General features: G+C 48.9%; 66 protein-coding genes (2 of these 66 only partly in view). 18 read left to right on the plus strand and 48 right to left on the minus strand.

What is annotated here, in order from left to right; genetic code table 11:
* The 18 genes from BQ5379_RS01675 to BQ5379_RS01755 all read right to left on the minus strand — a co-directional run.
* A protein-coding gene (locus tag BQ5379_RS01675; protein ID WP_071133829.1) for a BAR domain-containing protein crosses the window boundary here: on the minus strand, positions 1-95 show its start. The gene continues 364 nt to the left of window position 1, outside the view; the window shows 95 of its 459 coding nt (coding positions 1-95); the start codon lies at positions 93-95; the stop codon falls past the left edge of the window.
* Positions 96-100: 5 nt separating this feature from the next.
* Entirely contained in the window at positions 101-298 is a 198-nt protein-coding gene (locus BQ5379_RS01680) for a hypothetical protein (protein ID WP_071133830.1), read from the minus strand.
* Positions 299-319: 21 nt separating this feature from the next.
* Positions 320-454 (minus strand): hypothetical protein, encoded by a 135-nt coding sequence (locus BQ5379_RS11365; protein ID WP_262493650.1) that lies wholly within the window; start codon positions 452-454, stop codon positions 320-322.
* 19 nt (positions 455-473) lie between these two features.
* Positions 474-794: a hypothetical protein gene (locus BQ5379_RS01685; RefSeq protein WP_071133831.1), complete on the minus strand. Its 321-nt coding sequence runs from the start codon at positions 792-794 to the stop codon at positions 474-476.
* 3 nt (positions 795-797) lie between these two features.
* Positions 798-2,321, minus strand: a complete 1,524-nt coding sequence (locus tag BQ5379_RS01690) for a hypothetical protein (RefSeq protein WP_071133832.1) — start codon at positions 2,319-2,321, stop codon at positions 798-800.
* Positions 2,322-2,324: 3 nt separating this feature from the next.
* On the minus strand, positions 2,325-5,066 hold the full coding sequence (locus tag BQ5379_RS01695) for a hypothetical protein (protein WP_071133833.1): 2,742 nt from the start codon (positions 5,064-5,066) through the stop codon (positions 2,325-2,327).
* A complete protein-coding gene (locus tag BQ5379_RS01700) occupies positions 5,066-5,470 on the minus strand; it encodes a hypothetical protein (protein WP_071133834.1) in 405 nt (134 codons plus the stop codon). The genes BQ5379_RS01695 and BQ5379_RS01700 overlap by 1 nt, the downstream gene beginning before the upstream one ends.
* A 5-nt stretch (positions 5,471-5,475) precedes the next feature.
* Positions 5,476-9,768, minus strand: coding sequence for a tape measure protein (locus tag BQ5379_RS01705; protein ID WP_071133835.1), 4,293 nt, complete (start codon positions 9,766-9,768; stop codon positions 5,476-5,478).
* Between the two features lie 44 nt (positions 9,769-9,812).
* Positions 9,813-10,001 carry a hypothetical protein gene (locus BQ5379_RS01710; protein WP_071133836.1) on the minus strand — a complete coding sequence of 63 codons (189 nt, stop codon included), beginning with the start codon at positions 9,999-10,001 and terminating at the stop codon, positions 9,813-9,815.
* Positions 9,998-10,516, minus strand: coding sequence for a hypothetical protein (locus BQ5379_RS01715; protein WP_071133837.1), 519 nt, complete (start codon positions 10,514-10,516; stop codon positions 9,998-10,000). The genes BQ5379_RS01710 and BQ5379_RS01715 overlap by 4 nt, the downstream gene beginning before the upstream one ends.
* An 85-nt stretch (positions 10,517-10,601) precedes the next feature.
* The gene (locus tag BQ5379_RS01720) at positions 10,602-11,120 is read right to left on the minus strand and encodes a hypothetical protein (protein WP_071133838.1); all 519 of its coding nucleotides are present in this window, start codon (positions 11,118-11,120) and stop codon (positions 10,602-10,604) included.
* A gap of 4 nt (positions 11,121-11,124) precedes the next feature.
* Positions 11,125-11,529: a hypothetical protein gene (locus BQ5379_RS01725; protein WP_143039362.1), complete on the minus strand. Its 405-nt coding sequence runs from the start codon at positions 11,527-11,529 to the stop codon at positions 11,125-11,127.
* Positions 11,526-11,972, minus strand: coding sequence for an HK97 gp10 family phage protein (locus BQ5379_RS01730; RefSeq protein WP_071133840.1), 447 nt, complete (start codon positions 11,970-11,972; stop codon positions 11,526-11,528). Before BQ5379_RS01730 ends, BQ5379_RS01725 begins: the two co-directional genes overlap by 4 nt.
* Entirely contained in the window at positions 11,963-12,340 is a 378-nt protein-coding gene (locus BQ5379_RS01735; protein ID WP_071133841.1) for a hypothetical protein, read from the minus strand. The genes BQ5379_RS01730 and BQ5379_RS01735 overlap by 10 nt, the downstream gene beginning before the upstream one ends.
* Positions 12,337-12,651 carry a DUF6706 family protein gene (locus BQ5379_RS01740; RefSeq protein WP_071133842.1) on the minus strand — a complete coding sequence of 105 codons (315 nt, stop codon included), beginning with the start codon at positions 12,649-12,651 and terminating at the stop codon, positions 12,337-12,339. Before BQ5379_RS01740 ends, BQ5379_RS01735 begins: the two co-directional genes overlap by 4 nt.
* Positions 12,652-12,654: 3 nt before the next feature.
* On the minus strand, positions 12,655-13,755 hold the full coding sequence (locus BQ5379_RS01745) for a hypothetical protein (protein ID WP_071133843.1): 1,101 nt from the start codon (positions 13,753-13,755) through the stop codon (positions 12,655-12,657).
* Between the two features lie 15 nt (positions 13,756-13,770).
* Entirely contained in the window at positions 13,771-14,370 is a 600-nt protein-coding gene (locus BQ5379_RS01750) for a hypothetical protein (RefSeq protein ID WP_071133844.1), read from the minus strand.
* Positions 14,370-15,044 (minus strand): hypothetical protein, encoded by a 675-nt coding sequence (locus tag BQ5379_RS01755; protein WP_071133845.1) that lies wholly within the window; start codon positions 15,042-15,044, stop codon positions 14,370-14,372. Before BQ5379_RS01755 ends, BQ5379_RS01750 begins: the two co-directional genes overlap by 1 nt.
* Positions 15,045-15,352: 308 nt before the next feature.
* Here BQ5379_RS01755 and BQ5379_RS01760 point away from each other — a divergent pair, with 308 nt between their 5' ends.
* The 4 genes from BQ5379_RS01760 to BQ5379_RS01775 all read left to right on the plus strand — a co-directional run bounded on the left by BQ5379_RS01760 (position 15,353) and on the right by BQ5379_RS01775 (position 16,705).
* The gene (locus BQ5379_RS01760; protein ID WP_071133846.1) at positions 15,353-15,646 is read left to right on the plus strand and encodes a type II toxin-antitoxin system HigB family toxin; all 294 of its coding nucleotides are present in this window, start codon (positions 15,353-15,355) and stop codon (positions 15,644-15,646) included.
* A gap of 11 nt (positions 15,647-15,657) precedes the next feature.
* Complete coding sequence (locus BQ5379_RS01765) at positions 15,658-16,026, plus strand: helix-turn-helix domain-containing protein (RefSeq protein WP_071133847.1); 369 nt, start codon at positions 15,658-15,660, stop codon at positions 16,024-16,026.
* 47 nt (positions 16,027-16,073) lie between these two features.
* Positions 16,074-16,283, plus strand: a complete 210-nt coding sequence (locus tag BQ5379_RS01770) for a hypothetical protein (RefSeq protein ID WP_071133848.1) — start codon at positions 16,074-16,076, stop codon at positions 16,281-16,283.
* Between the two features lie 65 nt (positions 16,284-16,348).
* Positions 16,349-16,705 carry a helix-turn-helix domain-containing protein gene (locus BQ5379_RS01775; protein ID WP_071133849.1) on the plus strand — a complete coding sequence of 119 codons (357 nt, stop codon included), beginning with the start codon at positions 16,349-16,351 and terminating at the stop codon, positions 16,703-16,705.
* Positions 16,706-16,714: 9 nt separating this feature from the next.
* Here the strand turns inward: BQ5379_RS01775 and BQ5379_RS01780 are convergent, their stop codons facing one another.
* The 10 genes from BQ5379_RS01780 to BQ5379_RS01825 all read right to left on the minus strand — a co-directional run bounded on the left by BQ5379_RS01780 (position 16,715) and on the right by BQ5379_RS01825 (position 23,599).
* Positions 16,715-18,193 carry a phage portal protein gene (locus BQ5379_RS01780; RefSeq protein WP_071133850.1) on the minus strand — a complete coding sequence of 493 codons (1,479 nt, stop codon included), beginning with the start codon at positions 18,191-18,193 and terminating at the stop codon, positions 16,715-16,717.
* Positions 18,194-18,196: 3 nt separating this feature from the next.
* The gene (locus BQ5379_RS01785) at positions 18,197-19,453 is read right to left on the minus strand and encodes a PBSX family phage terminase large subunit (protein WP_071133851.1); all 1,257 of its coding nucleotides are present in this window, start codon (positions 19,451-19,453) and stop codon (positions 18,197-18,199) included.
* A complete protein-coding gene (locus tag BQ5379_RS01790) occupies positions 19,450-19,848 on the minus strand; it encodes a helix-turn-helix domain-containing protein (protein WP_071133852.1) in 399 nt (132 codons plus the stop codon). The genes BQ5379_RS01785 and BQ5379_RS01790 overlap by 4 nt, the downstream gene beginning before the upstream one ends.
* 37 nt (positions 19,849-19,885) lie before the next feature.
* Positions 19,886-20,611 carry a ParB N-terminal domain-containing protein gene (locus tag BQ5379_RS01795; RefSeq protein ID WP_071133853.1) on the minus strand — a complete coding sequence of 242 codons (726 nt, stop codon included), beginning with the start codon at positions 20,609-20,611 and terminating at the stop codon, positions 19,886-19,888.
* Positions 20,568-21,212 carry a phosphoadenosine phosphosulfate reductase domain-containing protein gene (locus tag BQ5379_RS01800; protein ID WP_235846066.1) on the minus strand — a complete coding sequence of 215 codons (645 nt, stop codon included), beginning with the start codon at positions 21,210-21,212 and terminating at the stop codon, positions 20,568-20,570. Before BQ5379_RS01800 ends, BQ5379_RS01795 begins: the two co-directional genes overlap by 44 nt.
* Before the next feature lie 317 nt (positions 21,213-21,529).
* Entirely contained in the window at positions 21,530-21,988 is a 459-nt protein-coding gene (locus BQ5379_RS01805) for a hypothetical protein (protein WP_071133854.1), read from the minus strand.
* 166 nt (positions 21,989-22,154) lie between these two features.
* Complete coding sequence (locus tag BQ5379_RS01810; protein WP_071133855.1) at positions 22,155-22,478, minus strand: SH3 beta-barrel fold-containing protein; 324 nt, start codon at positions 22,476-22,478, stop codon at positions 22,155-22,157.
* A 172-nt stretch (positions 22,479-22,650) separates the two neighbouring features.
* The gene (locus tag BQ5379_RS01815; RefSeq protein WP_235846017.1) at positions 22,651-22,902 is read right to left on the minus strand and encodes a hypothetical protein; all 252 of its coding nucleotides are present in this window, start codon (positions 22,900-22,902) and stop codon (positions 22,651-22,653) included.
* An 85-nt stretch (positions 22,903-22,987) separates the two neighbouring features.
* On the minus strand, positions 22,988-23,257 hold the full coding sequence (locus tag BQ5379_RS01820; protein WP_071133856.1) for a hypothetical protein: 270 nt from the start codon (positions 23,255-23,257) through the stop codon (positions 22,988-22,990).
* Positions 23,258-23,287: 30 nt separating this feature from the next.
* The gene (locus BQ5379_RS01825; RefSeq protein ID WP_071133857.1) at positions 23,288-23,599 is read right to left on the minus strand and encodes a DUF2958 domain-containing protein; all 312 of its coding nucleotides are present in this window, start codon (positions 23,597-23,599) and stop codon (positions 23,288-23,290) included.
* Between the two features lie 181 nt (positions 23,600-23,780).
* Between BQ5379_RS01825 and BQ5379_RS01830 the strand changes: the two genes are divergently transcribed.
* From BQ5379_RS01830 to BQ5379_RS10960, 5 genes are all read left to right on the plus strand, one after another.
* The gene (locus tag BQ5379_RS01830; RefSeq protein WP_071133858.1) at positions 23,781-24,032 is read left to right on the plus strand and encodes a helix-turn-helix domain-containing protein; all 252 of its coding nucleotides are present in this window, start codon (positions 23,781-23,783) and stop codon (positions 24,030-24,032) included.
* 2 nt (positions 24,033-24,034) lie between these two features.
* Positions 24,035-25,033: a virulence RhuM family protein gene (locus tag BQ5379_RS01835; RefSeq protein ID WP_071133859.1), complete on the plus strand. Its 999-nt coding sequence runs from the start codon at positions 24,035-24,037 to the stop codon at positions 25,031-25,033.
* The gene (locus BQ5379_RS01840) at positions 25,034-25,810 is read left to right on the plus strand and encodes a Fic family protein (protein WP_071133860.1); all 777 of its coding nucleotides are present in this window, start codon (positions 25,034-25,036) and stop codon (positions 25,808-25,810) included.
* A gap of 7 nt (positions 25,811-25,817) precedes the next feature.
* Positions 25,818-26,369, plus strand: a complete 552-nt coding sequence (gene fic, locus BQ5379_RS01845; protein ID WP_071133861.1) for a protein adenylyltransferase Fic — start codon at positions 25,818-25,820, stop codon at positions 26,367-26,369.
* A 751-nt stretch (positions 26,370-27,120) separates the two neighbouring features.
* Entirely contained in the window at positions 27,121-29,682 is a 2,562-nt protein-coding gene (locus BQ5379_RS10960) for a BACON domain-containing protein (RefSeq protein WP_159431194.1), read from the plus strand.
* A gap of 310 nt (positions 29,683-29,992) precedes the next feature.
* Here the strand turns inward: BQ5379_RS10960 and BQ5379_RS01855 are convergent, their stop codons facing one another.
* The 15 genes from BQ5379_RS01855 to BQ5379_RS01930 all read right to left on the minus strand — a co-directional run bounded on the left by BQ5379_RS01855 (position 29,993) and on the right by BQ5379_RS01930 (position 42,702).
* Positions 29,993-30,262, minus strand: a complete 270-nt coding sequence (locus tag BQ5379_RS01855; protein WP_071133863.1) for a hypothetical protein — start codon at positions 30,260-30,262, stop codon at positions 29,993-29,995.
* 326 nt (positions 30,263-30,588) lie between these two features.
* Positions 30,589-31,014: a YopX family protein gene (locus BQ5379_RS01865; protein ID WP_071133864.1), complete on the minus strand. Its 426-nt coding sequence runs from the start codon at positions 31,012-31,014 to the stop codon at positions 30,589-30,591.
* Complete coding sequence (locus BQ5379_RS01870; RefSeq protein ID WP_071133865.1) at positions 31,014-31,322, minus strand: hypothetical protein; 309 nt, start codon at positions 31,320-31,322, stop codon at positions 31,014-31,016. Before BQ5379_RS01870 ends, BQ5379_RS01865 begins: the two co-directional genes overlap by 1 nt.
* A 1-nt stretch (position 31,323) precedes the next feature.
* The gene (locus BQ5379_RS01875) at positions 31,324-31,926 is read right to left on the minus strand and encodes a hypothetical protein (protein ID WP_143039363.1); all 603 of its coding nucleotides are present in this window, start codon (positions 31,924-31,926) and stop codon (positions 31,324-31,326) included.
* Between the two features lie 11 nt (positions 31,927-31,937).
* Positions 31,938-33,425, minus strand: coding sequence for a DNA cytosine methyltransferase (locus tag BQ5379_RS01880; RefSeq protein WP_071133867.1), 1,488 nt, complete (start codon positions 33,423-33,425; stop codon positions 31,938-31,940).
* An 89-nt stretch (positions 33,426-33,514) separates the two neighbouring features.
* Positions 33,515-34,078 carry a P-loop NTPase family protein gene (locus tag BQ5379_RS01885; RefSeq protein WP_143039364.1) on the minus strand — a complete coding sequence of 188 codons (564 nt, stop codon included), beginning with the start codon at positions 34,076-34,078 and terminating at the stop codon, positions 33,515-33,517.
* The gene (locus BQ5379_RS01890; RefSeq protein ID WP_071133869.1) at positions 34,008-34,904 is read right to left on the minus strand and encodes a DUF4373 domain-containing protein; all 897 of its coding nucleotides are present in this window, start codon (positions 34,902-34,904) and stop codon (positions 34,008-34,010) included. The genes BQ5379_RS01885 and BQ5379_RS01890 overlap by 71 nt, the downstream gene beginning before the upstream one ends.
* Positions 34,904-38,644 carry an SNF2-related protein gene (locus BQ5379_RS01895; protein WP_071133870.1) on the minus strand — a complete coding sequence of 1,247 codons (3,741 nt, stop codon included), beginning with the start codon at positions 38,642-38,644 and terminating at the stop codon, positions 34,904-34,906. The genes BQ5379_RS01890 and BQ5379_RS01895 overlap by 1 nt, the downstream gene beginning before the upstream one ends.
* Positions 38,641-38,982, minus strand: coding sequence for a VRR-NUC domain-containing protein (locus BQ5379_RS01900; protein ID WP_071133871.1), 342 nt, complete (start codon positions 38,980-38,982; stop codon positions 38,641-38,643). The genes BQ5379_RS01895 and BQ5379_RS01900 overlap by 4 nt, the downstream gene beginning before the upstream one ends.
* Before the next feature lie 2 nt (positions 38,983-38,984).
* Positions 38,985-39,476, minus strand: coding sequence for a hypothetical protein (locus tag BQ5379_RS01905; protein WP_071133872.1), 492 nt, complete (start codon positions 39,474-39,476; stop codon positions 38,985-38,987).
* A 12-nt stretch (positions 39,477-39,488) separates the two neighbouring features.
* Positions 39,489-39,905, minus strand: coding sequence for a NinB/YbcN family protein (locus BQ5379_RS01910; RefSeq protein ID WP_071133873.1), 417 nt, complete (start codon positions 39,903-39,905; stop codon positions 39,489-39,491).
* Positions 39,906-39,919: 14 nt separating this feature from the next.
* Complete coding sequence (locus BQ5379_RS01915) at positions 39,920-40,372, minus strand: hypothetical protein (protein WP_071133874.1); 453 nt, start codon at positions 40,370-40,372, stop codon at positions 39,920-39,922.
* Positions 40,373-40,375: 3 nt separating this feature from the next.
* On the minus strand, positions 40,376-41,260 hold the full coding sequence (locus tag BQ5379_RS01920) for an HNH endonuclease (protein WP_205408186.1): 885 nt from the start codon (positions 41,258-41,260) through the stop codon (positions 40,376-40,378).
* Complete coding sequence (locus BQ5379_RS01925; RefSeq protein ID WP_071133876.1) at positions 41,250-41,783, minus strand: NUMOD4 domain-containing protein; 534 nt, start codon at positions 41,781-41,783, stop codon at positions 41,250-41,252. The genes BQ5379_RS01920 and BQ5379_RS01925 overlap by 11 nt, the downstream gene beginning before the upstream one ends.
* Entirely contained in the window at positions 41,764-42,702 is a 939-nt protein-coding gene (locus tag BQ5379_RS01930) for an ATP-binding protein (RefSeq protein ID WP_071133877.1), read from the minus strand. Before BQ5379_RS01930 ends, BQ5379_RS01925 begins: the two co-directional genes overlap by 20 nt.
* Positions 42,703-42,853: 151 nt before the next feature.
* Here BQ5379_RS01930 and BQ5379_RS01935 point away from each other — a divergent pair, with 151 nt between their 5' ends.
* Complete coding sequence (locus tag BQ5379_RS01935) at positions 42,854-43,189, plus strand: hypothetical protein (RefSeq protein ID WP_071133878.1); 336 nt, start codon at positions 42,854-42,856, stop codon at positions 43,187-43,189.
* Between the two features lie 217 nt (positions 43,190-43,406).
* Here the strand turns inward: BQ5379_RS01935 and BQ5379_RS01940 are convergent, their stop codons facing one another.
* The 5 genes from BQ5379_RS01940 to BQ5379_RS01955 form a co-directional block, all read right to left on the minus strand.
* A complete protein-coding gene (locus BQ5379_RS01940; protein ID WP_071133879.1) occupies positions 43,407-43,589 on the minus strand; it encodes a hypothetical protein in 183 nt (60 codons plus the stop codon).
* 56 nt (positions 43,590-43,645) lie between these two features.
* Positions 43,646-43,945, minus strand: coding sequence for a DUF3853 family protein (locus BQ5379_RS01945; RefSeq protein ID WP_071133880.1), 300 nt, complete (start codon positions 43,943-43,945; stop codon positions 43,646-43,648).
* A gap of 445 nt (positions 43,946-44,390) precedes the next feature.
* Positions 44,391-44,561 (minus strand): hypothetical protein, encoded by a 171-nt coding sequence (locus BQ5379_RS11185; RefSeq protein WP_159431196.1) that lies wholly within the window; start codon positions 44,559-44,561, stop codon positions 44,391-44,393.
* A gap of 13 nt (positions 44,562-44,574) precedes the next feature.
* A complete protein-coding gene (locus BQ5379_RS01950) occupies positions 44,575-44,889 on the minus strand; it encodes an SH3 beta-barrel fold-containing protein (RefSeq protein WP_071133881.1) in 315 nt (104 codons plus the stop codon).
* A 19-nt stretch (positions 44,890-44,908) separates the two neighbouring features.
* Positions 44,909-45,226, minus strand: coding sequence for a hypothetical protein (locus BQ5379_RS01955; RefSeq protein WP_143039365.1), 318 nt, complete (start codon positions 45,224-45,226; stop codon positions 44,909-44,911).
* 142 nt (positions 45,227-45,368) lie between these two features.
* Here BQ5379_RS01955 and BQ5379_RS01960 point away from each other — a divergent pair, with 142 nt between their 5' ends.
* From BQ5379_RS01960 to BQ5379_RS01995, 8 genes are all read left to right on the plus strand, one after another.
* Positions 45,369-46,013 carry a LexA family transcriptional regulator gene (locus BQ5379_RS01960; RefSeq protein ID WP_071133883.1) on the plus strand — a complete coding sequence of 215 codons (645 nt, stop codon included), beginning with the start codon at positions 45,369-45,371 and terminating at the stop codon, positions 46,011-46,013.
* A 44-nt stretch (positions 46,014-46,057) separates the two neighbouring features.
* On the plus strand, positions 46,058-47,509 hold the full coding sequence (locus tag BQ5379_RS01965; RefSeq protein WP_071133884.1) for a hypothetical protein: 1,452 nt from the start codon (positions 46,058-46,060) through the stop codon (positions 47,507-47,509).
* A 93-nt stretch (positions 47,510-47,602) separates the two neighbouring features.
* Entirely contained in the window at positions 47,603-48,454 is an 852-nt protein-coding gene (locus tag BQ5379_RS01970) for a hypothetical protein (RefSeq protein ID WP_071133885.1), read from the plus strand.
* Positions 48,455-48,592: 138 nt separating this feature from the next.
* Positions 48,593-48,886: a hypothetical protein gene (locus BQ5379_RS01975; RefSeq protein ID WP_071135501.1), complete on the plus strand. Its 294-nt coding sequence runs from the start codon at positions 48,593-48,595 to the stop codon at positions 48,884-48,886.
* Between the two features lie 188 nt (positions 48,887-49,074).
* Positions 49,075-50,631 (plus strand): type I restriction-modification system subunit M, encoded by a 1,557-nt coding sequence (locus BQ5379_RS01980; RefSeq protein WP_071133886.1) that lies wholly within the window; start codon positions 49,075-49,077, stop codon positions 50,629-50,631.
* On the plus strand, positions 50,628-51,818 hold the full coding sequence (locus BQ5379_RS01985) for a restriction endonuclease subunit S (RefSeq protein WP_071133887.1): 1,191 nt from the start codon (positions 50,628-50,630) through the stop codon (positions 51,816-51,818). Before BQ5379_RS01980 ends, BQ5379_RS01985 begins: the two co-directional genes overlap by 4 nt.
* A 1-nt stretch (position 51,819) precedes the next feature.
* On the plus strand, positions 51,820-52,770 hold the full coding sequence (locus BQ5379_RS01990; RefSeq protein ID WP_205408187.1) for an AAA family ATPase: 951 nt from the start codon (positions 51,820-51,822) through the stop codon (positions 52,768-52,770).
* A gap of 231 nt (positions 52,771-53,001) precedes the next feature.
* Positions 53,002-55,845 carry the 5' portion of a type I restriction endonuclease subunit R gene (locus tag BQ5379_RS01995; RefSeq protein ID WP_071133888.1) on the plus strand. 264 nt of this gene lie beyond the right edge of the window, so the window shows 2,844 of its 3,108 coding nt (coding positions 1-2,844); its start codon is at positions 53,002-53,004; the stop codon falls past the right edge of the window.

Here is a 55,845-nt window from a genome sequence, read left to right on the forward strand (position 1 = left end):
TCGGCGGTACCGGGGCCAATAGACCCCGGTACGCAGATTTTCAGTTGGCTCAGAATGGGCAACAATGCGGCCGCCTCTTGGTTGGTCATCTTCATGGCGTTTAGATTGAAAGTCCGTTCTTCTTGTAGTTGTAGACCTTCATTCCCCAGCGGACGGCGAGAAAGGTCACCGAAGCAAGCGCCACGATCAGGATTCCGATGGCAAAGTCACGGGATGCGATGGTGTCCTGGTAGTGGCCGATTACCTCCACTACGTCCTTCGTGGCCAGTGCCACGGTGTCAATGATCTGTTCTTTCATGGTTGTTTGGTTTTGAGGTGGTTAATTTTTCTTTTGCAACGAAACGATCGTTCCTTCGACAATCAGGTTGCCTTCGACGATCAGATCGCCTTTGATGCGGGTGACTTTCTGCTTTCTCCGGAAAAGGCGATTGAGCAGGTTACGTACTGTGTTCATCTCGACTCGCTTTGTCGGGTTACTCCTGGCTGAACTTGGCTTTGATGGCCTCCACGAATGCGCGGATGGCTGCAATCGACGCATCGGCGACTTCGAGATCGATCGAACTGGTCAGAATCGACCGGCCGTCACGGGTCATGTAGAACCCTACCTGCTGCCCCGGTATGCCGTCGGTCTGCTCCGTCTCGTTGATTACTCGGGCGTTGTTGATCCCGGCCAAAGCTCCAGCCTCGACCGTTACGTCCCCGCTGACCAGATAGGTCACGTCGTCAATGGAGACTTGCATCTCGTAGGCCTCCACGCTGGACTTCTGTCCCTTGTTGATGAGTTGTGTTTCCATGTGTTATTGTGATAATTGGGTTATTTTTAGTGTATTATATCCGCCGGAATGGGCTATGTGTATGTATGCTACTCTGTCGGTGCCGGTGCGGTTCACCTCCATACAGTTTACGGACACATACGCAGGTCCGGTCATATAACCGCTGGTGGGGTTGATCGGCAGCTCTTCGCTCATGTTGATCTGACCGTCGGTGTTGCCGACCTTGAACAACTTGGCAATCCAGCTGACCGAATTGCCTCCCGTGACCGGGGGCTGTTCTGTCGTGGTAATTGCCCGGACATACCACTGTCCATCCGAAGGACAGTCGAAGAAGACATATCCGATAGCGGTGCTAATGGTCATTTCTTTCGGGTTGAAGGTGATCTCCATCGGACGAGCTGCCTGTACAATCTTGAAAGTCGTCTTGTCGTCAGCAGGAGCGAGGCTGGCCGAAGGATAGGTAGCGCGGTAGGCCGTCAGGGTCACACTGCGCGACCGCATGTTCGGGTTCTCGACCGTCTGAATCGTTGCCAAAAATGCTTTGTCTACGCCGGTTGGAGAATAGACCGCATCCCAGTTCATCGCGGCACTGTTGACCAGCGACCCATCCCCTCCAGTGATGGCCAGTTTCACGGGAAAAGCCGCGTAACCGCCGACGCCAAGACTCCCCGTCGTCCACGCTGCGTTGAAACTCTCTTCGGTCATCATCACATTACCGGTTCTTCGCGTGAGTGTCATCGGTACCGGATTTAGCCATATATCGCCCGTGCCGGGGTCTCGCCCCGCATACACGCCGATCATCTTGCCGCTGCCCTTCAGGCTTTGGATAGCGTCGAACGACAGACCGCCGATGTCCTTTGTGGGCAACCACAGGAAGAAGACGGCATCGCCGCCCTTCAGCTTGTCGACCATCTCGGCTGTCAGCGAGGCCATGATCTTATAACCTCCACCGCCGAGTTTGGAATAGGCGGTTATCCCGTCGAGCTGGATTTCCCCGGCCACGAACATGTAGCTGGTCATCTTGTCGGCTGAACGCAGCAGAACGCACCAGTACCACTCGGACAGATACGCCCCATGCTGCTTTATTTGATTGGGCTGCAAGTTGCCGGCATTCGCGGGTCGGGTGAACTCGAGGGTCAGAATGGGCCCGTAGGTTCCATTACCTGAGTTCCGGATAGACCACTCGAAAACTATGGTCCCCACCTTGCCGGAGGTCACGAACGCCCGAGCCAGCCTGTAGTGTCCGGCACTGTCCCGACCTCTGTACGGTGAACTTTCGCCGCCCGTCGGTCGCCGGTAGCTCCACGAAGGCGGGGTGCTGCTCATCGTACCCGTCCACAGAGGAATTTCCAACGACATATCGCCATCGACACCGGTCGGATCCGAGACGTCAATACCAGGCTGATCGATGGGCTTGCGGCGGGAAAACATGTTCGCGGCGCCGCTCTTGTACATGGTACCGAGGTCTGCCGTCCGTGCTACTCCGTATGTGTCGGCCATGTCTGAGAAGCCGAGATTGGTGCTGGGTAAGGTGTCTTGTACTGCCATGATTTACGATTTCAGTTGAGTGATGGAACCGGTCGTGTAGACTGAGCCGTCAATCTTGAGTGCGTTGTTGGTGGAGTCCCACGTGATGATGTGGCCGCCTATTACGATCGAGTTGCAATAGAGGGTTGAAAGACCAACAAGGCCATCCCCTGCTTTGTGAGGCTCCGGATTTATCGATGAGGCGAGGATTGGCGAAACAGTTTGTCCTCCACCAGTATAGGCTGACGTACGTAAAGTGACAGTGAGAGCCTGAGACGTGTAGAAATAATATTTACCCCCGCCCCGAACATAGATAACCTCATTGTTTGTGTTAGTCATCTGATCCACCTTACCGATGGGATTTTTATTAGCCCATTTGTATGTCGAATCCAGTACAACTCTATTTTTGGCAATAGCGCCCCAGCCGTCTCCACTGACCTCTTCGATAAACCGGCATGAAAATCCGTTGGCATGGGTACTCCACGAGGGTTTAGTTTTCGAGTCTAAATCAACCATGACGCTAATGCGGACTCGATTCCGGTATGCCACGTAAATGGTCACCGGATAGTAATAATCTTCGCTGAGAGCCGACGCGTCGATTATGGTCAGGAAATGCCCCCAAAACTCGCTTGCTTGTCGTCCATCCAACAGGTCGGCATCCAAACCGGAATTGGCTCCGTCGTTACCGGAGTGCCAAATAGTTTTCCAGTCAGTCCATGATGCACTTTCGCCGTTTCTAACCCGGTATTTGAGCATGTCGCTATAGCCGGCGTAATCGGTGTAGCCCACTGTTAGCTGTGCGATATACCCTGAGTGACCGAATGAAATGTAAGGACCGACAGTCGAAGAACCTTCGGAAAGTCGTTGAAACCCCGTGCCTACTTCGGTCGTATTTAAGCTGGAATCCCAACCTTTCCCAAGAATGGCTCCAGCCAACAGGCTTGAGTTCGCCTTAGCGTCCAAGGCGCTTTGCAGCCCCGCAATCGCGGCAATCGGGTGCTGGTCGGGATAGTCGAGATGTTCCAGTTGGTCATGGTACATCGTTCCGCTGCCGCTTCCGCCTCCTTCGCCTCCGGTGTAGATCCCGAACTGGGCGATCCACTGGTCGGTCGATACCGGATAGGAGGTACGGATAATCCATTTCGAAGAATCACTCTTGTCGGCCGTGGTATCCTGCGATTTGTCGATATACCACATGTTGCCGAGCTTGGCCAGCCCTTCGGCCATGATCTGCGTTGCCCGGTTCAGTTGGTTCTGAATGGTCTTGGCAGCATTGTTATACGCCTGGATGATCTCGATCTGACTGGATGCATTGACGGTCTCGGTCTCGATGGTCTCGAGCTTGCCTTTCGGGGTGTTCTCGCCAACGCTGATCTCCATTTTCGAAGGAGCGTACAGCGGAAATTCGACTGAGAGGACACGTGTGTCGAGCGTGCCAAATACGTAATTCAGCGTTACTTTCTGTCCGACAGTCAAAGCGATCGATTCCTTGGCAAACGCTACGGGATTTGAGGCGAAACTGTATGTGTAGGTATCCGCAAGGATCGTCTCGTTTACATAGGTTTCGAGAGCCTCTGCCAACCGGTTCTCGGCCGAGGTTACGTACTCGTCCGGCATCTGGATGTTGAACAGAATGACCGTATCGCCATCCTGCGGCATCAGTGTTTCGTTGGGCAGCTTGACTGCGCCGTTCTCTCGGTCCGTGACAATCTCGTACTCCTTCGAGGTGGAGTGGTAGGCTAGTTCGAATTCCCGCCCCTGCAGGTGACCGGAAAGGAAGTGAACCTTCAAAGTCTGCCCTTCGATAATCAGCTCGTCCGAGAAGTCGATCCCCTCGATCTTGAAGTAGTAGACCGGGCAGGTGTCATAGATTGGTGTTCCGTCCTCGTTCGTGCCGACTATGGTGTCCGTATCCAGCCGCAGATCCATCCGCACCGAAGAAATGGGGAAGTCGGACGACGGGTAGATGTCGTCGAAGATGACCGTTTTTTCGATAATCTCTTCGGCGGAGAGCCCCGCTTTGATGTCCCGGTACCCATTGGGATACCGGTCGACGGGTAGTGTAAGCCGTTTTTCGACCAGCGCGTTGGTGGTACCGCCGCTCTGATAATCCTGCGTGATGTTGCGGGTCGAGCCGTAGGCATAGATACGGGTGGCATATTCGCTCTCTCCGGAGGAGGTCGGGGCGCCGATATTGACACCTTGCGTCAACACCACGGCTTCTCCGTGCTCGCACCGGGAGAGGTGAATGACGCTCCCCTCGACCCACCATTCCGTCTCGAACGCCTCGGCAATCATCGATAGGGCTTCGAGCACCGTTTTGTTGTCAAAGGTCAGGTCTTTTGTAGCGGTGAGCGACGAATCGTAGGCGAAGGTATAGGTCTGCCCGATGGCCCGGCTGATGTTGCGGGTGATCTGCTGCAGGAACAGGTCGGGCGTAGCGGTCATTGACCAGTTGGCCTCCGGTTTTCCGGTGAACTCGTTGACGAAGAAACAGGAGATATTTCGCCAGCGCATCCACTCGGCTTCGAAACGGATGGAGTACTTGTAACCGCCGTCGATCAGTTCCGGGTAGACAAGAGTCGTGACCACGTACTTTCGCCCCTCGTGTTCGAGATAGCAGCCGATCGGGAAATCGACCTGCGAGACCTCGTTGAATACCAGCTGCACGTACTCTTCCGTCATCAGCTCATGACGAAACAGTGCTTCGGTTGTCACCGGAGCGGAGTAGAGTGGTTCGCCATTTCTGTTTTTGACTTCGATCATTATTCGTTCGTTCTGTCGGCGGGATTCGGCTCCCGAAACTTCACGGCCAGTTTACAGGCGTGAAGCTGATAGTTGTTGAATTGGGTTGTGTTGGAGTATATCAGCCGGAAAGTCAGGTCCAGAGCCTCCACGTACAGGGTAATTTGCCCTTTGTACAGCTCTTGCAGGAAAGCGGTATAGCGCGCCGTGAATTCGGCTGTGCTGTTTCCCTGTAGGAGGAAGGAGAGCGTGACATCCCGCTCTGCCAAACGGGCATCAGTAACCAGAACCTGCGTCCCGTTTTGCGTCTTATCGTCATTCTCGATAAATGCTTTTAGGGAGGTCGGGGCCATCAGCGCCTCCAGATACCCGGCCAGCAGGGTTGCCCCAAACTGGTCAAGAGCTATTCCGTTAATCTTGTCCATGGGGTTTACAATTTGTCTTTCAGGATTCTTTTCATGCTGGCCATGCTGTCCGCCATGTCCGGCAAGACCTTACAATAACCGCGGATGTCGGCAACATTGCCATTGAGCTGTATCATGATGTCGCGAATATCCACCAGATGGTGACTCTGATCGCGGTGCATTGCGAGCATCTCTTCCATTGCACGAAGTATACTTGCAGTGTACTCTTGCATGGCGGCAAACCGTCCGCTGAGCTCGGTGCCGGTATCTTGCGACAGGGTTTCATAGCTACGGGATGAAGCTGTTTGCTGCTGGATCAGGGCATCTTTGTCGACCCCGGCAATGGAATATGCCTGATCACGTTTCTGCAGAGCTTCGTTGTAGATGCTCTCGTACTCCTGTTTCAAAGCCTCGCGTTCGGCTTCGGACAGAATACCGTTGGTCATGGCCTCGCTGAAGTTTTCGTACCACGCTTGCAGACGTCCATCCAGCTGAGACGTGATGACTCGGTTGATGGCACTCATCATCACCTCTTCAAAGTTTCCGGCCACGTCGTCGAACGTCGCGTCCATGTCGTTCAGGAAATCTTCGAGTTCACTGCGGGCATCGTCCAGCGTGAATCCCGTCAGGGCCTCACTGGTCGCCTCGCCGAGCTCCTCCATCTTGTCTTTGCAGTCGACGATGGTCTCCAGATATTTGCGCGTGTCCTCATCGAGCTGCGCCCACACTTCGGGCAGCTCTTTCTGGAAACGTTCGATTTCCGCCCCAGAGAGGTCGAACAACCCCTCCATCCGACCGGAACCGTACAACTCTGTCCAGTCGAAACCGGCCGCTTCGATCACATCCCGATAACCTCCCAGGCGTTCGGCTGTTTTGACGCCGTACGAATGGTTGTTTTTAGCTCGCGAAGCGAGGTAGGCTTTGCCCAGCCGTCGCGTGGCCTCCTCCTGCTTCTCAATCGCCCGGACGGCATCATCGCTGGCCAGTACTGCCTGCATACCGGTGTGCGATTCGATGACCTCTTTTTCGCGATCGATGATTTGGTCGAGTACATCGATATAGGCTTCGTAGGACTTGATGGTTTCTTCAGATAGCTCATGGTCTTTTGTAAAGAGAGAGGCTATCTTGGTCACCACTTGCAAGGCGGCGCTGATAATGGCCAAAATAACGGAAGCTGATTCGACGGTTTTTATGGCAGCACTTGCTGCTTGTGAAGTGCCTTTTACCGCAGTAATCGAGCCCGTAGCAACCATAACTATCCCATCAATGAGTTGAGTCATTGACGTGGCGATTTCTCCCCCGGTCTTAATTGCCTCTCCAGCCGTTCCCCCGATTGCTTCCCCAACCTCTCCAAACGTATCATAAACATCGTTTAGGACAGATTGTAAATCTTTCCACTCTTCCGTGCTTTTCTTGGCCGTCTTGCCGGAGTCACTGCCGGTTTTGAGGTTCTGTGCCTGGATCTTCAGGGCGGCCAGTTGGGCCTGGAGCCGGGCTTTGATGGCCGGATCGGCATTATCGCCCAAGGCATCCAGCGCTTCCTGTACCTGGGGAATCATCGCGAGGATTTTGTCCAGTCCCATGTTGACGATGTTGTCGACGATGGCTGTGAACTCTTCCTCCTTCAGCCCCATGTTCTCGGTCAGAGCTGTGATGTCATTATCCCGGATGGTTCGGAGCTGTTCGATTTCATCCTCTCCCGCTTTACTGCGCCCCTGGTTGCGAATCCGGGCAACGTCCTGCTGGAACTCCTCTTCGATGCGGAGCCGCTCGGTGGCGTATTTCTGCCATTTCTCCAACTGTTTTTGTGCGGTTTCCTCGGTCTCGGCACGATCGATCATCGCACTCTGTTTGTAGAAGTCCAATTCGCTGATATTACCGGCGTCGAGATCGTCGTTCAGCTTCTTGCGCATGGATTCGTAGGTTCGTTCCGTGGCTCGTTGTTTACGCTCCTCTTCGGACAGGAACACATCGCCGAGCTGCCGATAGGTCTCGGCCGCCTGTTCGGCGTACTCTTTTTCGACCCGTTCCCGGTCCTGAAGACGCTTTTGTTCGGCGGTAGCGATCAGGGTATCGTATTGTGCCAGCTCGTTTTCCGATGCTCCATTATGGGCACTCTCTTTTCGGTCTTTGTTGATCTGGGCGACCGATTGCTGGTATTCGAGATCAATTTCTGCCAGCCGTTTGTTCTTCCCTTCACGCATGATGGCGATACGACGGGATTGAAGGTCTAAGTCGACCCGCGCAAACTCGTCAGCTAATTTTTGCTGTTTTTTTATCACCTCTTGTCCTACTTTGTCGGAAACGTCACCACCTAAATCCGAATAGACCTTTCGGGCTTCTTTCTCCCTCTTCTTGGCTGCATCGTATTGTGCTTTCGTAAAAGCATCTTTATCCTGCTCGATCTTGCACAATTCCTGTTTTGCGTCCTTCCACTCCTTGGCAGCTTTGGCATAGACGTCGGAGAATTTTTCAGATCCACCGAAAGTCGCCTCGGTCTGCAGTTGGTTAACTTGTCGTTCTGCCTGATCTTTCTGGCCTGATAAATATTGATACCGATATTTAATATCTATCGGGATAAAAAGCGGATTCTCTGCTTTCGCCTTATCCAGTGCTTGCTTTGCTTCCTCGTAGGCTTTATTTATCTGGTCGAGATTGGATTTCGCTTCCAATAGTTTAATCTCCACAGGCTTTGCCTGCTCTTCTGCCTCTTTCTTTATTCGCTCATATTCGGCTAAATCCGCCTCTGCAAGTGCAAGGCTCTCTTTGGCCTTTTCCTGTGCCTGTATGTTGTAAAACAAATCACTACTCATCCCGGTATCGTCGGATGATTGCTGCTTAATCGCCTGATACCGTTCTTTGAGACGTACCAACTCTTCTTCCCATTTCCGGACATTGTCAACCAGCATTTGGTATCGTTCTGCTTCCGCCTGTGCGTTAATGGATTTGTCCGTCTCGCTGGGATCAACCTTCTTTAGCTCTTCCAAGCTGAAATTATCGGTCAGTGTCGGTGCAAGTTTCTTCAGCTCATCATAGGCACGCGCCTGGGCAATAGTCGACTGGGTGTCGTCCCGAATAATCGCCAACCGCTCGTTAATCTTGTTTTTGGTGTCGTCCAGCCGTTGGTTGAACTCGTCCATTGCCTCATTGTGTTTTCTTTGGGCGCGCTCAGCGGCTGTTTCTGCCGTCACCAACTTATACACTCCGTACACAAGTCCGGCAATAGCTGCCGTTACCATCGTTACGGGATTGGCCAGCAAGGCGGCTGTGTTTGCCTTAATGGCGAACGTCAGGGTTTTCCAACCCTTGGCAACCAGTGTAACGCGGGCAGCTTCCACGGCTTGCGCAGCAGTCAATTGACGCCCATACATCAGGGCGAGTTTCTTTTGCAACACCGCTTCTCTCAGAACAACCATATTGGCACGTTGGGCTGCCGACACCAGCATCAAGGCTGCTTTGTAAGAGCCGTAAACGGCTACCAACTTGATTAATAGACCGAGAACGATATCGTAGTTCTCCACCAGCGAGATCGTCCCCTGCAGTACAGATGCAATCATCCCCTGGCTGGATTTTCCGATGTTGTTGAACATCGTATCGATCGCATCACCGAGGTTCGAAATCAAGCCGGTAATGGTCTTCGACTGATTCTCCATCAGGTTGTAGAACTGGCCGCCTTCGTTGGTCATGCTCTCAATGACCTTTTTCACGTCCTCAAACCCAATCTTTCCGGCAGTGACCATCGCATTGATCTCTTCGGTGGTCACGCCGTACATTTTGGCCATCTCCTGCAACATCGGAATCCCCGAACTGGTAAATTGGAGCATGTCCCGTGCATACAGTCGTCCCTGTACGGCGGTGGTACCGTACAAGTAGGTAAGACGTTCGAGAGGTAATCCTAACCCGGCAGCCACGTTGCCCAACCGGGTGAGGGTGTCGGTTACATCCTCAGCTGCAAATCCGTAGGCAAGCAACTGACGGGCACCATCGGCCACCCCCTGCAGGTCGAAAGGCGTTTTGGCGGCCAGATCGACCATCTGCGCCATCAGCGCGTCGGCCTTCTCCTTGCTCTGCAAAAGCGTCGTAAACGCTACTTCGAGCTGCTGGAACTCACCGCGAGTACGGGCAATTTGCTGAACCAGGCTCCCCAACGAAAACCCTACGCCAACTTTAGCCAGTGTCGCGGAGAATCGCCGCATGGCCATGTCCATTCGGTCCGAGTCCGTGACGACGTTGGAGGTAACTTCTTTTGCTGTCTGCTGAATCTGTTTGAGTCGACGGAGTATCTCCTGATTATCGATTTCAGCGGTAAGGTCGATCATGGTTATTCCTTCCTGAGTGTTGGTTGTGTCGATACAACCGGGTACTATTTCCCGCTCGCCATCTGTATCAACATGTTCATGGCGTTCGGAGCATTCAAGTCAAGCTGTTGCGGCGCCCCTTCATGGTGTTTGTAATCCACCCGAATGGAGTCACGGATCATCAGCTGCAAGTTTGCCCAGGCGATACCCCACAGGACGTAATCCAACGTCCAGTGGTACCTGCTGACGATCATGTCAATTCGTCCCCAGAGGGTTTGCCCGCCATAGCAGCTATCCGATCTGCCGGGGTCATCGGGGAAATCTCGACCTGAAGCATTTTTACCAATCGGATAGCACGCGTAAAATCCTCGCAATAGGACTGCGAAACGATCCACGATAGCAGCTGTACCACCGTCGCAGGTTGCATGGTAGGGGAGTGCATCAGCAGTTCTGTTCTTGCTCGAAGGTTTTTGTCGATCTCCTGTTTGGTTCTGAGTGTGGCGATGGCGATGATTTCGGCCACTTCCTGCGGCTTCTCGGCGCAAATCCGCCACATTTCCTTGACGTCATTGTCCGAGCCCGATAGAGCCATATCCAGGGCAAGCAGACGCTTGCTGATCATCATCAGCCGGCCCAACTGCAACGGGTAGAGATACAAGGTCACCTCCTTCGAACCGTCGATACTTCTGATTTGGAACGATTCGTCCTTTTCCATCAGCGTATCGATGGCTCGTGCATGTACGGATGCTTGAGATCTGTTTGGTTTCATGATTCAGAATGGATGAAAGTGCATCCCGCCCCGGTCTCGCTCCGGGATACCAGCCTTTAGCTGACAGCGGGATTCTGGAAGGTGGTTATACTCCGACACCATCGGTGTATGCCGGAGTCGCAATCGGCCACCAGGCCACGCCCCCTTCAGCAGGAGACAAAACATCTGCCGACACCGCAATCTGGAGCGGATCCGACGTGTTCATGCCGCCCGACAGCGTTGCTGCGTACTTGAGACGGGCAAAAGCGATGGAAGCTCCCGACAGCGCATCGAAGACGAACGCCTTTTCGCCTTCGTACAATTTGCCCTGTTCGGGCTCGGTGGTACCGAAGTAGAACGCGAGTGTCTCGTCGTCGAAGTCGGCCACATTCCACGTCACCTCTTTCGATCCGGTCGTGGGATCACGCAGGGCGAAGAAAGGGTTTTCCTCACCCTCACGGTGGAACTTGTTACTGGTGGCGTTGGAAAAGTTGAAGGTCACGCCGCCCTGATAGGGCTGGGTGATCGGTTTGAGCGCCTTAATCAGCGCATCGGCGCCCTCGTCTTTTACTCCTTTGGGAAGCGGATCCCCGGCATGACAGGATTTCAGTCCTACAAGTTGCATGGTTTCAGTATTTTTTAAGTTTCAGTTTGATGTTCGAAAATGTGAAGGAGATCGCCTCCTCACTGATGAAAGTCTCGCCGCTCACGTCGAAAAACCACCGTTCGGCAACCGGATAATGCCCCAAAGATTCGAAGGCAATCTTCGTCAGTTCGGCCAGACGGGAGCGGTTGGGGAAACGTTGTTGTTCGCCGCCGATGGTGGGCGTCGTGTCCGGAACGTAAATGTTCACATTCATCGTGGCTACCTGTATCCCTTCGGTCACGTTCGTCAACGAGGTCACGACAAGAAATTCACCGGAGGGGCGATTCGGATAGTGATCCGCATACATCACCGGAACCGCTTCGCCCAATGGAGAGCGGCGCACATGGTCCCAAACCAAAGTGAATATTTCCGCAGAGGTCAGTTTCATCCTTGCTGTGATCTGAGGTATTGTCCGAACTCGGCTTTCAGCCTTTCGGCGGTGGCCTCCACCCAGTCCGCAGAGCCCTGCAGCACGTCGAATCCCTTTGCCTCGACATAGCGGGCGTAGCGCATACCCGCCACCCACACCAGGCAGGTTTTGTGAGGCGGAAGCCGAAGTGCGACTTCGATGGCGTATGCGCGGCTTTTGTTCTGCACCGGCCCCGGAGCGAATTCGCTTTTTACTACTCGTCCGCCCTGTACCACGACATAACCGATCGAATGGCGGAGATTGCCCGTCCGGTCGGTATAGTTGCCATGTTCGCGGGCGTATTTTACCACACGTTCCCCAAGCATGGAGAGCCACTCAACAGCCTTCCGGTCGTATTCTTCCTGGGCCTGCCGAAACGAGCGGTCTACCTGCTGCCAGTTGGTACGATCCTTTATAGCCATAGCTTTGTGTCTTCGTAACGTTGTCCGCTTTTGTAGAAGCCCTGCACGGGATAGGAGACCGTATCCATCTCAGTGGGGCCGGCTTCGGTACGCCGCGTGTGGTCGAAAATGTTAATCCCGTGGCGGTCGAAAATGCGTACTCGTGTCCCGATGGGAATCGGCCGCGTTGCTGCCGGCATCGTCACCTCGTATGCGTACAGAAAGACCTGGCCGTTTTGCCCTTTGATCTGCTTCGCCTGACCGTTTTGTCGGGCGTTGCATCGACCCACGTAGCGCCATTCGTGCACCCCCTCGGTCCAGGAACCGTCGGGATTGAGTGTGGCATCCTCTTCGTACCATATTTCGAGCGTATGGGGGTAGCGAATCATAGGAACTTTACTTTGGGGCGCGGGTTGAACTCTTCAGCGATATCGGCAAAGCCGTTCTCCTTTGCGAGAGCGTGAATGCGGCTTCGCAACTCAGCAACATTATAGCCGAGCGAGAATCCGCCGTTACTTTCGGAGGCCAGCACCACGAGCTGCTTCAGCACGTCGATGGTGGCTTTGGCGACGGATTTCTTTGCGGCGGCAGAATACTCATCATCCGGGCTTAACCCTGCATCCATGCAGGACACATGGATCAGCCCGTCATCCACGTTGTAGGGATAGAGCCTTGCCGATATGGCTTCGTAGTTCGTCATGGACTATCCCAGTTTAGTGAGGTCGGCGATGGCCATTCGGTTCGGGATTTCGATGTCTGGAATGGCCTCCATGCCATACTCCATGAAGCGACCCTCGGAGGTGCGATACGATGAGATGAACATTTTGCCATCCTCGGCCATCGTATAGGTTCGGCCCGGAACCGGGTCGCGCATTTCATAGGGTACTTTCCACTTCATGTATCCGAGTTTGTTGGCTCCGAGGGCCGGCAGGAACGACACATAGTCGTCGGGAACGGCATTTTTCGCCTCGGTGTCGGAGACCTGCACCCATTCGTCCTTGATACGGAATCGGAACGGGATGTCCACAGCCTCCAGCAGACGGTTGGCCATCGGTTCAGTGACGATGTTGCCGGTGGAGAACTCCATGTCGCCGAATTTCATGGTGTACTTCCCGATGAACTCCGACGATGATGCAATCCGTTTGTAGAAGGTCGCGCGGTTCACTTCGGCAATGGCGAACGAGCAGCCCATCGGACGCATTTTGTCCACGAACTCGGTCATCATCCACGAGAGAATATTCTCTTTATCGCCCGATGTCGCCTGTTTCTTGGTGATGGGCAGTTTGATGTCGGCCACCGAGACGCCGCGCTTGTTCTCCTTGCCGTTCACGCTGGCCTGTCCCTTGAAACGCAGGTCGCCCATAATCAGGTCCAGACGCTTCATCGGAGCCAGCAGGCACTGGCGAACATCGTCAGCCAGAAAGTTGATGATTTCGTCCAGTACGCCCGGCTGTGCGGCGCGCAAGCCGTTGTTATAGGTGTCGATGAGAATCTGCAACCGTTCCAGACGGGTGTTGTCCATCTGGTAGGCATCGCCGAAGCAAGCCACTTCACCGACGCCGCTTCCAAGCGCATGACGCTTGCGGATCGGTTTGTTGGCATACCGGTCAATGACGGTACCGGCAACGACGCCGGTCTGGTTGCCGATGTAGGTTTTGAACGTGCCGTCCGGATTCGCCCGATCGTAGTTCAGGTAATCTTTCCAGAACACCCGGTCCATATCGAGCATGTTCACGGTAGCCCGATCGATGATTGCGGACAGTACGCCTTTATTGTCCAGCAGTGATTCGATAGTCAGTACCATTTTCTTTCCTGTGTTTTAGATGAACATGAACCGATCTCCCAGCGCCTCTTTATCGGCTTCAGTAACGGGGATGTAGAGCTCGTCCTCGACAATGCCGAACACCCGGCCGATGCATGCCACGGTGCTGATGTCAGAGAGTTTGCGCACTCCGTAGGAGAGACAGTTGGGCGTGTACTTAGCGGCGGGATCCGAATCGCTCTTCGCCTCCACGAGAATCGCGCCGACCGTGAGTGCCGCCGTAAAATTCTCTGCGGCGGTAATTTCGTCGTAACCCTCCTTCGAAGTATCGACAGCGGCTACGGAGATGACGTTGGTACCGTCCGACAGATACATTCCCGCCTTGAGGAACGTACCGTTTACGAGGGGATTTTTGGCGACCTTCACGACTTTGACCGACGTGGCGGCCTCTTCGAGCACTTTCACGCGAAGACACACATGGGCCCTGCGCTCGGCTTTGTCGCGGTAAAGGGGAGCCAGCTCGGGAAGCCATCCGTCGACCGGAAGGTTGGTTTTGTCCAGATCCATGCCGCCGTCGTTGATGCGGTAGATGGTGGTTTCGTCGCAGACCTCCCGCATCACGGCGGGTGCAGTCTCGTACTTAATACCTGCAGGCATTACTTACTTTGGTTTTTTTGTTCGACAATTTGTTGGGTGCCCTTTTCGATCTCGGCAATCAGATTGTCCATGTCGGTTTTCTGTTTGCCCTCGGCAGACTGGGGCGGTTGTACCAGCTGAAATCCCTCATTGGCCAACTCCTGTTTGAACTCGCCGTAGTCCTTCACAGTTTTCTCCACGTAGGCGGCGATCTCTTCTTCGTCCTTGAAATCGCGGCCTTCGATGCGACCTCCGTAGTAGGATGCGGGGATTTTTGCTTCATCGAGCCTGGCGCGCAACGTCGCGGACAGGGCCTCTTTGCGTTTCTGCCCGCTGATCATGTCGCTGAACTCTTTGAGCAACTCGGATTTGAACTTTTCGGGATCGAAATCGGATTTTTGAACCGGCTCGGTTTTTTCCTGCGGTTCCGGCTCGGCGGCAGGTTGGGCGACAGGCTTCCCGTCTTTGAGGTTATGCCGTTTCTCGTAGTTGCGTACTGCGGTCTGTGAGGCATCCCCTGCACGGTAATCGCCGTAGCTTTGTAATACGTCCTGAAAGCCTATCCCCTCCACGATGGCAGGTAATTGAGCTTCGTCCGTAACGTTCTCGACACGCTTTGCTGCGATTCGTTCGAGAATTGCATTGTCAACCCCCGGAAATTTGGTTTTGAGCAATGCCAAGAGTTTTTCTTTCATGTCGTTCCGTTCGTATATAGTTTGAATGTATCTTCACATCCATCAAAAAAGGTCTGCCAGCCGGTAAGCCAACAGACCTTGCCCCTTGTGGGGTATGATGTCGTTCCGTCTGGGTCTGTCGCCTGCATCCATACAAGCACATACAAAGATTTTTCGACGCAACACAATATCCAAATTTAGGGTGCGGTGAAGGGGGAAAATTTTTCACTCCTCCTGCAAAATACGCCCAATGTTTCGTACAACAGAATTATATTTTATAAAACGAAATATTTACCTATCTTTGTAATGACATTTAGCCAGGGTATGAAATGAGGATATTTACCGAACAGGCCATTAAAGAGTACGCGGAACAGCATCCGGAATCGAAAGTTGCCCTGCAAGAGTGGGCGCAGAAAGTCAAACGAAGCGACTGGAGTTGTTTTGCCGACATAAAAAGGACATTCAACAGTGTCGATAACGTAGGAAATCAGCACTATGTATTCAACATCAAGGGCAATGACTTTCGACTGGTGGCCGTTGTGAAATTTACCATCCGGTTCGTTTATATCCGGTTTATCGGGACGCACAAAGAGTACGATAAAATTGATTGTCGAAACATTTAACCGCAGAGCAAATGACGAAAATTGAGACCCAGGCCCAATACGATTGGGCTGTCAGTCGGGTAGAGGAGTTGCTCCCACTCGTGAATGACAATACCCCCAAAGATGATCCCAACCTCATTGAACTGGAATTGTTGTCGAACCTCGTGGCCGATTACTCGGATGAGCATTTTGCCATCGGATCGCCGTCACTGGCGGACGTGATCAAACTGCGGATGTACGAAATGCACCTGACGCAACGCAGTCTTGCCACGCTATTGGGTATCAGCCCTTCCCGGGTCAGCGCGATCGTATCGGGCAAGGCGGATCCGACCTACAAAGTAGCCCAGGAGATCAGCCGGAAGTTGCATATCGACGCAAGCATCGTACTGGGTGTTTGCTGATCGCCGTTGCGCTGCGGTGGACACCTTAAATACAGGAGGGGGAATACATGACCGACCGGAATAGACTTACACCAGAGGAGTTGCAGCAACTTCGTCAGACAGATTTTAATTCCCAGCCCGGATTTGTACCGGCAGAGACCGTATTGGCCAAAGAAGTGGGCGCAAAAGGGACACCGGAGCGTGCTGAGTTTGATGCGAGAGCTTTTGCTTGGTATTCCGGGGAATTCTCCGGGGACAAAGAGAAGGCGTCGGAGTAAGCTCCAAGAGTGAGCAACGCCAAATCTGACAAAAGGAATTGTTCCACCATATAAAACACCACTCCATGATAACCCAAGCACAATATGAACTCGCCCGGCAGCGGATTGAGGAGCTGTTGCCCCTGGTGGATGACAATACGCCCGTAAACGATAAAAATACGATTGAACTGACCCTGATGTCGGATACGGTCATTGCATACGAAAAGGAGCATTTCCCGATTAAAAAGCCAACCGTTTCGGAACTGATCGAACTCTCGCTGGAAGAGAAGGGCATGACTCAACGGCAACTCGCTCAGGAAATAGGAGTCAGCCCCTCACGGGTGAACGACTATGTGTCCGGCCGTGCGGAACCGACTCTGAAGATCGCACGCTTGCTGTGCCGGGTGCTGGATATTCCCGCAGCGTCCATGCTCGGATTATAACTCACCCCGCTAAACTGTGGTGGCCTGCTGTTTCGTGACGGCCTGTTCCTTCTGTATCTCGCTCACCTCGTCGTCCACATTATCGACAATCCCGGCCAGCATGACTCCGGTTCGACGCGATGCCACAGGCTGTCCGCACGCCGAAAGTGCAATGCGCACCTTCTCTTCGAGATCATCAATGCTGAAGGGTTGAATCTCCACATCCATGTCGATAGTATTGGCGGCATCTTCATAGGCCGGATTCAGCGAGCCGACGGCCGAAGCAAGAAAGTTGTATCGGCGTTGCAGATACTCGCCGACGATCTCGGCATGGTTATCGACGGCAAGCTGCGTTCCCATAAACAGAAAATCGAAAGCGCGGCCCGACGGAACGCTTCCCAGTCCCTTGAGGTTTTCGAGAGAGAGGCGGGGAGTATTGGTGAGATGGTAGGCCATGTCGAGCAGGTTGTCCAGTTCGACCTTGGCGGCGCTCCCTACCTGGTCGAGGTTCAGGTAGTACACCTTCCCGCTGTTTTGCAGTTGAATCATGCGGTTTTTCCCGACCTTCTGAGGAAGCCCCTCGATATCGCCCTCCAGTACCAGATCGGGGAAAAAGACCATATCCACACAGTCGGCATAGTTGGACAGCAGTTCTTCGATACGGCGGCGAATCGTTTGGATGTTGTGGCACAGAGAGGTCGGACGATAGGCATACATCGTCGGATTTTTCCTGAATCCATGTTCGAAACTCTGATCCGGCAGGAACGTCCATGTGCCCGCGTCCAGTCTCCAGGTGTACACATTGGTGGCAGTCACGGTCATAAAATACTGCACCTCCATCTTCGTTTCATTGTCACGGACCGAATACCCCCGGGAGAGAGCCACATAGTCGCCACTGGCATCGAAGAACGGATACAGCGCATCGCCCCGAAACGGCGACCATATCGTACAACGAAGTCGGTACCTGTTGCTGTTTGCGTACCCGAGCATCCCTTTGATTTTAGCCTTCAGGCGGGCCCAGAAACCGTTATCCGGAACCGCATACCAATACTCGGCCACCTCCTGCTCGGAGAATAACGATCGGACGATACGCTTGTTGTTGTAGCGCATTTTGTTCTTGCGGATCACACTCTGGATGATCTGCAACAGCGATCTTTCGGCATCGTCATTGGGAGCGCAATCCACCTGCGGATCTTTGCCCACGGTGAAGGCCGTATGAATGTTCACGATGTCCTGCTCCAACGGGATGGATATGCGATTGACCGGGTCAGGCTCATAGACGGCAGCATGGTGCGTCACCGTACCGTCCGGATTGGTTACGTCCTTCTCTTCGGAAACCAACAGCTCCCCATCTTTGCGCAGATGCTTGTCATTCACTTCGTGTCGGTCGGGGTTCCACTCTCTTTGGAGCTCATCCACGCAAGGTTTGGGCGTCTTACGTTGCGCCTTCAACAGTTCAATCTTTGCCGATTCGTCGCTCATGGCGAGAATTTCATCCAATGTCTTCATGTCCTAACTGAAATAACCCCTGTAACTTTTGTTTGTCTTCCGGATTTTGCCGAGAATCATGCCCAACACGTAGTAGCGCACGGCGTCGATCAGGTGATCCTCCTGCCCGTCTTTGGGTCGGTTGATCGGCAGGCCGTTTTTGTCCTCGTCCCACACATAGTTGCGGAACTCCTTGAACATGTGGAATGATCGTTCGGTAACGTATATCTCCATTTCGAGCATCTTCTCAATGCCGGCAATGACGGACGGGCCGCTTTTGTCAACCGGGTAGATATTGATCCCGGCATTATGTATTTCATCGATCAGCCGCGGATCGGCAGACTCCGATATGACCTTTAGATCGCGATAGGGTCTCAGCATATCGATGATCTCCCGGGTCAGCATCTGCGTGCGGTAGCATATCTCGTCAATGTAGAGCGCATTGCCGATAATTCCGCATTTGGCAATCGCCGTCGGGTCATTCGAGTACCCGAAGTCCTGGCAAATGGCAACCTTCTCGCACCAGCGGGGAAACTCTTTGACCGTATGGACATTTTTGAAGATAGCCCCCTCGGCCACGTCTACCCATTTGCCCATGACTACATGGGCATACTTGTCCGGATCTTCGACCTTCATGCGCTCCACTTCACGCAGGAACTCATCCGAGAGGTTCTCAATATTGTCGAAATAGGTCGTGTGGATGTGCAGGACATTGGGGTGGGTGCTTATCTGAACGTCCACGCCGTCGATATTTACCAGTTTGTGGGTCTTCTCGATATACTTGCGGTAAATGAAGTGGTTGGAATCGGTCGGGTTCATGATGATGATCACCCGATTCTGTATCCCCTTCTGGCGTATCGAGAGCATCAGCTTGTCGAAGTCATTTTCGCTGGTCCACTCTTCGGCTTCGTCGCACACAAACGTCGTGATGCCCTGGATGGACTTGAGTTTTGCCGTCTGATTGCCGGACGAGGTTTTGATGCCCCGGAAGAGCACGCGACTGCCCGAAACGAGATTCTCGATATCCTTCTGGGTTACGTGGAAGAACTCGCCGGTACCGTCTGCCTCTATCTTCTCCGTAAACTCAGGAATAACGGACATGGCGGCCGACACCATGGTGTAGCGGCAGTACAGGATAACATGCCCGGCTTCGAACGTGAGCCGTTCGATGAACGTCCCCGCATTATACGATTTTCCCGACCCGCGTCCTCCGGTAATGAGAATGATGAAATGCTCGGTGTCGTCATACAGGGGCAGATATATGTCTTGAGGCTGGATCATTTCTTTTGCAGGCGGTCTTCCACCCATTTTCGAATGTTGATCGATCCTTTCATGCTAACGTCGGCTTTTACATCCAAACTATCGCCAAAACCTTCATTCCGCCCCAGAGTACCGAGCAAATAACGCAACATGCTCGAATCCGGAGGGGACACCCAGCCGATAATCCGACCAGAGGGATCTTTTTCCGGAATACCGAGCGCCACAATGCGAGACATAGTAATACACTCATCGAGCATCTTTCCGCGTGCATCTTTCAGAGCCGCTGCAAAATCAGGGTCGGATTTGATCCAATCATACACAGTAGTACGATTGACGCCGAATATCTCTGCGGTCTGAGTTAAATTTCCACCTGTCTGTTTTAAAACATCTGTAAATTTGTCGATACCCGGTTTCATACGCGCGTAGTGACTGTTGGATTTGTTGTGTTTTGTATTATTCAATCATCGCGAGCACTTCTTCTCCTTTGGCAAAAGAGGATTCTGGAGCAATGCCGGCCAACTCGCAAAATTCAGCCTTTGACTGAAAAGAGGAAAAGGACAAGGTTATATACGCCATTTCATTCAGCACACGGATTTCACTCGCTTCTTTTACCGCTGCCTTAGATGCTTTAACGGCCGCTTTCCTACCTGCATCTATCGTTGCGATGTTTTGTTGTTCCCGTCCTTGCTGGGAATTCGGTAAAAAATCATCCAACGCAAAGGAATCTATTGCTGGTATTTCATTCCCAACACTCGCAAAGATGGACAGCTCTTTCAGATACTCGTCATCAATACCAGCCATCGAGACATCAATGTCAGGAAGGTATTTAGCTACCAACTCAAGATCTGTTCGCGTATTACCGAGAGCCATGTACGTCATCTGTTCTTTTTCCTGTTTTTCGTCCAGATTTACCACCTCCACTTTGACAGGATAATCTTGGTCCGGTGTACCATCATACTTGTAGTATAAGTCCATTGCCTGAATACGCCGGTGCCCGTCGATCAGATTTCCAGTGCGTTCATTCCATGTAATGCCTCCGAGATAGCCGATTTTTTGCAAATTTTTCTTTTGCTGTTTAATCCGCTCTTCAGTATGGCGTTTGGGATTGTATGGGTTGAGCGATATTTGGCTACGTCTAATTATGCGCGTCTCGCTCTGTTTTAATGGTTTTGTAGTCATACTCAAACAGGATGCGTTCAACCATAGGAAACTCCGCTATCACCTGATTCAGGTCTTGCGGATGATTTTTACGTAAAAAAAGAAGATAATTGAGATCGGATATATTAGTACCTGACGACTGGGTTTTTCCATACCGTTCGGGCATAATCAGGCCCTGTTGCTGGATGTACGATAGGACATCCGTGTTCTTGTACTCTGACAATGGAAAAAATTTCTTCGTTTTTTCACAAATGGCATTTTGCTCATACGTTCTCAACATCAGACGTCTATTCATCCCGTCGGATTGTTTGAATCCATAACAAGTCCACTCGATGCAATATTTTTGTCGGAGAATATCAGTGAGTTGAGCAAGACTATATTGCCGGATTTTGCGTTTCTCACATCCCAAATAACCCGTTTTGTAATACGAGAACAAGGCGTAATGCGGGATTTGTATAAACTCAATTTGGGGGTATTTACGACAAGCGTAGTTGATATAACGATTAATGTGCTTCAGATTAGGCACAATGTACATATATACGCATACAATATGGTCAAAATAAGGGTGACAAAGGTCAAGTAAGGCAATGCTATCTTTTCCGGATCCGGAATGAAATAACATTACCTCACGCGACCTTGTGGCGATTGATTTGATAATTTCTATCGCCTTTTTCACGACTAACGACCATTACCGAGTACCCGATTACGGCGGCGGTTGGCTGACGATTGACGGCGAGATCTTGCCGCTAAATAATCAGCCTTACGCATGTACTTTTCGCCATTCGGACCTGTTGCATATGGTTCTGACATAACATTGTTGTTTTGAGGTTACTCGGCAATATTGCCACAACAAAGGTTTATTGCGGCTGCACGACAGGCAAGAGACAACGCAAAAAATAGCCTGCTAAAAGCAGGCTATCATCGAAATTTATCTTACTGTTATCTGAGATTTGTGGCGACGACTTTCTCGATGGCCAAGAAAAACATCATTGGACGTTCTTCGGGCGGCAATTTGTCGTGTTCTTTTGCGTCGGCCCTGAACTCTTCGAAGTCAGGATATGCAGGCTCGTTTTGTGTATATTCGTCAATATCTTCAGTATCGACACAAAACATGCCTATATCATTGATTTTAACATCAAGAAACCACGAGTTATTACGATTGTGAAAATGAATATATTCGATTGCCTTGAATTCTTCTTCTGCGTTCTCATCACCGGCTATAAAACCGCTCTTTTTATTGCGTCTGATCGCCTCGGTGTCCATGAACTGACTAACGTAGTAATCACTGAATGAACGAAATTCGACTTTCTTCTTACCCGTAATAATCTCTAGGGCAAATTCTTTTCTCATCAAAAGGCTGTACGCCTCAACCTGTTGGCCATTTACTGTAATCTTCATTGCTTATTTGTTTGTGAGTAAAAATAGAACTGGACCGCACAATGTACAAGCCTTCGTAATTTTATTAAAATATCAGGGCTGTACCAGATCGAACCTTCAAACGGTAATTGACTTGTACTTTCCAAGAGACTCGCAATATGGCTGGAATTCATATTGCTGGCCTGACCTATTGAACTGCCATCAAGTTCAGTCGCTTGAAGCATCGCCACTCTTGGCGTTCGGTGTCGAAGTACACTTGGACGGTTTCGTTTTTCTTGCGGGTGTAGTTGCCTTCAATAGGCGGCACCAGGTCTGCCCGTAAAGTGCCCCATGCCTCACGCAGAGTGCCATCTACCTTGCGAAAGTAGAACCGTACGACCTCAGTGTGCATATGGCGCACGAGGTGAAAGTTACGCCATGCCAGCTTCAGGCATTCACTGAATACCCGATGCGTCGTTCTATAAAATCGCCACGCCATACGCATGATGTTCGAAAGGTCAGTCGTTTTCATAGTGTTAAGAGTTAAAAGTTTGCCTTTAGTTTTAATAACCGCAGTACTTCTTTGAGCTCGCTGTCCGTGTATCGCTCTGCTAGTTCACGAGACACGCCATTCGTATTCATCGCTATCTTTATAGCTGCCTCACGACTGATTTTGGGGGTTGATCTTCTTTTCTTCATATCGTTTACCATTGAATAGCGAGAGCTGCATCATATAACCCCTCTGTGAGTAGCCCGACTTCTTGATGAAAGTTGATGTCAGTCAGGCGATATTCAATCAATGCCATTGCATAGTAATTACCTTCTGCACGGGCTGTTCTATGTTTTTTCACAAGCGAGCGAAACATTGCCAGGCTCAAACCGTAGCCATTCTTAGCATTCAGTCTGCGCATACGTGTTTTATCACTTTCTTTGAGTTGGTCTTGATAGGTCTTCATGGTTTTTCGTTTTTGAGTTGCCACCGGCGGTCACTGGTGCCGCCACGCTTCGAGCCTAAGGCCTGTTTACAGTCGCTCGAACGACTTAATCGAGCTTGTAAAGTGCCAGCATTGTCTTTCTACCGCCAGCATCTTCTGAAAGACGCATTTTCATTGTTGGCTTGATTTTGTAGGTATAAGCATATATGCCATCTTTCTCTTCGTATATGTATGCCCACATACCTTCGAGGTTTCGTCTGCCGAGCGTGCCAAAATAAGCCTTCGTATCGTCAATGTCTTCGACAAGGCCCCATGCCTCATTACTAATACCTTCTCGGTTAATAGCGTCGATTACGCTGAATGCATATTTGTTCATGGTTGTATGTTTTTAGTTCAATGACAATGGTTAGTTGATCTCAGCAACTGTACAGGGGGTGAAATACTGATCTCTTTCGATGCCGAGACCAAATGGGCGAGTTCTAATACTTTGCAGCTCATTAAGCGAGATATAACCATATTCGCGTTCGCCCAAACATTCGCACAGCGCGAAGAGAATGTAATCGTCGCCTTGCTTTTCGCCTTCGAGAATATACCAGGTCTGACCACCGCAAGGGTTGAAGAACTTACAGATAACCTTTGCATCGTCACCTTTGCCATCTTGAGAGTAGAGCGGGTATTTTGCCAACTGCTTTTCGATCTGTTTCGTTAAGAGTTTCATAGCTTTGGTGCTTTATGTTTATCTTCATTTTTGTACTACAAATGTAGGTATAAATAAACTAAACACCAAACAAATGAAGAGAAAAATTTATCTAAAGATTATTTTTTAATTCGCTATTGTTGTTTTATCTAAATACACCTATCTTTGAAGTATTGCTTTCTCATGTAGATTTATATAAAGCATGGCACTTGATAACCGAGTTAAAGAATTGTGCAAGGATAAGAACATGACCCTTGCGGAAGTGGCTGAAAAGATGGATGTGTCAGCCTCTTCATTGTCTCAGATTTTGAAAGGGAATCCTACTCTCTCCAAATTACAAGCTATTGCCTCTGCATTGGATGTGACAGTCCCTGAACTGTTCGTCCCGGCTGCAACAAATACCATCACCTGTCCGCATTGCGGAGCGGTATTGGAAATCAGAGAAAAGGAATAATCATGGAGCAAGAATTGATCCTATACAATTCAGTGGATGGAGAAAGTCGCGTTGCATTGTTGGCGCGTGATGGCTCGGTTTGGCTTAATCAAGCGCAGATCGCCGAACTTTTTGCCACCTCCGTTCCCAACATCAGTCAGCACATAAATAACATACTAAAAGAAAAAGAGTTAGATGCGGATTCAACTATTAAGTATTTCTTAACAGTTGCGACAAATGGCAAGCCCTATCAGGTCAAATTCTACTCGTTGGAGATGATTTTGGCGATAGGTTTCCGCGTCCGTTCCATCCGTGGTGTGCAATTCCGCCAATGGGCAAACCGCAATCTCACCGAATACCTCCGCAAAGGGTTCGTTATCGACGACGAGCGTCTGAAAAACCCAGATGGTCGCCCCGACTATTTCGACGAGTTATTGGCTCGTATTCGAGATATACGAGCCTCGGAAAAGCGTTTTTATCAGAAGGTGCGCGACTTGTTTGCATTGAGCAGCGATTACGACAAGACGGACAAGGCTACGCAGATGTTTTATGCCGAGACACAAAACAAACTACTCTATGCTGTAACGGGGCACACGTCCGCAGAGATTGTGATGCAACGTGCCAATGCAGAAGCTCAGAATATGGGACTAACATCCTGGAAGGGAACTGTAGTGCGCAAACAGGACGTTATTATCGCAAAAAACTATCTGACCCACGATGAACTCGATTCTTTGAATCGGCTGGTTGTGATCTTCCTCGAAACAGCGGAATTCAGGGCAAAGAATCGAAACGACCTTACGATGGGTTTCTGGAAGGAAAATATAGACAAGATACTGGTATCTAACGATCAGCCCCTTTTACCCAATGCCGGCACTGTAGGAAAGGAGCAAAAGGACGCATTTGCATACCGAGTTTATGAAGAGTTCAATGCCCGCAGAAAACGCAGGGATGCTATTGAAGCCGACCGGGAAGACATGGAACAGCTAAAAGAGCTGGAGTCTGAAATCAAACATCGCAAATAAATGAATACGATACATGAATTATTGGCGGAGTGCGACGCGCTGAAAGCCCGCCTACAGTCATTGCGCCCGTTGCCCGCCCCGGCTCTGAAAAAGATTGAGGAAGCCCTCGCAATCGAATACACCTACGAAAGCAACAGGATAGAGGGTAACACACTGACCCTCCAAGAAACAGAGCTGGTAGTGAATGAAGGTGTAACAATCGCCGGAAAGTCCATGCGGGAGCACCTCGAAGCCATCAACCACGCCGAGGCCATCGACTACATACGGGATTTTGCCAAAACCCAAATGGAAATCAGCCAGCGCACAATAAAGGAAATACACGCCCTTATATTGCACGGCATCGACCGGGAGAACGCCGGGCGTTACCGTACCGTCCCTGTGATGATTTCAGGAAGCCAGCACACCCCGTCTCAACCGTACCTCATCGAAAAGCAGATGGAGGATTTTATGATACGATTTGCCGAAATGGAGGCAACCGGGGAACATCCGGTAATTACTGCCGCATACCTGCACGACGAACTCGTGCGCATTCATCCGTTTATCGACGGCAACGGGCGTACTTCCCGGCTGCTGATGAACTTGTATTTGCTGCGGAACGGATATACCATCGTTAACCTCAAAGGCACGAACGAAGCGAAAATAGCCTATTACGAAGCATTGGAAGCCTCGCACGTAGAGAAACACCCGGAGGGATTTCAGACGCTCGTAGCGGAGGCGGAAATAGAGTCCTTGCGGCGTTATCTGTCCATTGTAGGCGAGAATACAACCAACCAATAGCGATGTTATGGGAAAAACGGATAACATAGATGCACAAAGCCTTGGTAAGGCGCACGCCCTGTTTGAGAGCGGCGATATAGACCGTATTGAGGTGGGAACGGTCAAGGGATTACAGGACATACACCGGTATTTGTTCGGCGGGCTGTACGACTTTGCCGGAGAGGTGCGCCGCCTTAACATATCAAAGGGCGGGTTCCGCTTTGCTAATGCCCTATACCTCGATGTAATATTGCCGGTTATCGAGCGTATGCCGGAAGCGACGTTTGAGGAGATAATAGCGAAATACGTTGAAATGAACGTCGCCCACCCATTTATGGAGGGAAACGGACGAGCCACCCGAATATGGCTCGATATGATGCTCAAAAAGAATATCGGGCGGGTAGTGGATTGGCAAAGGGTGGATAAGGTACAATACCTCCAAGCAATGGAACGTAGCCCAATAAACGACCTCGAATTACGAGCCCTGCTGCAACCGGCATTAACTGACCGTGTAAACGACCGGGAAATTATTTTCAAAGGTATCACGCAATCGTACTACTACGAGGGCTACGAGGCATAAGATACCTCCTGAAACGCCGTGACAGGGTAGTTATGAAATCGCCATACAACACTATCAAACGAAGCTCGCGGCAACCTTGGGTGATATCGGTACCCCGAGCTGTTCGCCCCGGCTGCAACAAACGCCATCCCTGCCCGCATTGCGGAGCAGTGCTGGAAATCAAAGAAAAGGAATAATTATGGACAGGTATTGATCCTGTACAATTCAGTGGATGGAGAAAGCCGCGTTGCTTTGTTGGCGCGTGATGGCCCGGTTTGGCTAATCAAGCGCATATCGCTGAACTTTTACCACCTCCATCCCCAATATTAGTTTGTACATATAAAACACATTAAAGGACAGTGAATGAAATCCCGATTCAGTTATTAAGAATTACTTAACAACTGCCGCAGACGACGCACTTTAACATGTCACAATTCTACTCTTTGTAAGTGATCTTGGCCATTGGATTCCGGAGTCGCTCAGTCCTTGGTGCAGTCTATGATCTTGTATAGCTCCTACACCTTGATTTCATTATAAATCGCGAACTCTCCCCCTTTTTTATTCGCTTAGGAAATTGTGCATGGATTACCTGATATTCTGCATTCAGTTCAGAAATCATACTTTCTCGCTCATCAACTGTTAATTATATCACACCAAGCGTACGCAACACAATATTTGTGTTATTATGATATATTTATTTTTAATTAGTATATTTGAATGCATCTTATCTCCACAACCAACAGAAGTAAATCTAACCATAATACAGTTCAATATGAAATCAAGATTACTTTTCATTGCCTTGATAACTCTATGTACATTTTCACAATGTAGTAAAGAGAAGGCTCCGACACCTCCCCCTCCCTCAGGAGAAGATGAAGAAATTACTATAGATGTACCCGATTTAACTTTGCCAGACGACAATGCCCAAAGTACATTAACCTTTTCTTCATCCGCAGCATGGACGATCTCTTTGTCTGAGACCAAGGGTGTAGAGGAGTGGCTTACTGTCGAGCCTATGAGTGGAGCTGCAGGACAAGCTACCGTTACTGTTACGGCAGAGCCAAACGAAAATTACGACGATCGTTCAGCCGTCATTAGAATTCGTTCAGGCTCTACAAGCAAGTCGTTGCGAGTTTATCAAAAGAAGAAGAATGCACTGCTCTTATCGAAAGAGAGGTATGAATTATCTTGTGAAGAAACGAGCATTGACGTAAAAGTCAAAAGTAATATTGATTTCGAAGTCAAAATATTGGATGACTGGATTACTCAGATTCAAACCAAAGGATTAGTAATATACCCTTTGTCATTTGCAGTACAACCCAACGATGCCCAAAAAAGGACGGGTAAGATTGTCTTTTTAGACAGGAACAGCAGCCTGTCTGATACGGTATATATCGAACAGACAGGGAAGGAAGAAATTCAACAAGATAGAGAAGCCTTGATAGCATTATACAATGCAACAGGAGGTAATAATTGGACTCATAATGACAATTGGTGTAGTGATAAGCCTATCAATGAATGGTATGGTGTAACTACTAATTATACAACGGGAAGAGTCTCTGAGATTTCTTTACCTGAGAATAATTTATCGGGATCTTTACCTGATGAGATAAAACAGCTTACAGCATTACAGATATTAAACCTTGATCTTAACAATTTTACGGAGATTCCTGCTGTTATCGGAGAAATTCAAAGTCTTGAACATCTTAGCATGAATTCAAATACTTCACCAGGAAGTCCTCTCTCTGGAAATATTCCATCAAGTTTAGGTAATTTGTCAAATCTGAAATATTTATTTTTATGTGGAGATTTTGGTCCGCTACCAGAAGAACTGGGAGCTTTGACTCAATTAGAGAACTTAGCTATAGTTGGCGCTTGGTACGGCCGTTCTATTTCAGAGCCTATTCCGGATTGGATTCAAAATCTAAAAAAATTAACACACCTTTCTTTAGGGGGAATGAAACTATCTGGAGACATTCCAAACTGGATATATAATCTATCAGAATTACAGGAACTTCACCTTGAGTGCAACGCATTAACAGGGATAATATCAGAAAATATTAGCAATTTAAAATCGTTAACTTATATAACATTAAACAACAATAAACTATCCGGTACAATTCCCTCATCTTTGACATTACTGACAAACTTGCAACATTGTTATTTAAATGACAACGATCTGGAAGGTACACTCCCTGAAGGATTTGCGACACTAACTAATTTATTGACATTACATACGTATGGCAACCGTATGTCGGGCCAAATTCCTGAAGATTTTAAACAGAACCCTAACTTTGAGTCATGGGGTGTTGCCCAAAATATATTACCCCAACAACCGGGTTATACTTTGTCTTTGGGGTCATCTTATGAATCATCGGACTATTCCGCAGACGGTGAGGTAATGACTTTACAAACTGCAACCCAAGGAAAAGGTGTGGACATCGTACTATTAGGGGATGGATTTGTTGACCGCGACATGGATTCCGGTGGAAAATATGAACAAGCCATGCAGGAAGCCTACGAATATCTATTCGCATTGGAACCCATGAAATCCTACCGGGAATATTTCAATGTATATGCAGTCAAAGCTGTATCTAAACATGAGCAATTCGGCTATGGTAATGAGACTGCATTAAGTGCCACCTTTGGTGGTGATGGTGTATATGTGTCGGGCAATGATGACAAATGTTTTGAATATGCTCAAAAAGCTCCCATCCATTCGGTTGACCAAGTTACCATTGCTGTTGCGTTGAATATCAGTGCTTATGCCGGCACAACATTCTGGCATGGACAAGATGCGGCAGTAGCATACATTGGAATGCACCGCCCTGTAGATGGATTTTATGAGAAAACATTCGAAGCGACTTTCATACATGAAGTTGTTGGTCATGGTGTTGGGAAGTTGGCAGATGAGTATGTTTATAACAACGAGTATTTCCCGCCAGAATTTATTGAACATGAGAATGAATTATATCAAACATATGGTTGGAATGCCAATATCTCGTATTCCTCAGATCCGGAACAAGTGCGTTGGAAACATATGCTTTCGGATCCTCGATATTCATCGTATACGGGCCTTGTTGAAGGAGGTAACCTATATGCTCATGGGGTGTGGCGTCCAGAAGAATATAGTATGATGAATATTAGTTGCGCATACTTCAATGCCCCTTCACGTGAAGCTATTGTTAAACGTATCAAACGACTTGCGGGTGAAACATATTCATTTGAAGAGTTTGCAGCAAAAGACAAATACGAGCCTATAACCAATACTAAATCAGCACCCAGAATCAGCAACACCATACAACTACCTTCTCCTGTGATAATACGTAAGTAACATATTTATTGCTCACAAAGAAGTTCCTCTGCCAACACGGAGGAACTTCTTTTTATTTATGGCCCGCCAGGCATCGATTCAGGTATTTATCGGACTCTTTTCTGCGCTGAGTGATTCGAAGGAAAGCGTAGTGCCAATACTGCTCAAAACTATCAAGAAAGATAAATCCATAATCACAATCACAGACACATCCTCCACGCCGCTTTGATGGCACAATCTCATCGCCAATATTGCCTGCCACTATGTTTTTGTATTGATCCATTAGCTATCCAATCATGTCTAAAAGTGAATTTAGATCGTCTTGCTATGTTCATTTTTCTGTTGCTGATTTTTTAGTCATTGTTTTCTCGATCCGTAAAATCTGATTGGGGGACAATGTGATTGCATTATTCGCCTTTTGCAATGCCCGTATATTAAATTCATGAATCAACGCTTTCTCATCATCACCCTGATTCTCACATTGAATCATTTTACTACACTCTTCATCTATCAACTTTGATAGCTTTTGTCTGACTCTCCCCATTGCTTGTGCAAGAAGATCGGCATATCGTTCCTGCGGTATTGTATTAATAGCTATCATTTTCCTGTTGCTAATTTTTTAGGATATTCGCCTTCCGAGCTTGATTACAAACACCTCATCTTTCGGGGCTCCCCATTCTGGGCGACCTCTCCCGATTGTGATGCCGGCGCACTCGAACGTCATTCTTCGCTTTGTGTAGCCATATGAAAAGCACACGGCATCGATGCGCTTTAGACTGTCACAAGAAACAGGACTTTGTGGATAAGTCTTACGAGTCTCAATCAACCGTTTCTGCCAATATGGTTTCATTTCCCGGTACTCCTCGCGCTTCTCTCCGCGTTCAATCATTTCGTACCACTGCTTTTTGAGGGGCAGGTAAAGCGTTTTCATTCCTCACCTCCTTTCAGCAGTTCGGGGTTGTCCCAAAGGTTTCCAATCAATTCCATAATTCCATGATCATATATCGGTGCCCATGGTGTTTCTTTGTCTTCTGCAATGCAAAATGCCCCATAACTAAATACTATCACAAATGGGTATGTCGGCGATGGATAATCTTCATCATTGTATTCCAACATCACAATATCTCCTTCCCACACATCTTTCCCGTTCTTGTCTTTCAGCCCCGTGTACTGGCCGACGGTTTTTTGATCGACTTCTTTCGCAACAAGAACAATTTGACCGTCATCATCATCTTTAAAGGTTGTTTCAGAGGATGCTTTATAAATAAAGAATCTCCCTTGATTCTCTATAAGGTCACCGAAAATCCATTCGCCTGTTTCAAGGCTTTTCCCTCGGAATTTAATTTCACGCATTACTGTTCCTCCAGTGCTTTTTTGATTACTGCCTCTGCTTTGTCGATAAGCGAGCTATTTTTAAGACCTTTGAGCAAACCAGAAATTCTCTTAAGTTCTGAGGCCATCTCTTGCGATACCTCCAGCAACTCAGGAGCAGCCGCGATAAGGCGAGCGTCAGCTTCGGCTTTCTCTTTATTGTCAGTTTCGGCAACCGCGATAACATTGCCATTTGCAGAACGAGCTGACACGCAATCTTTCCATCCATCATCAATATCTGCGATTTCCCACGGCCCGGGTGTTCCTTTGAATTTCAGTTTCGTTTCCATGTTATTCAACGATTTTAATGTTCAAGTTTTTCGCAGTGACGTTCTGGCGAATGATGGTCGGTGCCAGCTCGTTCACCGGTGCCGGGATCTTTTTCAACAGGCCGGGAATAGCTTTTAGCTCTCCGGCGTGGTCGAAGCGGAACCGGTAGCTCAGCCGGGAGTTGTACTCACTGATAAGCTGCACAAGGGCAATGGCGATGCTCTTGTATTTCGAGACCTCCAGCGGCTCTTCGACTCCGGCTACCGATTCGTCAATGATCCGGTAGCATATATCGGATCGATCTATGTAGGGGAGGCTCATGTCGGCTATTCCGTGTTCGGTTCGGGCCCTGAATACGTGGTCGGCCTGTTTGCTTACGCTGGCGGTTATCGTGTCCATTCGGGTCATTGCACGTTTAATTTCGTGGCGGAGCATCCCGGCGTGTTCGAGTGCCCGGGTGAGGTCGTAGGTGATAGTCACTAAACAGGCGACGAAGAGCAGCATATCAATGGCGTAATAGGTTTGTTCGATCTCCGTCTCCGTAGGTTTGGGTGGATAGGCGACGTACTGATCCATCATCAGTTTCATTCGCCCGTAATGCGTGAATCGTGCGTTGGTTATCATATTCTGAAACATTATGCGACTTTTTTTCCCGGACAGAGGTTCTGCTGAATCAGTTGCGCACAGAGCGCCTCACACAATACCCTGGCCATATTCACCTCCACAGCATTACCGATGAATTTCTTTTGGTCAGCCTGTGTCCCGACGAGAACATAGTCAGCGGGAAACCCCATGATCCGCTTCAACTCTTGTATGCGCAGCATCCGCATTTTGATATCGACAATCCCGTACAGGGCCATGAATCGCTTGATTTTTGCCATTGTCGGGCTGTCGTTCGGGCTTATGGCTATTGCACTGTCGTAATGGTCTGTCCGGCATATAACGAGATGATGTTTAGGATTGGTCGTAACCGTCGGTGCCGGATTATGGATGCCATATGGAGTTCCGTTCCCGTACTGCATGTCCACTAATGCGAGGCGATCTCTCGTCGTCAGTGTCGGGGCAGGTGCGTCAATGCCGTGATTGTGACCATTCCCGTAATATGCCGTGATAAACGAGTGGTGATCTCTCGTTGTAATGGTGCCTGCCGGTTCTTCTACCGACACGCTTTTACCTTCCGGACTACCTCCATAATACTTGGAAAGGAAATTCACCTGAGCCACTCCGAGCCTTCCCTGAGTAGCTATCGTCGGACACGGTTCGTCAATGCCGGGAGCATGGTATTTTCCGGTACGGCTCATGGAGTTGTATTTGATCAGGAACGCCTCTTTTCCTCCGGCGACGAACTTGACCAGACCCGCGTAGATCCGTTTTAGCGTCGCATCGACAAGCGGTTTCTTCCGTCCGAATATGCTTTCCCCCTCATCCGAAAAATCCAACACTTCCCGTACGGGTTTCCATCGCTGCAATCGGCCGAACAGTCCCAAGGTTCCATCTTTGCTGTGAGTCGGTTCCGGAAATACGATCGGCAGGCAACCTTTGGCAAATATGCCGAAGAACCTTCGGCGGGTAGTGTAAGCTCCATAGTCGGCCGAATTGAGTATGCGATGTGCGAAGCGGTAGCCATAGCCGCACACGTTAGTCACCCAGCGTTTGTACAGTCGGCCGGCATCCTTGCTGATGGGTTTCCCGTTTTCGTCGAGGTCGCCCCAACTCATAAACTCTTCCACATTTTCGATTTGTATGTAGTCGGGATTGATAGCTTCGATATACCGGAAGAGGTGCTCGGCAAGAGTGCGGCTGTCCGCATCACGAGGTTGTCCCCCCTTTGCCTTGCTGAAGTTGGTGCATTCGAGACTGGCCCACAGAACTACGAATGCATCGGGATATTGTCGCCGCATATCATTGAGGTGATTTGTCAGCGGCGCAAGTTCCAGCGTCCGGATATCTTCCGTAAAATGGAGAGCATCGGGATGGTTGGCGGCGTGCGAGGCAATGGCGTTTGCGTCATGATTTACGCAGGCAACAACCTTAGCACATTGCTGATCGTTGTATCGTGCGTTCTCAACGCCAGTGGAGGTACCACCGGCACCGCAGAACAGGTCTATGTACATCAGTTTCATCGTTCAAGTTGTTTGGGTGTTGCTCATTTCCTGAAGCTTTGCGCCCCGAAAGCGAGGCGGTTGAACATCTCGTCCATTCGGTCCGCGATTCATTCGCCGTACTTGACCTTCAGGCTCTGGTCATCTTCGTTGGTGGTACACAGGGTGAATTTCATTGTCTCGTAGCGGTGGTACAGGATCTCGACCAGGGGCATCCGAACCGTCCCAAAATCTTTGATCTCGACCGGTTCGGTCCCCAGGTCATCGATGAAAATCTGAGTTGCGGTTTTGAAGCGGCTGAACCGTTCGGGATCTTTGATTTGCAGGTCGGCCGCAGTGGAGGCAGTCATCGTCCAGACGTTACGTCGGTTCAGTACTTCGATCAGGCGGCAGACGGCACGTGCCATGGTCGTTTTCCCGTTTCCGCACCGACCGCACAGCATCAGTCCCGGTTTTTTGCGGTCGGAACACAACCAGCGGCTGACCGTGGTCAGCATTCCTTCGATCTCCGGTGTGGCGTCGTACCGTCCCCGGCGGGCCAGTACCTCCGCTTCATAGCATTTTTCGAGGATCTGACGCACCTGATCGACCGGTTGGTCGATCTTAAAAGTCGTCGTCGCTGCGGTAGACGGGGTTATTCGGGAGAGTACGTCGGTCAGTTGTTCGGGTGTCATGGGTGTTTATTTGTGGTTTGAGTTCGAAGAATCCGGCCCAGTTGTTGGCCATTGCCTCCTCGACGATCTGCCGGGCCGTGGCAGGGTCTCCCCGCGACAGGCGTAGGAGTTTCGAGTAGCAGGCGTTGAACCCCTTTTGTCGGTAGGTCTGTCCGCGTTCAGACTTGTAAGCAAGCCAATCTGCCACGATGGGTTGGAACGCAGGTTCGACAAAGGAGGTATCGAGCGCTTCTTTCTTTTTGGCGCAACTTTTTCTTTTTTTTCCCGGCGCAGCCGGGGGATCGTCCGGTAGGGAAGTGGGGGCTTCCTCTCTCGTTTTGTCCGGTTCGTTTCCCCCAAGGGGGGATAAAGGGGGGATATTATTTACTTTACTTTTCTTTACTTTGCGGCAACCTGGCTGAATAATCGCGGATGTTTCCGGAATATTCTTCGATTGTTCCGGAATAATCCGGTATTGTTCCGGAATAATGATCTCCTTGCGTTTGGCCGCCGTGCACATCTCTATGTATCTGCGTTGGATGGCCGATGAGGTTAGGACACTCCCGCTTGCCAGCAGTTCTTTGTCGAAAAGACCCACAGAGCAGCAGTAGTTCACAATCTCCTTCACCTGCGTCTCCTTCAAGTCGAAATACTCGGCCACGTCAAAGACAGTACTTTCGTCCCATTCAATGTAACAGCCTCGTACCCGATAGATCTCGCATAGGATGTAATCGTACACGGCGATACCCGTCCCTCGGAACACCTTCTTCAGTCGCTTGATGCGGATGTCCTGATACCGATCCGTATCGACCCGGTAGTAATCGAGAGATGTCTTGATATTCGCCATTACCTGTTTGTCAAAATGTTAATGACCCCGTTTATCACGCTCTCCTGTACCTCGTTGCGGGCACCCGTGATCTGATCGCTCATGTCGCGTTTCTCGGCAATCAGCTGGTAGATGTCCTCGTCGATGGTATCTTTCCCCAGGAAGTAGGTACACTGCACACTGTCGGTCTGGCCGATGCGATGACAATTATGAACTACAGACAGGCCTAATACAAATGATTCTGTATCATCCGTGGTTATATCGTAGACACGAGGACGAATCCCATTTTTCTTTTTCGGAAAGTACGTATACACTGATTGCACTAATGCTGCATTACTCGTTTGAGACTCAGAATAGGCAATCACATGATGTCCTGTCGTATTTTTCGAAACTGTAGGCCTATATCCAGCGCGTAGAATCAATCGAGCAACCTGCGAGCACAATTTGTCAGAAGCCGTAACATACTCATAGCGACCTTTTCTATAATATCCATCACTACTCATCAAACCGGACAATATCACTCTGCTTTGCCGCTCATTTAGATACATCAAAAATTCAGGTAATTGTTTCCCTTGTGCTTTGTCTCCAAAGTGCTTTTTGAAGAACATGGCCCACTCGCCTGAATAAGCTCGTATTTCATGACCGGCATCCCGCCCTTGATATTCACCACAATGTAACCCGATTGAACGAAACCATTTTTTGCATCTTTCGAGCGAATCTTTCTTTTTGACACCGTGTCCGGCTACGGAAATAAAGCGTCCTTTGCCCTCGTAAATAGAGGCAAAACCATCTCCTACGAAATATCCGAATACAAACAAGGTGTCGTCTGTGATGTTCACAGATTCAGGAGCTTTGATTAGTCGTCCATTAGAAATGGTTTGACCATAGTTTCCTGTAAAAGAATCATTGATTCGACAGTCTTGATCAAATGGGATTTCACGTAACTCGTCTTCACTGCGTTCGGGCTTCGGCATCACAATTTTATCACCCGGAAGTAAAGAACTGGCTTCTTTCCATCCGTCCAAAGTCAAATAGCAATGGTCATTCGTGGTTTTCATCGTTCCAAAGCCTTCTACAGTAATCTCTGTAACTAATTTCGTATTCCCTTTACTCCATGCATCTTTGACAATTGCGATCTCTCCGAATCGATTGATAATCCTATCACCAATCCTAATTTGCTCAATAGGTTTCCATCCATCCGGAGTTAGTATAGGCTCGCCCTCTACAATGCAGCGGTCTTCGCACTGCTCGCAGTCGGCCGGGTGCCACGGTAGCTCCACAAAGGCGACCCGGCTGCTGGCCGTCAGGGTCAGCCCCACGCCGGCCGCTTTGATCGAACAGATGATGATCTTGACAGCCGGGTTGTTCTGAAAAGCATCCACGTGCCGCTGGCGGGTGGCCATGTCGTCGTCCCCGAAGATGGTGACGGCATCCGGGAAGCGGCTTTTCAGTTGCTGCTGCACGTCCCGCAGGTGGGTGAAGAGGATGATCTTCTCACCGGCTGCCACCACGTCGCTCACGTAATCCGCCACATCGTCGATCTTGCCGCGTGCCGAGATATTCTTGAGGATGCCGATGCGCACCATGATTTCGCCCCGCATCGAGCGCTGGATCTCCTCGTCCGTGGCCGAACGGTAGCGTTTCAGGTAGTCGGCCAGGTCGTTCAGCGCCTCGTTGTACTCTCGTCGGGTGGTGATCTCGCACAGGACAGCCTGTCGTATCTTGGCCGGCAGATCGGTCAGCACGTCGGATTTCTCGCGACGGTAGAAACAGGTTCGGCGCAGCATGACGTTCAGCTCGCGCCACCGGTTGTCGTCTTCGCAGAACCACTGCAGGAAGTTCTTGTAGCCGCCGAGGTCTCCGATGCGGTCGATGATCCCCAGCTGCGATACGATGTCCTTGGGCTTGTTCACCACCGGCGTACCGGTCAGCAGTACGATGTACTCCTTGCCGGAGCAGATCCCCTTGACGAACTTCGTCTGTTGGGTCTTGAGATCCTTGGTGCGGTGGCTTTCGTCCACGATGACCGACTCGAAGAGCTTGATGCGATCCGAGAAACGGATGTGGTTCAATCGGAGCGGCGCTTTCTTGCCATCGGGCTGGAGGGGCTGCAGGATGTCGGTCACGAAGTACTTTTTCAGACTCTCGTAGTTCACGATAAAGAAGTCCACCATCCTCGATTCCCAGAACAGAGGCCATGTCTTGCGTACCTTGTCCGTAAGGATCATGGCTTTTCGGTGGGTCCACAGCTCGATTTCGCGCCGCCAATTCTCCTTCAGGGACGACGGGCAGATGACCAGGCAGGGGAACGCCCCGGCGGCGGTGATGGCCGCTATTGCCTGACCCGTGTTATGCGTTACGATATAGTTGTCGGTAATGTAGAGGCTATCGGGTGCGGATACCTTTATACATTGAACCTTTTCGTTTCCAACATACTCGATCGACTGAATATACCTCGACGCATAGTTGCGAGTGGCAACTCTCCATTCTTCTACCTTGCGTTGTATCTTGAATGGACAACGATTGATGCGCACGTTCACTTGCCATTCCGTACTTTTTCCTTCATGACTACGATCGTATTCACGAATGATGGCCTGCCCGCCAAGCGATTGAACAAGTTCCGAAATCCCATCGACAAGCCCGCGGGCACAGGAATGAAAAGTAATGCGGTTCCTCTTTGCACTTCCGTCCGAATCCATTAAGCCCATCAGAAGTTCTTCCCGTTGTTCAACGGAGGCTGTGAGGTATTCTGCGGGAATGAATTTGTCTTTCCCTTTCACATTGATACCCAATCGTTCAATCTCGGCTTTGAACGGATTCTTATGCGTTGTGCCGGTCTGTGAAATAAAGTATTGGGGACAGGCTGGATGCCGATTTACCCGAAGTTTGAGGTTCTCAGGAAGTAATGCCGTTATACGACCCACTGTTTCTATCTCACAATCCGGTATAGAGATGCAAATCTCGTCTCCGCAAAGCGATCCATCGCCAAGCAAAAGCCCCATGATATACGGAGGTATAACAAACTTCCTTTGAGGGTATTGAACTGGTGCTATAATGGGGATTTCCCATTTGAGAACAGCTTTTCGACCTCCTTGTATCCTCGTTTCACTGACGCTGTATTCTATTCCACGTTCCAAAAGCTCGCTTAGGGTTTTAATCGTCCATCCGTGTCCACGACGCCGCCTATTTACATCACGAACACACCATAAGTGTTCAATGTCGCATTCGGTGCAGAACCCGTCATTCAACGTTACGCGATATACCGGACGGGTTCCTTGAGGAAATACACCTTGTACCTCATATATTCGACCATCTTTCCCGAAGACTTTCTGACCGACTTTCATCTCCCCCATTGTCATCCACCCGTTGGGGGTAGCGATCTTTGCGGTCAATGGTTGGGCTTTTCCGAGTCCCGGCTGATCCCCTACGATCAACCGCTTTTTGTCGAGGATGTATTGCACGCCGGTTTTCTGGAAGGGGAACAGGTTCCGTTTGAGCGGTATATCGACACTCAGCGGGCGCATCTCCGGTACGGTGTAGTCGAAGTTCCGGAAGATGTTCGGCGTACTGCCGTCCTTGACCAGAAAACTGTATCGGCTGGCCAGCTTCTGTACGAACTCTTTGGAGGTAGCCGGAGCCGTCCAACATTTGCGCACCGGGTCGAACCGGCGGCCGGGGATCAGCTTCACGTCGGAGATGATCCGCTGGGAGTAGTCGAATGCGATGACGAACTCTCCATTTTGTTCGATGATTTGTCTCATAGCAGATAGGAATTGACCGTATCCATAAATTCTTCGAGAGAGCGGCACACCTGGTAAAGGTTGCCGTGTCGGGAGGTCTTTTCTTCCCACTCGCGCTGGAGGTCGGATTGTTTGCCGCGGCCGTACTTCATCTCGATACAGAGGCATCCGAACCCCTTGCGGGGGATAAGCAGAAGCAAGTCTGCGACACCGGCAACAACCCCTTGTTTTTTCAGGTTCACTCCTTCGCGCGACTCCCGATAGCCTCCGTTCGGCACATGGAGCAGCATGCCGCGATACTGCGGGTACTGAAGGTTGAACCACTGTACACAGGCCGTTTGCAGACTTGCTTCACTCATGCTCAGGCGTTTTTCCGGGTGAACTGACCACTGACATTGCGCGGCTTACTCACGGCTGGGGCAACTTCATCGGTCGAGCTGATGATCGGCTCGGCCTCCAGCTCCGTTTCCTCGTTCTCTTCGTCCTGGGCATTCTCGGCCTCCCGCTGCTCCCACTGGTTAAACAGGTTGTGGTCGGTGTCGTTCATCGGCTCCTCCCACTGTTCGCCGGTGTCGATGCGGGTGAGGGTCTTTTTGCCTCGCACGGGCAGGTGGTAGTCGATCATTACGGTCACTTCACGCATCTCGTAACCGGAGGCTACCTTGTCCGACAGGGAACTGATCTGCTCCTTGGCGATAGCGATTCGGCTGCCGTACTCGGCCACGACCGATTTTTTCTGTTCTTCGATCTGCCGCAGCTCCTGATTCTTGGCCGACAGGTCGCGGCCCAGATCCAGCATCTCGGCCGGGGTAAATTCGTACTTGAGGGTTCGTCTGGTTTTCTGTTGTTCCATTGTTGGTTTCGGTTAAATGAATTTTGAGTAGTATGCTTCGAAATCGTCCCACGCGTCGTCCTGAGGCGTGGGGAGCACAATGCCGAGTTCCGTGGCGGCAAACTGCTGCACCCGTTCGAGGTAGGCGGTCATCTCGGCGGTGTCGAGCGCTGTGGTAGAGCGGGGGATCAGTATCTTGTACCTGCCCAATGCCCATTGCTCATCCACCCCGAGCAGGCGTTGTTTGAATAGCTCGTGCAAACGATCCTTGTGCTCGCCTGTCTCATCCATGATGCACTTCAGCCACATCCAGTAGAGACGGTTTTGGTCCACGCTTCGCTGTTTGCGTTTGAGCTTGATTTCGACCGTGTACTGTTTCCCTTCGGGGAGCCGCTCCACGTATTCGATAATCTTGCGTTTGTCGGTTGGCAGAAGTATTTTGAGCAACATGGCAGGAGGATAGGTTAGAAGGGTAGATCATCGTTGGGAGAGACCGGCGGCTGCGCGGCGGGTGGAGGTGTGGCGGGCTGTCCGCCCGGGAAGCCTCCGCCCCACGGAGCCGGGGCGCCGGTATGCAGAGGTGGCTGCTGAGCTTGCGAGCCTTGCGGGTTCTGCTCGGCGGGGCCCGGTGCGGGATTCTGATAATTGGGTGCCCCATAGCCGGCTCCGTAGGCTTGACCCGGCTGAGGCTGCTGATATGGTTGCTGGGGTTGCGGTGCCCGTTGGGGTTGTTGCTCTTCGAAGATGGAGGCGAAGCCGTCCCAGTCCAGCGGTACTACGTCCAGTTTGATGAACTCATGCCCCTGGTCGTCTTGAAAAATCTTGCCGATGGTGGTCCACCGGGTTTTCTCTTCGCCCTGTGCGGTGGAGTATCTGCGGCCGGTGACAATGTTCCGGCGACGTACAATGTTGGCCATATGCTATCCTCCGAAGATTCTGGTATCTGTTATCAGGTGCCGGTTCGCTTCGATAAACTCGATGAGCAGTTCGCAGTGCTCGACCAGTCGGGGAGTGTCTCGCGCCGGATCGAAGCGGTAGGTCTCGGTGAAGGTCTCCGCTTTCAGCAACCGGCCGTCCGTGCGGCTGAACGAGAGAGCCGCCACGTTGTACTCGAAATCGTATATCGGGTTCCCGCTCTGTTCGAGGCAGTAGGGGTAGACCAGATGCTGCCAGTGGTGGCGGAACTTGCCGAACGAATATTTGCCGGTCGTCTTGATGTCGTGCACACTCATCGGCATCAGCTCGTCGATATACCCGTAGAGTTCCACCACCCCGTACCGCGTCGGCAGCAGGGCTTTGGTCAGCACCTGCGGGATGGCGCCGCGGTAGTAGTCGGCAAACTCCCGGCAGAGGGTTATCGGAAAGGTGAACTGCCGGTTGTTGAAGGTGGCTTTCAATGCTTCAACTTCCTTGGGAAGGGAATCTATAGCTCTATTGTACGCGTCTAAATACTTTCCGCACTGTCTGCTAAAATCACAGTTTCTTTCCCGGCAAAATCTGTCGCACACTTCATACGGATCGACATTGCCATGCTTGTATACTCGCTCGATCTCCATCTTTTCCGACCGGCGGCCCAGGATCAGACAGTCTACAATCTCGTTGAATGCCGTTCCGCGATCGGCCGCTTCGCTGTCGAACGGCACCCGGTTGATGCGATCGATCAGCCCCTGGAACTGCTCGCGTTCGAACTCCTCTTCGGTTTTACCGGGGGAATCGGAATTCCCCCAGTACTCCTGATAAATCCGGTCGCTGTGCAGGTACCCTTCGAAGGCGTCGAGTAACGTTGCCCAAAACCTATAATTCATTGTCTTCATAGAATTTCCATCTAAACCCTTTGTGAGTTTTTTGTTCTCCTCGACAACATCTTGAGATGAGCGTGGAAAAGTAACCTAGTTCTTGTTCTACCTTGTAGGCCGACTCCCATACTTTGATAGGCCTACCCTGAATATCGCATTGCACTATCTGTTTGCGGTAATGTTTACCATGCCGACAGGCGTGCCCGATATTGTCTTGTACCGAAACCCATTCGAGATTCTCTACACTGTTATTTGACTTGTCAAAATCAATGTGATTGACGGTTTCAAACCCCATTGGATTCGGAATGAAAGCTTGCGCAACAGCTCGGTGCGCAGCAATAGTTCGACGAACATTGCCAACAGAGAGAACCATTCTGAAATATCCATTAGGAGCTTTAGAGAATACCCGTATCTTTTCCTTACTGCGCCGTCCGCGTTTCAGGCTCTTAACACGCCCGAGGCTACTGATCTGGTAGTAGCCTTCAAACCCGGCAATGTCTCGCCATTCTTCCTTAGGCTGCTGGCTGCTCATATTGCTTGGTCTGTTTGTTGAACACAAGGCCGAGTTCTTTAGCCTTGTCCGTGATAAGGGTCTTGGAGGCGGCTTTCGAACTGCCCACGTGGGCGAACTTGTTGATGTTGGCGACAAAGAGGTTCATCGTGTCGGCGTCGTTGACCATCTCCAGTTCCTCTTTGATCTGCCCCATCACGTCGAGATACTGCTGGTGCAGCTCTTCGCTGCGGTGCAGGTAGGCGAGGTAGGGGGCTATGACGGAATCGGCCAGAAAGGTGTTCGGCAATCCGTTACCCTGGGCATCGACCACCACGGGCAATTCCATCACAGCCGGGAGGTTGCAGGTGTTCTTGCCGTCGTTGCGGCTGCTGGGGTTGAACGTAATGGTGCGCCGGTTGCCGTTCATCTCAACATAACCGACCAGGTCGAGTTCGGTCACAAGGCTGTCGTAGTTGGATCCGCCGAAGAGCGGCACGTAACGGATATCGTCCCCTTCGGTGAGCGTCCGGCGGTGGGCCACGAAGATCAGGTGTTTGTTCTTGCTGGTGCAGAGCTTGCAGAATGCGGTAAACTCTTGCTTGACTTCGCCGTACCCCTGCAGGGTCAGGGCGCCGTTTTGCTTGCCCAGTTTCGGGTTGCGGGCAATGACGTATTGTGCCATGAAGTCGAGCAGCTTGCCGCCGGTGTCAATGACGATCGTTTCATATTCGGACAGATCTTCGTGCATCACGTCGAGCACTTCGTTGTAGCTCGACACCTGCAGTGTGTCCGTGCGGTGCGCCACATTGATGCGGTGCACGCCACCGTCGCAGTCGATCAGCAGCGGTTTCGGGGCCGACAGACCGAGGGTCGTTTTTCCGAAGCCGGGCTGGCCGTAGATGATTGCCTTGATTTTGGGTTGCACGACTATTTCGTGCGGTTTGCGAATCAGTGTCATAGGTATTGTGTTTAAGAGGTTGTTTTGCCTGTTATCTGCAGTGTCCGAAAAATACCGCAGCCGACTTCCATGCGTCACCAGAACTTACCCCTGAAGGCCGTCGGTGCCCGGTTTTGTCTATCTTTGGTCTGTTACCAAAATTTTCTTAAGCATGATTTGTCGTCAAAAGCTTTCGGACAATGAAAAGACGGTTCTTAAAGCTGCTGCCGGAGCCAAAAACCATTTCATTCAAGATACGGACACCGATCTGCCACTGGAGTTATTTGCGGCAGCATTGCTTGCCCTGCAAAACAAGGGAATGGCATACGGTCACGTTTCCAATCAAAAGGGGCAATGTGCCATGTATCTGTCCGACTACGGGATGCAGTATCTTTCAAAATATCCGCGTCTGCGGAATCCGGTAAAGTGGAAGGAGGTAATATGGTGGATCGGCAGTGTTCTTGCGATTGCGAGCACGATTCTTTCGATCTACAACTTCTGCAAGTGAGCACCAGGTTAACACCGAACAGCACGATCATTATGATGCTCATTGCGGTGAAAATGTTTTCGCTTGTCTTTCCCATCGCCATACTGTTTATGTTGCTCCTTGCCCCTTACCGGCACTCGGTTCCAGAATGACTCTCCCACGTATGTCTACCGGGAAAAGCATCCGTTCGATTACCGAATCAGGAGTGGGGTAGAAGTCTCTGTTGAACATGGTCGGGTCAGTTCGTTTCCGATTCGATACCGGCGAATTCATACCCTTTTGGGGTCGCCTCCTGAGCACAGCGGATGATCTCGTCATAGTCTGCATTGGGACCGAAATAGCCGGTCGTGCGCTTGTAATCTCCGGGGTTGCTCTTAAAGGGGTTCGCCCCGATTTTCACGTAGATAGCTGTTACTTTCATGGCTGTTATGGTTACTGGTTTATACTTGTTTGGGGATCAGTTGCCTGCTGGCGTAATTACCGATTGCGTCCCCCGGTCTTCTGTTTCAGCAGATCCAGTGCTTTGTCCAGATCAATGATGATGGTTCGCCCCTCTTGGGTCACAGCGTCTTTGATTCTACCGCTGCGTATCAGCTTGCCGGCCCATCCGATACTAACGTTCAGAGCAGCAGCCAGCCCCTGATATCCGAATACAAGGTTCTTTTTGGGCGCCTCTTGCACGGTAACCTGCGTAGGAATACCCCCTTTCAGCACCTCTTTGAGTTGGCCGACCGTTAGCATTGCGATTGGCGTGTCGTCTGTAATTGTCATATTCATGGCTACTCGATAGTTGTTTGAGCATACGGCGGGAATCGAACCCGTTAATGAATCATCACCAACCAAAGCAGTTGCGGCCTATCCATTTAACCGTCTATCGTATGCTATGTGATCTTAGTTCAAGTCACGCCCCTTGCGAGAGGATCGGGTTTCGTAGAGTCCTTTGGCAATCAGGACTCGTTTGATTCCCGGGATCGACATGTCGAATTGCCTGGCGACGGCATCCATAATTCTGTTCGGCTTACAATCCGGGTGCTGGTTTTTCAGTTTGAGATATGCTTCGCATATCGCCTTGCGTCTCTCTTCGATTGCTTTTTCTCTTGGGGTTCTCAGGTCTATTGTCGTCATACCATTGTTGTGTGTAAGTCATTAAAAAGTCCCCTGCCCAGTGATCTATCTTTAACCCAAACCTAATTGATACTCTGGCAGCGGGCAGGAGACCCGTTTATCTGTATTTTTCTGTTCTGCTGTACCGTGTGGCTTCACTTTCAGCCTCACGCAGTTTCGACGTGTCATGGTGTCCTTGCTTTTCGGCCAGCGTCCGGCACCATGCAGCGACCATGGCGAAAAGGACTACACCAATAATTAACATGATGGTTAATTCGTCGCTCATCATCGTTTGGTACGGTTCAATCGATGGTTATCAAGTTTTCAATTCTGAAGGAGCGGAAACCGGCGGCCTCGACATCATAGTATTTGATCGTAGTCGGGGTGTCTCTGCCGGTGCCCTTTACCAGCGAGGCAACGTCTTGCAGTGTGCCTTTGGCGTGCCGCAGTGTGCCGTCAGCTTTTTCGTAGGCAAAAGCCACCACGCCGGTACGCATTCTTTTGATCAGCCGATACAGTACCCATGCACGAGCCAGGCATACGGCGAACGCTTTGCCCGTGGTGCGGTAAAATACCCACGCCCGGCGCATGATATTTGAAAGGTCGTTGCGTTTCATAGCGATTCGTTTTAGGGTATTAGCAGATATAATTTTCGAGTTTGTATTCGTCAAAGTCGTTAGCGATCTGTTCGCCGTCTTCGTCGAGAATTTCGCAAGAGCCGTAGTTGAATGACACACTGCGAATCCAATAGTCGTCCCCCCAGACTTCGCGGGTAGGCGTGTAGTAGATACAGCCCGCAGCACTGATGCTGTAGATCATGCCGGCTTTGTCCTCGAATTGTTCGTCGAGCAGACAGAAAGTCATCGTGCCGTCGTAGTTGTCCTCGGCCGTGTCTTTGATACGTTGAGCCACGTCCGAATAGATCATTTCAGGTACTGTTATCGTTGCGTCCATGGCATTGTTTTATTATCGTTTTATTCTTACTTTTGAAACAGTGTTGCTCAGTTGTTGTAGAACCACACTGCAAATATAAAAGCAATGCTTTAATTATGCAAGTGATTTTTGAGCATTTCTTTTACCAAAGCTAAGGCCCAATATGGAAAGTACAGTAAAACAGAGACTTATTGAGTATTTGGACTTTAAAAATATTTCAAAGTCTGAATTTGGACGACGTATTGGAGTTTCAGCAGCTTTTGTTGGATCTATGCGAAAGTCTATTCAACCTGATAAAATTAAAAGCATTGCTATCGAATTTCCCGACCTTAATACTGGTTGGTTGCTCACTGGAGAGGGCGATATGCTGAAAACCACACCGTCCTCTTATTCCGTATCGGCCACCCATAGAGGAGTGCCGTATTACGACGTGGATTTTATCGGCGGCTTTGATGTGGTGCTGAACGACCAATCCCGCAATCCCGATTACTACATAGACTTCCCGGCTTACAACAAAGCCGATGCCTGGGCCAATATTACAGGCCATTCCATGGAACCGCTCATTAGCCATGGAGACATGATTGCGCTGAAAAAAATCGAAGATTGGCAGAATTACATTTTATATGGTGAAGTCTACGGAATCGTCACCAGTGAGTATCGCACAGTGAAAAAAGTGCGTAAATCGGCCAAAGGGGAAGACTATTTGCGATTGGTGCCAGTAAACCCGGAATTTGACGAGCAGGATATCCATAAGTCGATTGTCTTGGGTGTGTTCCAGATCATCGGTTGTGCAAAGCGAATCTTCTAAAGACAAGCATAGATCCAAACGACACACGCCACTTAAAGACTATTATGAAGTTTTCCCCATATACATGGAGTTTGTACACGTCGTCTGATGTAGGCAAAGCAACTATTGCATTGTTCGATCCGGAAACTGGCGAGGATTGTTATGAAGCAGCGGTTAAGTTTAACCCTCAGCTAAACTTCCTTGCTAAAACTGATTTTGCAATGATCTGTGACGATGTGTTTAGCAGTGCTTATGATTCGGATATCGAATCATTCGACGATGCTAAGCAGGTATATATGGAAATAATAGATCTTGGCATACGCATAGAAGGTTGCCAAACCTTACTCCCTAAAGATTATGAGGTCGCATTGCAACTTACCGCACCTGTGTCATTTGGCTTGTACGTTCGATGCAAGGAGTATTATTTCCCAAACTTCTTCCAGTACAATGCTTATGCTTTGAAAAACTTGGCCGACTACTTTGAAATGGAATTACCGTCCTACCCAAAGAAAAGCGACTATCGTGCCCGTTGCATGTACTACTGGGAATTGTGCGAAATGTTCTATCGGTTTCGCTGCGAGAATGGCTTGTCTCCAGAGGAACTGTGCGCCTTCATTTATGATTTTGCCCCTAACGTTATACAAACAGATAAAAACGACAACCTTCCTCGACCTGCGAATGCCTGGTTTATCGGTGGCGTTCTGCCCGAAGCAGATAAAACATCTGATAAGATCAATTCATGGCAATCAAATGTAGCGACAAAACGAGGCGATATCTTGATCCATTACGAGACGGCCCCGGTTAGTGCGATCACTGCAATGTGGATAGCCATAACTGATGGAATAATCGACCCGTTTTTTCATTGGTACTCATGGGTATATATGGGACAATACCAATCGCTTTCCCCTATTTCATTAAAAGACTTACAAGCAGACAATTACTTCTCGAAGCATCCGCTTGTGAGAAAGAAATTTCAGGGTGTAAATGGGTGGCAAATCACAGGGCAGGATTATAATGAATTACTGCGGTTAATCCGATCCAAAAGAGGAGCTGTAGATAATTTGCCAAAACTGTATGCCCCTCCTGCGCCTATTGCTTTGAACATAGAGAAAGAGCGCGATGTCGAAACGCAACTCCTTGAATACTATCTCAATAAAATGGGCTATATCGAGAATCGTGACTATCGTCGTCAGTTGTCGATCCATGCCGGGAGAGGGCATCGCATTTTTCCGGATTATGCGCTCCATTATGATGATACGCCCGATTATGAGACTGCAAAAGTATTGATTGAGGCTAAGTTGGAAATACGAAATAACATCCAGCTCGAAGAGTGCTTCAAGCAGGCGTATTCATATGCGAAACTGCTGGAATCATCAGTGATCGTGTTGTGCGACAAACACGGATTGTTCGTGTATGAGAAACATGAGAGCTTTGACCGGACACGATATACTCGATTCTATTGGGGAGAACTCGAAACTCCTGACACTTTTAATAAGCTAAAATCCAAACTGCAATAAAAAGAGTGAAGCACACTACAAAGAAACCCGGAATTTACTACGCCATGCTAAGCAGGGCAATAAAATAATTCAAAACCATAATTCTGAACAACTATGAAAACACGCTATTACCTTTTGCTGGCAACTAGTTTTACATTAATGAGTTGTGGACGTATTTCCGAGCAACAATATGCGGCTTTACAAACAACTTGTGACTCACTAACTACAGTCATCCAAACCTTAAATAAGGAAATTGATGAATTGAAAAATGGAGAGGCAAGATTAGTTAATCTGGCTAAAAACGCTTATGATTCTCAGAATTATATCCTTGCAGAACAATACATTCAACAATTAAAAACTAAACACCCTGAATCGAATCAAATAGCGTATTTTCAATCTATAGAGCCAAAACTCAAACAAAAAGCATCAGAGCAAAGGGCTATAGAAGAGAAACGAATAAAAGATAGTATTCGACTGGCCAACATTGACAATCTCGGAATATGGCAGATTGGATATTATGTAGACAATTTTGGTGACCAGACGAGCGAAGCGTATGTTTCTACAGATATTATGGGGACATTTAGTAATTCAGCCACCACGAACTCAGATCTAGCAGTACGCTTCTTAATAGATAAAAAAAGTATTCGTATACAGCTATATGAATATGCTCGCAATCATCCAATAAAAGGAGAAGGTATAGTTGTATTTACAGCAAGGGATGCTAATGGAACGCAATATTCCTTTGAGACTTTTAATAGTGATAGTGGAGATAACGGCGTCTCCCGGGATGGTTATGATATGAGAAAAGATTATGATACCATAATGAAATTATTGAAATCCGGAGGTCAAATAAAATTTATTGCAGTAGCTAACAGGTTTGGCTCTCCTAGTGAATATAAGTTCACCATCAATAATGCAGACTTTTTCGATAATGCTTTGCTAAAAGCAGGCATAGAGGCTCTATGACAATTTGACTTCTTCTGTGTCATTATATTTTTAACAGCGAATAACATTGACCGAATACATTGATATTGAAGCTACTTCTGTTTGCTCAGAAAATCACAGCTAATATCAATGCACAATTCACAGAAAATAATACTCTCGATGCAAACCGACCAAAGCCAAGTAATCGTAAAACGCTTCTTCGAAGCATTGCAAATACTGAAGGCCAACAAAGTCATTCGGGGAAAACAAACCTTCACCAACCGTTACGGGATAAATCGGTGGAACCTGAATACACTCGAAAAAGAACCCTCACGAGACATATTCCAGGTAGCATGGCTCGAATATCTTGTGCGAGACTACAAAGTGTCCCCCATGTGGCTGATTACAGGAGAAGGCAGCTTTTTCCTCGACGGCTGGAGTGCGCCCTCCGTAATAGCCCTGCAACAAAAATAACAAATCCCAAGTAGTTATGTGACTGATATCCCTATAACACGCATCTGTCTCTTGTTAGGGATACATATGAACGACATATTCAGTACATAATGAAATAAACCGTGATAGGTACATTACAGTTAAACAACAATACATACCCATCATCCCAAGGGATGAGTCCTGATAACTAAACTAAACCAAATCGAAACATGACCAGCATACAGCAAAGGGAAGAATTACAGGCTAAAATTTGGAAGATAGCCAATGAAGTTAGAGGAGCAGTAGACGGGTGGGATTTCAAGCAATTCGTATTGGGCGCTCTGTTCTACCGCTATATCAGTGAGAATTTTGCTAACTACATTGAAGGTGGTGATAAAAGTGTGGATTATGCCAATTTGCCCGATAGTGTCATTACGCCTGCCATCAAGGACGATGCGATAAAGACGAAGGGGTATTTTATCTATCCGAGCCAGTTGTTTGTGAATGTAGTTCGGACGGCGTCGCAAAATGAGAATCTGAATACGGACCTGAAAGATATTTTTGCATCTATCGAGGGTTCAGCCGTCGGGTATGCATCGGAGCGTAACATCAAGGGGTTGTTTGCTGATTTCGATACGACGAGCACACGCCTGGGAACGACGGTGGACCAGAAGAATAAACGATTGCTATCGGTGCTTCAAGGTGTGGCAGAGTTGGATTTCGGCAGTTTTGAGGAGCACCAGATTGATTTGTTCGGGGATGCATACGAGTTTCTGATTAATAACTATGCTGCGAATGCGGGAAAGTCAGGGGGGGAATTTTTTACACCTCAAAATGTGTCGAAGCTTCTGTCTCGATTGGCGATGTGTGGACAGGTGAGTGTCAATAAGATATATGACCCGGCAGCGGGTTCAGGTTCGTTGTTGCTCCAAGCACGGAAGCAATTTGAGGAGCATATCATTGAAGATGGCTTTTATGGTCAGGAGATAAATCATACGACCTACAACCTAGCTCGGATGAATATGTTTCTGCATAATGTGAACTACGACAAGTTTCATATTGCGTTGGGTGACACGCTGACCGATCCTCAGTTTATGACTGATAAACCCTTTGATGCGATAGTGTCGAATCCTCCGTATTCGATAAATTGGGTAGGTTCGGATGATCCGACGCTCATCAATGACGACCGATTTGCTCCGGCAGGGGTATTGGCTCCGAAGTCTAAGGCCGATTTTGCCTTTGTGCTCCATGCCTTGAGCTACCTTTCGAGCCGGGGCCGGGCCGCCATTGTCTGCTTCCCGGGGATCTTCTACCGGGGCGGCGCCGAACAAAAGATCCGGAAATACCTGATCGACAACAATTATATCGAGACCATCATCTCCCTGCCGCCTAATTTGTTCTACGGCACCCCGATTGCCGTGAATATTATGGTCCTGTCCAAGCACAAGCCCGATACCAAGACGCAGTTTATCGATGCGAGCGGGTCGGGATTTTACAAGAAGGAGACGAACAACAATGTATTGAAGGAGGCGCATATCAATAAGATAGTATCGCTTTTTGACCGTAAGGAGGATGTACGTTATGTATGCCGATCTGTTGCTTATGAGGAGGTAGTAGAGAACTCATACAATTTATCGGTGAGCAGTTATGTGGAGTCCGAGGATACCCGTCCTCAGACCGATATCAAGGATTTGAATGACCGTCTTCGCCGCATCGTGGCCCGGGAGAACGAATTGCGCGCGGAGATAGATAAGATAGTTTCAGAATTAGAGGAGGATGCTTTATGAGTAAGTTAGCAGAGTTGTTGCAGTGCCTATGCCCCGATGGGGTGGAGTACAAAGCCCTTCAAGACATCGTCAGTGTAAATAGAGGAAAAAGATTAGTAAAAAGTCAATTGTCTGACGATGGAGAATATGAAGTATATCACGGAAGTAAAGATAGTATCTTAGGTAAATACACCCAGTATAATGCGCCTGCGAATACTACAATTGTAGTGAATACTGGTGGAATTGGAGGTGTAAAATTCTTAGACAAACCGTTTTGGTGCTCTGATGGTAGTTTTTGGTTAGGACAATCAGACGACATCAACAGTAAATATCTTTATTACTGTTTGTCTATACATGAAGATTACTTTTATTCACAACGACGAATAGGAGGTGTACCTACTATCGATAGAAGCGTTGTTGCAAAATTTAAGATACCCGTTCCTCCGCTTGCGGTTCAGGAAGAGGTGGTGCGCATCCTGGATGCCTTCACTTCGTATACAGCGGAGCTGCAGGCGGAGCTGCAGGCGGAGCTGCAGGCGAGACAGGAGCAATATACCTATTATCGGAATCAACTCCTGGCCTTTGCCCCCGATGACCCTGCCATCAGATGGATGAAATTAGGGGAGGTGTGTGATTTTATCAATGGTTTTGCATTTAAAAGTTCATTATTTAAAGATATAGGACTGCCTATTATTCGAATTACGAATATTAAGGGTTCTATAGTAGACTTAAGTGATGTAAAATATTTTTCTTTGCGCGATTATAATACAGACTTAAACCAATTTAAAATATCTAAAGGGGATATTTTAATTGCAATGTCAGGAGCTACTACAGGGAAAGTAGGGTGTTATATTGATGACCGTGATGCATATATAAATCAACGTGTTGGAAAGTTTGTCCCAAATGAACAGAAATTAAATAAGCGATATTTGTTTCATTTTTTAATATCCAAAACACGAGAATTATATGTGATGGCAGGTGGCGGGGCACAACCAAATTTAAGTTCGAAAAAATTAATGGAGACTTGTGAGCTACCCATTCCTACACTTGCCGAGCAGCAGCGCATCGTTGCCATCCTCGACAAATTCGAAACCTTGGTCAACGACATCGCACAAGGACTCCCTGCCGAAATCCAACTCCGACAACGCCAATACGAATACTACCGAAACAAAATCCTCGATTTTCCCCATAAAATAACCGAAGATTGACATGGGACAGACATTGACCGAAATAGCCCAAACACTTCGCGACACCGATAAGAAGGTGCAGTTGATTTATGCCTTTAACGGGGTCGGCAAAACCCGCCTTTCCCGCGAATTCAAAGAATTGGTGTCCCCAAAAATGGACAACGACACAGATGATGATGCCGACAAAAAAGGAAAAATTATCTATTACAGTGCGTATACGGAAGATTTATTCTATTGGGATAATGACTTGGATGAAGATAAAAATAGAAAACTGATTATACACCCCAATGGATTTACAGACTGGATACTTAAAGAGCAAGGCCAGGAAAGAAACATAATAACACATTTCCAACATTATACCAGCACAAAGCTAACACCCCGATTCAATGAAGAATATCGCACCAAAGACAAAGACAATAATGAGATTACCATTAGAGCCTATTCAGAAATTTCGTTCTCGATTGAGGCTGGGAATGATGAAAAAATTAACAAAGTAAAAATTTCAAAAGGTGAAGAAAGTTGCTTAGTCTGGTGCTTCTTCTATAGCTTGCTCGAACAAGTTGTAGAGGTATTAAATGTAGCTGAGGAGGCCGACAGACCAACACCCCAATTTAATGACTTGAAATATGTATTTATTGACGACCCCGTCAGTTCATTGGATGACAACCACTTAATCGAGTTGGCTGTAAAACTTGCAGAGTTAATCAAATCAAGTCAATCGGATGTCAAATTTGTGATTACTACACATAATCCATTATTCTATAATGTACTCTATAATGAATTCAACAATGCTGACAAGCGTTATGGATACAAACCTAAACACTCAAAAAAACTGCGATTAGAAAAGAAAGAAGATGGGACATATGCTCTTGAAGAACAATCGGACGACTCGCCATTCTCATACCACTTATTGCTCTTATCAGAACTTGAAAAGGTTGTACAATCTGGTGAAATAAAAAAAATATCATTATAACTTCTTAAGGCAAATATTGGAGAAAACATCGACCTTTCTTGGATATTCCGGGTGGAGAGAACTGTTACCTCAGGATGACGCCCAAGAAGCATATTATTCCAGAATTATAAACTTATGTAGCCACGAAAAACACGCAGGAGAAGAAACATCTATGATTAATGACACAGATAAAAAGGTATTAACCTTTTTATTAAATAATATCAAAACAACCTGTCACTTCAGAGAGAAAAAATGAAACAGCATAACACCATTGCACAATCCAATCACTTCATCGTACTCGACAACTACACCAAGTACGCCGAAAAATACAATACCCCAACCACATACCAATCCGAAGCACTACTCGAAAAAGAACTCCTGATTGACCTCCAACAACTGGGATATGAATACCTCCCAAACCTAAATACTCCGGAACATCTTCTGAACAATGCCAGAACCCAAATTCAGACCCTGAACCAGGTCCAATTCTCCGACCCCGAATGGAACCGATTCGTCATTGAATATCTCGACGAACCCGGAGAATCAATCGTCGAGAAAACCCGTAAAATTCAAGATAACCACATCCATGACTTCGTCTTTGACGACGGACACATCCAAAACATATATCTCGCAGACAAACAAAACATCGCCCGAAACAAAATCCAGGTGATCTCCCAGTTCGAACAACATGGAATACAAGCCAACCGATACGACGTGACCATTTTGGTCAACGGTCTGCCCCTGGTCCAGATCGAACTGAAAAAACGAGGAACACCCATTCAAGAGGCATTCAACCAAATACACCGATACTCCAAAGAGAGCCTGAACGCAGATAACTCCCTGTTCAAATACCTCCAACTCTTTGTCATCTCCAACGGTACCGATACCCGATACTTTGCAAACACCGTCCAGCGAGACAAAAACAGCTTCGACTTTACCATGAACTGGGCGAAAGCCGACAACTCGCTGATCAAGGATCTCAAGGATTTCACGGCAACTTTTTTCCAGAAAAACACGCTCCTGAATATCATTTTCACATATGCCGTCTTCGATACCAACAACACCCTCCTTATTATGAGGCCGTACCAAATTGCGGCAGCCGAGCGGATGCTGTGGAAAATCCAAAGCGCACACGAAGCGAAAAAGTGGGCAACCACTGAAGCTGGAGGATACATCTGGCATACGACCGGATCAGGCAAAACACTCACCAGTTTCAAAGCAGCACGATTAGCCATGAAGCTAGATTTCATTGATAAAGTATTCTTCGTCGTGGACCGTAAAGACCTTGACTACCAAACAATGAAAGAATATCAGCGCTTTTCTCCTGACAGCGTCAACGGTTCTGATAGCACTGCTGGATTGAAACGCAATATAGATAAAGACGACAATAAAATTATCGTCACCACCATCCAAAAGCTCAACAACCTGATGAAGAGCGAAGAGAACCTGCCCATCTATCACAAACAGGTTGTTTTCATCTTCGACGAAGCTCATCGCTCGCAATTCGGCGAAGCACAAAAACTTCTACGAAAGAAATTCAAAAAATACTATCAATTCGGATTCACCGGAACACCCATATTTCCCGAAAACGCATACGGTTCGGAAACCACCGCTAGCGTCTTCGGGCGCGAGTTACATTCCTACGTGATTACGGACGCCATCCGAGACGAAAAAGTACTGAAATTCAAAGTCGACTATAACGATGTACGCCCACGCTTCAAGTACATCGAAACCGAGCTCGACGAAAAAAAATTAACCGCTGCCGAAAACAAACAAGCCCTATTGCATCCGGCCCGTATCACCGAAATCTCCCAATACATCCTCCGGAACTTCCGAATCAAAACCCATCGTAATCAAAGTGGGAATAGAGGCTTTAACGCCATGTTTGCCGTCAGCAGCGTCGATGCCGCCAAATGCTACTACGAGGAGTTGAACCGACTCCAGAAAGAGGCTGAGAAACCCTTGAAGATTGCGACCATCTTCTCCTATGCCGCCAACGAAGAACAGACCGCCATCGGAGAAATTCTGGACGAAAACTTTGAGCCATCGGCCATGAACCTCAGTGCCAAAGAATTCCTCGCCAAGGCCATTCAGGACTACAATACCCTCTTTGGAACTAGTTATGGCATCGACAGCAAAGAGTTCCAGAACTACTATCGTGACCTAGCCAAACGTGTCAAAACCCAAGAGGTAGACCTGGTCATTGTAGTCGGGATGTTCCTTACCGGTTTTGATGCGCCCACCCTGAATACCTTGTTCGTGGATAAGAACTTGCGTTATCACGGTCTGATACAGGCCTTCTCGCGCACCAATCGAATCTATGATGCCACCAAAACGTTCGGAAACATCGTTACATTCCGTAACCTGGAGCAACCGACTATCGATGCCATCACCCTGTTTGGCAACAAAAACACGAAAAACGTCCTCCTCGAAAAGAGCTACAAAGAGTATCTGGAAGGGTTTAGGGACATTCTCTCGGGTGAAGTCCGGCGAGGTTATATCGAAATCGTAAAAGAGTTAGCCGAACGGTACCCCGACACAGACCATATCGCCACAGAAAAAGACAAAAAAGAGTTTGTCAAGCTCTTTGGTGAATATTTACGTGTGGAGAATATCCTGCAAAACTACGACGAGTTCACTGCACTGAAAGCTTTTCAGCGAATCGATAAACAGCACCCCGAGACTATAGAAGCATTCAAGAACGAATATTTTGTAACCGATGAGGATGTTGCCGAGATGCAGAATGTCGAGGTTCCGTCAGACCGCATTATTCAAGACTATCGGTCTGCATATAATGATATACGGGATTGGCTGAGGAGGGAGAAAAGTGGCGCTCAGACAGAAAAATATGCTATGGACTGGGATGATGTAGTTTTTGAGATCGACCTCCTCAAATCTCAAGAAATCAACTTGGACTATATCCTTGAGCTTATTTTCGACCACAATAAAAAGACAATGGATAAATCGTCATTAATTGACGAAATCCGTCGAGTCATCCGAGCCAGCACTGGCAATCGCGCCAAAGAGAGTCTGATAGTGGATTTTATCCATGACACGAATCTGGATTCTATACCTGACAAGGGTAGTATAATAGAG

It is taken from the genome of Millionella massiliensis (assembly GCF_900104655.1).
In the GTDB taxonomy this organism is placed as follows: domain Bacteria; phylum Bacteroidota; class Bacteroidia; order Bacteroidales; family Rikenellaceae; genus Rikenella; species Rikenella massiliensis.

Bases quoted from the DNA above. Each gene is read 5' to 3' on its own strand.
- BQ5379_RS01680 (WP_071133830.1), bottom strand. From the start codon at position 298: ATGAAAGAACAGATCATTGACACCGTGGCACTGGCCACGAAGGACGTA.
- BQ5379_RS11365 (WP_262493650.1), bottom strand. From the start codon at position 454: ATGAACACAGTACGTAACCTGCTCAATCGCCTTTTCCGGAGAAAGCAG.
- BQ5379_RS01685 (WP_071133831.1), bottom strand. From the start codon at position 794: ATGGAAACACAACTCATCAACAAGGGACAGAAGTCCAGCGTGGAGGCC.
- BQ5379_RS01690 (WP_071133832.1), bottom strand. From the start codon at position 2,321: ATGGCAGTACAAGACACCTTACCCAGCACCAATCTCGGCTTCTCAGAC.
- BQ5379_RS01695 (WP_071133833.1), bottom strand. From the start codon at position 5,066: ATGATCGAAGTCAAAAACAGAAATGGCGAACCACTCTACTCCGCTCCG.
- BQ5379_RS01700 (WP_071133834.1), bottom strand. From the start codon at position 5,470: ATGGACAAGATTAACGGAATAGCTCTTGACCAGTTTGGGGCAACCCTG.
- BQ5379_RS01705 (WP_071133835.1), bottom strand. From the start codon at position 9,768: ATGATCGACCTTACCGCTGAAATCGATAATCAGGAGATACTCCGTCGA.
- BQ5379_RS01710 (WP_071133836.1), bottom strand. From the start codon at position 10,001: ATGATCGTCAGCAGGTACCACTGGACGTTGGATTACGTCCTGTGGGGT.
- BQ5379_RS01715 (WP_071133837.1), bottom strand. From the start codon at position 10,516: ATGAAACCAAACAGATCTCAAGCATCCGTACATGCACGAGCCATCGAT.
- BQ5379_RS01720 (WP_071133838.1), bottom strand. From the start codon at position 11,120: ATGCAACTTGTAGGACTGAAATCCTGTCATGCCGGGGATCCGCTTCCC.
- BQ5379_RS01725 (WP_143039362.1), bottom strand. From the start codon at position 11,529: ATGAAACTGACCTCTGCGGAAATATTCACTTTGGTTTGGGACCATGTG.
- BQ5379_RS01730 (WP_071133840.1), bottom strand. From the start codon at position 11,972: ATGGCTATAAAGGATCGTACCAACTGGCAGCAGGTAGACCGCTCGTTT.
- BQ5379_RS01735 (WP_071133841.1), bottom strand. From the start codon at position 12,340: ATGATTCGCTACCCCCATACGCTCGAAATATGGTACGAAGAGGATGCC.
- BQ5379_RS01740 (WP_071133842.1), bottom strand. From the start codon at position 12,651: ATGACGAACTACGAAGCCATATCGGCAAGGCTCTATCCCTACAACGTG.
- BQ5379_RS01745 (WP_071133843.1), bottom strand. From the start codon at position 13,755: ATGGTACTGACTATCGAATCACTGCTGGACAATAAAGGCGTACTGTCC.
- BQ5379_RS01750 (WP_071133844.1), bottom strand. From the start codon at position 14,370: ATGCCTGCAGGTATTAAGTACGAGACTGCACCCGCCGTGATGCGGGAG.
- BQ5379_RS01755 (WP_071133845.1), bottom strand. From the start codon at position 15,044: ATGAAAGAAAAACTCTTGGCATTGCTCAAAACCAAATTTCCGGGGGTT.
- BQ5379_RS01760 (WP_071133846.1), top strand. From the start codon at position 15,353: ATGAGGATATTTACCGAACAGGCCATTAAAGAGTACGCGGAACAGCAT.
- BQ5379_RS01765 (WP_071133847.1), top strand. From the start codon at position 15,658: ATGACGAAAATTGAGACCCAGGCCCAATACGATTGGGCTGTCAGTCGG.
- BQ5379_RS01770 (WP_071133848.1), top strand. From the start codon at position 16,074: ATGACCGACCGGAATAGACTTACACCAGAGGAGTTGCAGCAACTTCGT.
- BQ5379_RS01775 (WP_071133849.1), top strand. From the start codon at position 16,349: ATGATAACCCAAGCACAATATGAACTCGCCCGGCAGCGGATTGAGGAG.
- BQ5379_RS01780 (WP_071133850.1), bottom strand. From the start codon at position 18,193: ATGAAGACATTGGATGAAATTCTCGCCATGAGCGACGAATCGGCAAAG.
- BQ5379_RS01785 (WP_071133851.1), bottom strand. From the start codon at position 19,453: ATGATCCAGCCTCAAGACATATATCTGCCCCTGTATGACGACACCGAG.
- BQ5379_RS01790 (WP_071133852.1), bottom strand. From the start codon at position 19,848: ATGAAACCGGGTATCGACAAATTTACAGATGTTTTAAAACAGACAGGT.
- BQ5379_RS01795 (WP_071133853.1), bottom strand. From the start codon at position 20,611: ATGACTACAAAACCATTAAAACAGAGCGAGACGCGCATAATTAGACGT.
- BQ5379_RS01800 (WP_235846066.1), bottom strand. From the start codon at position 21,212: ATGTTATTTCATTCCGGATCCGGAAAAGATAGCATTGCCTTACTTGAC.
- BQ5379_RS01805 (WP_071133854.1), bottom strand. From the start codon at position 21,988: ATGAAGATTACAGTAAATGGCCAACAGGTTGAGGCGTACAGCCTTTTG.
- BQ5379_RS01810 (WP_071133855.1), bottom strand. From the start codon at position 22,478: ATGAAAACGACTGACCTTTCGAACATCATGCGTATGGCGTGGCGATTT.
- BQ5379_RS01815 (WP_235846017.1), bottom strand. From the start codon at position 22,902: ATGAAGACCTATCAAGACCAACTCAAAGAAAGTGATAAAACACGTATG.
- BQ5379_RS01820 (WP_071133856.1), bottom strand. From the start codon at position 23,257: ATGAACAAATATGCATTCAGCGTAATCGACGCTATTAACCGAGAAGGT.
- BQ5379_RS01825 (WP_071133857.1), bottom strand. From the start codon at position 23,599: ATGAAACTCTTAACGAAACAGATCGAAAAGCAGTTGGCAAAATACCCG.
- BQ5379_RS01830 (WP_071133858.1), top strand. From the start codon at position 23,781: ATGGCACTTGATAACCGAGTTAAAGAATTGTGCAAGGATAAGAACATG.
- BQ5379_RS01835 (WP_071133859.1), top strand. From the start codon at position 24,035: ATGGAGCAAGAATTGATCCTATACAATTCAGTGGATGGAGAAAGTCGC.
- BQ5379_RS01840 (WP_071133860.1), top strand. From the start codon at position 25,034: ATGAATACGATACATGAATTATTGGCGGAGTGCGACGCGCTGAAAGCC.
- fic (WP_071133861.1), top strand. From the start codon at position 25,818: ATGGGAAAAACGGATAACATAGATGCACAAAGCCTTGGTAAGGCGCAC.
- BQ5379_RS10960 (WP_159431194.1), top strand. From the start codon at position 27,121: ATGAAATCAAGATTACTTTTCATTGCCTTGATAACTCTATGTACATTT.
- BQ5379_RS01855 (WP_071133863.1), bottom strand. From the start codon at position 30,262: ATGATAGCTATTAATACAATACCGCAGGAACGATATGCCGATCTTCTT.
- BQ5379_RS01865 (WP_071133864.1), bottom strand. From the start codon at position 31,014: ATGCGTGAAATTAAATTCCGAGGGAAAAGCCTTGAAACAGGCGAATGG.
- BQ5379_RS01870 (WP_071133865.1), bottom strand. From the start codon at position 31,322: ATGGAAACGAAACTGAAATTCAAAGGAACACCCGGGCCGTGGGAAATC.
- BQ5379_RS01875 (WP_143039363.1), bottom strand. From the start codon at position 31,926: ATGATAACCAACGCACGATTCACGCATTACGGGCGAATGAAACTGATG.
- BQ5379_RS01880 (WP_071133867.1), bottom strand. From the start codon at position 33,425: ATGAAACTGATGTACATAGACCTGTTCTGCGGTGCCGGTGGTACCTCC.
- BQ5379_RS01885 (WP_143039364.1), bottom strand. From the start codon at position 34,078: ATGACACCCGAACAACTGACCGACGTACTCTCCCGAATAACCCCGTCT.
- BQ5379_RS01890 (WP_071133869.1), bottom strand. From the start codon at position 34,904: ATGGCGAATATCAAGACATCTCTCGATTACTACCGGGTCGATACGGAT.
- BQ5379_RS01895 (WP_071133870.1), bottom strand. From the start codon at position 38,644: ATGAGACAAATCATCGAACAAAATGGAGAGTTCGTCATCGCATTCGAC.
- BQ5379_RS01900 (WP_071133871.1), bottom strand. From the start codon at position 38,982: ATGAGTGAAGCAAGTCTGCAAACGGCCTGTGTACAGTGGTTCAACCTT.
- BQ5379_RS01905 (WP_071133872.1), bottom strand. From the start codon at position 39,476: ATGGAACAACAGAAAACCAGACGAACCCTCAAGTACGAATTTACCCCG.
- BQ5379_RS01910 (WP_071133873.1), bottom strand. From the start codon at position 39,905: ATGTTGCTCAAAATACTTCTGCCAACCGACAAACGCAAGATTATCGAA.
- BQ5379_RS01915 (WP_071133874.1), bottom strand. From the start codon at position 40,372: ATGGCCAACATTGTACGTCGCCGGAACATTGTCACCGGCCGCAGATAC.
- BQ5379_RS01920 (WP_205408186.1), bottom strand. From the start codon at position 41,260: ATGAATTATAGGTTTTGGGCAACGTTACTCGACGCCTTCGAAGGGTAC.
- BQ5379_RS01925 (WP_071133876.1), bottom strand. From the start codon at position 41,783: ATGAGCAGCCAGCAGCCTAAGGAAGAATGGCGAGACATTGCCGGGTTT.
- BQ5379_RS01930 (WP_071133877.1), bottom strand. From the start codon at position 42,702: ATGACACTGATTCGCAAACCGCACGAAATAGTCGTGCAACCCAAAATC.
- BQ5379_RS01935 (WP_071133878.1), top strand. From the start codon at position 42,854: ATGATTTGTCGTCAAAAGCTTTCGGACAATGAAAAGACGGTTCTTAAA.
- BQ5379_RS01940 (WP_071133879.1), bottom strand. From the start codon at position 43,589: ATGAAAGTAACAGCTATCTACGTGAAAATCGGGGCGAACCCCTTTAAG.
- BQ5379_RS01945 (WP_071133880.1), bottom strand. From the start codon at position 43,945: ATGAATATGACAATTACAGACGACACGCCAATCGCAATGCTAACGGTC.
- BQ5379_RS11185 (WP_159431196.1), bottom strand. From the start codon at position 44,561: ATGATGAGCGACGAATTAACCATCATGTTAATTATTGGTGTAGTCCTT.
- BQ5379_RS01950 (WP_071133881.1), bottom strand. From the start codon at position 44,889: ATGAAACGCAACGACCTTTCAAATATCATGCGCCGGGCGTGGGTATTT.
- BQ5379_RS01955 (WP_143039365.1), bottom strand. From the start codon at position 45,226: ATGGACGCAACGATAACAGTACCTGAAATGATCTATTCGGACGTGGCT.
- BQ5379_RS01960 (WP_071133883.1), top strand. From the start codon at position 45,369: ATGGAAAGTACAGTAAAACAGAGACTTATTGAGTATTTGGACTTTAAA.
- BQ5379_RS01965 (WP_071133884.1), top strand. From the start codon at position 46,058: ATGAAGTTTTCCCCATATACATGGAGTTTGTACACGTCGTCTGATGTA.
- BQ5379_RS01970 (WP_071133885.1), top strand. From the start codon at position 47,603: ATGAAAACACGCTATTACCTTTTGCTGGCAACTAGTTTTACATTAATG.
- BQ5379_RS01975 (WP_071135501.1), top strand. From the start codon at position 48,593: ATGCAAACCGACCAAAGCCAAGTAATCGTAAAACGCTTCTTCGAAGCA.
- BQ5379_RS01980 (WP_071133886.1), top strand. From the start codon at position 49,075: ATGACCAGCATACAGCAAAGGGAAGAATTACAGGCTAAAATTTGGAAG.
- BQ5379_RS01985 (WP_071133887.1), top strand. From the start codon at position 50,628: ATGAGTAAGTTAGCAGAGTTGTTGCAGTGCCTATGCCCCGATGGGGTG.
- BQ5379_RS01990 (WP_205408187.1), top strand. From the start codon at position 51,820: ATGGGACAGACATTGACCGAAATAGCCCAAACACTTCGCGACACCGAT.